This window comes from Paracidovorax citrulli (genome assembly GCF_900100305.1).
GTDB lineage: Bacteria > Pseudomonadota > Gammaproteobacteria > Burkholderiales > Burkholderiaceae_C > Paracidovorax > Paracidovorax citrulli.
The window spans coordinates 1-55,915 of sequence record NZ_FNEY01000030.1; the positions used below are offsets into that span (position 1 = coordinate 1).

The window sequence follows — 55,915 nt, forward strand, 5'->3', positions numbered from 1 at the left end:
CTTCGACGATCTGGACCAGGTACGCCAGTGGGCCAGCGGCTTCGTGCATTGGTACAACTGCGAGCACCGCCACAGCGCGATCGGCTACGTCACGCCGACGCAGCGCCATGCCGGGCAGGACCAGGCCATCCTGCAGGCTCGCCATCACCTTTACACCCAGGCCCGACAGCGCAACCCCGCGCGCTGGTCGGGCAGCACCCGCAACTGGGCGCCGGTCCAATCGGTCACGCTCAACCCTGAGCGCGACGGCATCTCCAATGCCGCGGCGACCGCATCGAATACGCAGCCTCGGGCTGCTTGATCGACGCGACAACTACCTTGACATGCTCCGGGTACTTCCTGGCCTTGTTGCGCCGGCGTACCGCCAGGCCTTGCTCGCGGTAGAGGCGATACACCTTCTTGTGCTTGGTGCCTGGAAACTCGCTGCGCAGCATGTCATGCACACGGCGATACCCGAAGCCCCGCCGCTGTATGGCCACGGCGTGGATGCGCTCGCGCAGCCGGACCGTGCAGGCGCCCGGCTGCGGCGGGTGGCGCCAGGCATCGCGGGAGAGCTCCGCAGGACGGCAGGCCCTGCGCTCGGAGATCCTGGCGTGCTCCAGCATCCGGGCAATGGCCTGGCGTTTGTCCTGCGGGGCTAGCGCTTTACCCCCGAAGCCGATCTTGAGGGCTTCGAGATCCAGGTGGGCCTCGGCCAGCAGCTTCTTGAGCCGGGCATTCTCGACTTCCAGTTCCTTCAGGCTCCGCGCTTCCTCGGCATCCATGCCGCCGTACCTGGCACGCCACTTGTAGAACGTCGGCTCGCTGAAGCCGCCCTGCCGGCAGACCTCCTTGACCGCCAGGCCAGCTTCGGCCTGCTTCAGAAAACCGATGATCTGCTGCTGCCGTGAATCGACTCTTCCTCATGTCCGTCATTCTCCGAGTTAACGGACCTCACTTCCATTCGGGTGGTACGGCTATCGGGAAGTACGTCAACTATTCAGTCGGACAGCGTGATCCAAGGGCAGAGGGATGGTATGAAATGATTTATCAATCCTTAAAATTAAGGGTGCCCATTATTTGTGAATGGATGTTTTCTACAATGTCTTTGTCCTGGGGTGATAGGACGGCAATGTATACGCCGATATTTGCGTTGCAATAGTACGTGGCTTTTATATTTGATTTATTGGAGGCGCTTATTTTTATTGTGTAGATATATTTACCTGAATTTTCTGATTTCTCTATTTTGATTGATGAAATTCCTCGAGTTCCATCCTTGATCAGTTGGTTAAATTCTTTGGAGCATGTAGATTCGATGTTGAGGGACGTGGTTGAGTTTTCCCTCTTGAAGTACTCAATGCTGACAGTGGGATCAAGAGTGCCATTGCTGTTGTATAAAAAAATCCTTTTTTCCCTATCGTCCTCAATTCTTAGATCAGCATTGACGGTAAAAGAGAAAAGAGATGTGTCTATGTTTGTTGCATGGGCTGCAATATTAAGAGTTGAGGGAATTGAGAGAAAATTAAGCAATGAGTTAGTTGCATAAATCCATCAGAAATTCGTTATCTGTACGCCCTTGCGGACTAGCGGCTAGAAATTTCCTTGTCGCCAATTTTAATTAACCGGTCTTTTGAGAATACCATTGGTATGTCGTCGAGCCAGACTGTGTCTCCTTCGATTTTTGTGATTGTTTGAATATCCTTGATATTGTATGAAATTTCTTGAATTTCTTTAGTTATTTCAATTTTGCTCTTGCCTTTCCACTCATGTAAGAGCGTGAGTTGCAATATCGATAGCGATCTTGCTGTGCTGGCGTCACTGGCTCTAACGTAGCTAAGAGTAATTGATTTGTCGATCAAAAAATAGCCAAGAATGATATTGCTTGTGAAAAGGATGAGGCATGAAATTGCCAAGATCAACACCGATTTTCGCATTAATCCATCGCCTTGATTGTCTTTTGGGAATATTGGCATTGGCTGCATTGTCATGTATTTGGGCGCCAGCACGGGCAATGGACTGAGCGCCGTTAGTATGCGGCCTCCGGGGATTGGTCAATCTATTCCTCAGCGTTGCTTGTGGCAGCATTGCACGACTTTGGCAGTGATTTTTTCGGATGGCCAAAACATTTCCAAGTCACGGATTTTTCCTCTTTTTGGGAGGCCAGGAGAACGAAGTTCTGATTTTTGTAATCTATGCCTATCAAACCTTGAGGGGTTATAAAATAGTTTCGACTGCTGTCCGTGATCTCGGTAAGACTGGTTTTTGCTGAATCACATTCGGTAATGTCAATTCTATTATCTGCCCAACACCTTTCGACCGCTCTGAGTATCGCGGAGAGAGTTTGGATCATCGTCATAGAAGACGCTTTTTGTTCGACAATGGTGTCATTCTTGTAGCCGATCCATCCTGCAAGGCAAACGATAAATGGCAAAACAATCGCAGCAAAAATTTCATTTTTGAAAATATACGCATTTTTCTGACTAATATGATTTGCCCTTTTAAGGGAGCAGAGTGTTTTTATGGATTGGTAGAAAAAGAATGTCGAAATTAGAAAAGATGCTCCAATAAAAATCATTGCGATGAATGGCTGGCGGCATCTAAAAAGTCCATGAGTGATGGAGAATTTCGCTTGACAGGGGCCGCTTGCCAGGCTGGCAGAAGAGAACAGCCACATGACACTCCATAAAAAGACAAGGAAGAAAAACAAACCTAGTACGAGTAAAGTAAAGAATTTTGCTTTTTTACTCATTAAACCCTACCTATTCATGGAAATAGATTGTCAAATGGAGAGGCGTTAGATATGGCCCGCTCGTGTCTATTCGGGATGATTTGGAGGTTTTTTCTTCTTGTGTTTGTTTTTTGTTTTCATGAATGCTGAAGCGAAGACCATGATTAACCCTATTATGGGAGTGGTGTATTTGCCTATGTTGTTTTCTAATGGCAGCAGTGCCCAATAGATGACTTGGGGAACCGCAGATTTGGCGACATTGGAATTTGATACTGATTCGATTGAATAATCGGTCATTCCCAATGCGATTAGGCTGCATCCTAAGATAAAGAGAATGATTTTCATTTTTTGAATCTCCTTGTGCCTTTTTCCCAATTGTCTTTGATGTCGTTGATGTTGGCGTATGGATCTACGTTTGGATCGTTGAATACTGGGGGAAGGAAAGCAGCAGGCATTTTGTGATCGTGGGCCTTGCAGGTAACGCCCCTTGCGCAGTCCTGTTGAAGCAAGGCAAAACCATGGGGTCACTTAGCTAGAGGGATGAGATTGCAATGAATGCCAAAAAATAAAAAAACCAGACCAAAATAATCGTGGTGATTAGTCTAATTGTATGTATTTTAAATATGATGGATTTCCCTAAATTCTGAGTGGGTCTTTTAAGAAGCCAGGACCATAGCATTGCCGTGCTTCTTGGGGTATTGTTGAATATTATGTGGAACTCGCCAACTTTCACGTATTCAGTTGGAAATTCTTTTTTAAGTTGATTGGTTAGTAGGTGGCATGCAATCATATCCATGATTGCTAACGCCGTCATTATTAATATATGTGCTGGAAATTCATTCATTTTCGATAGCCTACGGTTGCTCCGACAGAAACTCCTATAGTGCCGACGCCAGGGGAAACTGTGGTTGTTGTGCCTCCTACTCCCATGGCACTGTTCCCGCTGATGCCGACTACTCCATTTCCAAAAGCTCCCGAGGCTTGTACCACAAGACCTTTTGCTCCCTCGCCGGTGATCAGTGTTTCACCCGCACCAGTGATGGATGCGCTCAATCCTGCTTGTGGGCCGACACCTAAATATGTAAGGCCTTTTTCTGTGTTGTACGAGGCCGTTATTCCAACGCCTAGACCCACTCGGACTGTGCAGGTTAAACCCTCGGTGGGTTTGGTACTGCCCTTGGGTTTCGTATCTCCAATTCCTGCCGCGCACTCTGCCGTAGCACAGTCGCCCGGAGGTGTTTTGGGGGACCACCCTTCGTTCCACCAACTTGGGCGATTCGGTCTGTTGGTTTGCAAGCCTTCCGGGTCGGTAAAAACCAATGGATTATTTTCCCCATATTGGTAGGTATTCACCCCACCCGCCAACCCAATCGGATCCTGCGACACATACCTCCCCATCCCCGGGTCATAGTACCGGTGCCGGTTGTAGAACAACCCCGCCCCGTCCCCTTCGTCGTGCTGCCCCTGCAGGCGGATCGGCTGGTGCAGCCCCAGCGGGTTGTGCTCATTGATCGTGTTCCCCCACGGGTCCAGCTCGATCTGCCAGTCTATGCGGCCCTGGGCGTCGATGAGCGCCAGGGGCGTGCCCAGGTGGTCGCAGTGGTAGAGGTGCAGGTGCGTGATGGCGGCGCCTTCGCCGCGCAGTTGCCGCTGCAGGCGCTCGGCATCCCAGCCCATGCCGTGCAGGTGGCGGCGCGTGTGGTCGCTGGCGCCGTGGAGCAGTTCTTCCTGCAGCGCCTGCATGGGCGCGGGCTGCTCGCGGTCGCCGGGTTCGGCGGCGCCCAGCAGTTGCGCCAGGGTGGGAGGTTCCGCGCAGGCCCCTGTCTGGATGCGCAGCAGGGGCACGAAGGTGCCCGGATGGTAGAGCGTGTGGATGCGCTGCGCGTCCTGCGGGCGCAGCGGGTCGCGCAGTTCGGTGAGGGTCAGGGCATCGCCCTGCCAGCCGTGGCAGCGCTCGGTGATGGTCGGGCCGCTGCCCTGCGAGCGTTCGATGCGGCTGGCGATGCGCCGGCTGAAAACGTCGTAGTGGTGGATGCGCCGGATCCGCTCGCCCGTGGCGTGGTCGATCTGCTCGTGGGCGACGAGGCGCTGGGCGTGGTCCCAGTGCAGGCGGTGGGTCTGCCGGCCGTCGGCGTGTGTTTTTTCCACGAGGTTGCCGCAGGCGTCCCAGCGGTAGCGCCAGGGGCCGTGGGCCATGACGCGGTTGTCGGGCCAGCGGTCGCGGGCGTGGCCGGGCAGGGCGCTGCCCTCCTGGCGCAGCAGGTCGAAGGCCGGGTCGTGCAGGTGGCGGCGCACCTCGCCGGCCCAGTCACCCTGCGGGCCGCCCGTGGCGTCGGCAGAGGGCTGCCAGGGGTTGCCGGCCGGGTCGTAGCGGTAGTGCAGCGGCTCGCACCCGGGCAGGTGGGCCGCGGCCAGGCGGCCGGCGGTGTCGTAGGCATGGTGGATCGTGCCCTGCGGTGTGTCGATGCGCGCGAGCCGGCCGGCAGCGTCGTAGTGGTGCTGGCGCGCCAGGGCTGGCAGCCCGGGCAGGCCGCCGGACGGCCGGGGCAGGCCCGCATCGGCCGTGCCATGCACGGAGAGCGCCTGCAGCCGCGAGAGCGCATCGCGGCGCCAGCGGGTCTGGCTGGCCCCGAAATCCAGCGCCACGGGCCGGTGCAGGCCGTCGCGCTCGATGTGCAGCAGGGGCTCGCCGTCCAGCAGCAGGCCGTGCACGTGGCCCGGGCCGTAGGTCAGCCATTGCAGCGGCGGCAGGCCGGGCAGGTCGGCCCCGGTGGGCGCTCCCCCCGCGTCCAGGGCGTGCGTGCTTTCGTGGCTCCAGAGCAGGGCGCCCTCGGCGGAGCGCATCTCCTGGCGCTCGCCCAGGATGCGGCCCAGGCGGTCGCGCCGCAGGTGCACGCTCACCTGGTGGCGGTGCAGCGCGGTGTGGTGCTGGGCGGCCACCAGCTGTCCGGCGCCGTCGTGCTCGAACCGCTCGGTGATGGGGGCTTCCGGCGTGGCGCCCAGCATGGGCGTGATGGTGCGGGCCAGCAGTTGCCCGGTGCCGCTCCACTCGTAGTCGATGGCGTGGCGAGCGTCCTCGGTGCGGATGCGCTGGCCGCCCCGGTCGTAGGCATGGCGGGTCACGAGGCCATCGAAGCCGGTTTCCGCGACGAGCCGGTCGCGCACGTCGTAGGCGAAGCAGTGGGCCCGGGCATTCTCGTTGTGCAGTTCCACGAGGCGGCCGGCGAGGTCGTAGCGGTAGTGCTGGGCGAGCCAGTGCGGCGGTGCCGGCGTGCCCGGGTTGCCGTCCTGCGGTTCGCGGGTGGGAGCACTGCCGTATTCGTAGCGGACCACGCGGCCCCAGGCATCGTGCGCGAAGCGTTCGCACAGGCCGCCGGGGTGGTCGATGGCGATGAGGTCATCGCCTTCCGGGGCGTAGCGCCAGCGGGTGGTGCGGCCCAGGGCGTCGATGGACTCGGCCTGCCGGCCCAGGGCGTCGTAGGCCGTGCGCAGCTCCAGCCCTTCCTCGCCCTGCACGCGCACCGTACGGCCCCAGGCGTCGTAGTGGAAGCGCGTGGCGCGCCCGCTGCAGTCGGTGCGGCAGGCCAGCAGGCCCAGCGCGTTCCACTGCAGCGTGCTGGTGCCGCCCCGGGCGTCGGTGATGGCGATGGGCAGGTCGGGGTGCGCTGTCGTGGTCTCGGGATAGCGGTAGTGCGTGGTGTGGCCGAGCGGATCGGTATGGCGCACAAGGCGGCCCCAGGCATCGTGCTCCCAGGTGGTGATGAGCGGATCGCCCATCGGGCCTTCCGGTGCCGGGGCCTGGTGGTGCAGGGGCAGGCCCAGTGCGTCGTGCGCGATGCGGTGGCTGCGGCCGGCCGCATCGGTGATGCCGATGACGAGGCCCGTGGCCGCGTCGATGGTGTACTGCACGCGCTGGCCCAGTGCATCCGTGTGCTCCAGCAGGCGGCCTGCGGTGTCGTGCTTCCAGGTGGAGCGGGCGCCGTCCGCCTCGATGCGCTCGGCCACGCGGGCCAGGCCCCCCGTGCCCTCAAACACGTAGCGGCGCTGGCGGCCCAGGCCATCGGTGACCAGCGTGCTGGCGCGCACCGGCTGCGGCGGCGAGGCCGTGGGGTCCGCGGGGAGCGGGGTGTAGTCGAAGCGCAGGTCCAGCCCGTGCGGCGTGGTCTGTGCAACTACGCGGCCCTCTGCGTCGTAGGCATAGCGCGTCATCGGGCGGCCGGCGCGGGCATGGCCCGTCATGCGGCCCGGATGGGTCGCGTCGCCGTACTCGAAGCGGCGCACGGTGCGGCCCGTGCGGTCGATCACCTGGCCCAACTCTCCGCGGCCGGTATAGGCGTAGCGCACCAGTGCGAGCGGCGCGGACAGCTCGGACAGGGTTTCCCGGCCCTGGTGCGGATCGGCCTGCAGCCACACGGCCACGAGGCGCACGCCGCTGTCCGTGCCCCAGCCATGGGCGGCCGGCGAGGCCGGAGCCACGCGTTCCAGTTCGAAGCCGTAGCGGCGGCCGGCACCGTCGGTGACGCTGCGCAGATGGCCCGCGAAAGGCCCGTCCGCATGGCGCTCGTGGCGCTGCACGCGGCCGAAGCGGTCGCAGATGCCGTGCAGCACATCGTGCGGGGCCGCGTGGTCGTCCGTGCCGCCCGTGCCCGCCGCGGGGCCGTCCGGCGCGGCGGGCACCGGCCCCGGCGCGAAGACCCACCAGGGGCCCAGCGGCGATGCGGTGGCCACGGTGATGCGCGCATCGGTGCGCACTGGCGCCGGCAGGGCACTCCACAGGCGGGCGAGGCGCCCGGCATGGCCGCCCTGGTGCGCGCCGGGCAGGTTCTCCGTGCCGCAGCGCACGAGCCAGAGGCCTTCGCTCGCGCTGTGGGCGATCTCGCCCGGCGCCAGGGCCTCGAAGGCGATGCGGCGGCCCCGGCCGTCGTGCAGGTGAAGGGCTCCGGGCGCTGCATCGCCTGCGGGCAGGTGCGCCACGCGGGCTTCTCCGGGCATCCACCAGCCCGGCCCCAGCAGCCCCACGGGGGCGGGGTCGGGGCTCTGGTAGCTGGAGTACGAGCGCACCAGCGCGAACGGCAGCGGGCCGGGCAGGCCGAAGTCTTCCTCGCCGGGCAGCACCTTGGCGCCCAGCAGCGGGTTCACCGGATGGCCTTCGGTGACGCCGCCCGGGCACACCGAGCAGGCGATGCCACCGGCCGAGCCGATCAGCACCGTATGCGAGCCCTGCACGATGGGCCCGCCTTTCCTGGTGAGGTCTGTCTGGCGTGCGGCTGGTTTGCCCTGGGTCATGCGGTGCGGCCCGGCCAGCGGCGGCCGAACGGTGGAGTTCAAAACGGCCGCGATGATAGGAAGCGCCTTCCGGGCAGGGAAGGGCTTGCGGAAATATGTTTTGTGTCGGAGTGTCTTTGGTTATCGAGGGGCAAACTAAGCGTTATGGTCGGAGTTCGGAAGGCCCTCGGGCGTCACCTCCCGTGCCTTCCGCGCCGCACCGCCGGCCGGTGCGCCGCGGCCCCCGCTCAGGCTTCGGCAGCCTGGACCAGGGCCTGCAACGCGGCTTCCACGTCGCCGGCCTCCACGCCGTCCACGGGCGCCAGGTGGTCCGCCAGCGCCGCCAGGGCGCCAGGCTCCTTCTGCAGCCGGGCGATCGCCTGGCCCGCATCGCGCGGCGCGGTGAAGCCCGTGCTCTGCAGCAGCAGGCGGCCGTCCGCGGCCACCAGCTTGAAGTAGAAACGGCCGTCGGCCTCGCGGTACTGCTTGAACGCGGGCAGGGCGGCGGCCTTGGCGGCCGCGCGCGGCGCACCGGCCGCCACCGCACCGCCGCGCAGGCTGCGCAGGCCCACGGCATGGCGCAGGTCGCGCAGCAGGGGGCCGGCCTCCGCACGGGCCTTCTCGGCGCCCGCGAGCAGGATGTCCTCGATGCGGCCCGGGTCGGCGATCAGCGCGTCGTAGCGCTCGCGCATCGGCCCGACCACGCCGTCCACGCGCTCGAACAGGATCTGCTTGGCCTCGCCCCAGGCGATGCCTTCGGCGAACTGCCGGCCCAGCGCCTCGGTTTCCGCGTCGGTGGCGAATGCCCGGTAGATCTGGAACAGGGCGGAGCCCTCGGTGTCCTTGGGTTCGCCGGGCGCGCGCGAGTCGGTCTGGATGCCGTTGATCAGCCGGCGCAACTGCTCGCGCGGCGAGAAGAGCGGGATCGTGTTGTCGTAGCTCTTGCTCATCTTGCGGCCGTCCAGCCCGGGCAGCGTCGCCACGTGCTCGTCCACCGCCGCCTCGGGCAGCACGAAATGCTCGCCGTAGAGGTGGTTGAAGCTCGACGCGATGTCGCGCGCCATCTCGATGTGCTGCACCTGGTCGCGTCCCACGGGTACCTTGTGCGCCTTGAAGGCCAGGATGTCGGCGGCCATCAGCACCGGGTACATGAAGAGGCCGGCCGTCACGCCGTCGTCCAGCTCCCGGCCCGCGGCCTCGTTCTTGTCCTGCGAGGCCTTGTAGGCATGAGCCCGGTTGAGCAGGCCCTTGCCGGTCACGCACGACAGCAGCCAGTTCAGCTCCGGGATCTCGGGGATGTCGGACTGCCGGTAGAACGTGACGTGCTCCGGGTCCAGCCCCGCCGCCAGCCAGCTCGCGGCGATTTCCACCGTGGAGCGCTGGATGCGCGCCGGGTCTTCGCACTTGATGAGCGCGTGGTAGTTCGCCAGGAAGTAGAAGCTCTGCACGCCGGGCCGCTGGCTGGCCGCCACCGAGGGGCGGATCGAGCCGACGAAGTTGCCCAGGTGGGGCGTGCCCGTGGTCGTGATGCCGGTGAGAAAGCGCGTGGTGCTCATGGTCGAATCGGCTCGGGGCCGGAGGAGAAACATCGAAACGGGAAGAAAGCCGGGCCGCCGCACGGCCCGCGGGCGCCGCGCCGGCTCAGCCCAGCAGGGCCGTGAGCGGCGTGAGCAGCAGGTTGATGGCCGAATAGCCCAGGGACATCAGCGGCCGCAGCCACACCGTGCCCACGATACCCGCCACCACCAGCGCCAGCACGATGAAGAAGCCGTAGGGCTCGATGCGCGAAAGCCAGCTGGCCTGCCGCCAGGGCAGCAGCCCCACGAGGATGCGCCCGCCGTCGAGCGGCGGCAGGGGGAACAGGTTGAATGCCCACATGACGAGGTTCACCAGCACGCCGGCGCGCGCCATCTCCATGAAGAAGCGCTCGTCCACCCCGAAGCCCACCAGCATCACCAGCAGCACGGCCCACAGCACCGCCTGCACGAAATTGGAGGCCGGCCCCGCGAGCGCGACCCAGATCATGTCCCGCTTGGGGTTGCGCAGGTGCCCGAAATTCACCGGCACCGGCTTGGCGTAGCCGAACAGGAAGGTGCCCGACGTCGCGAAATACAGCAGCAGCGGCATCAGGATCGTGCCCACCGGATCGATGTGCTTGAGCGGATTGAGCGTGATGCGCCCCATCATCAACGCGGTGTTGTCGCCGAAGTGACGCGCGGCGTAGCCGTGCGCCGCCTCGTGCACGGTGATCGCGAAGAGCACCGGCAGGGCGTAGATGAGGATGGTTTGGATGAGATTGGAGAAGTCCACCGGCCGATTGTCTCAGAGGCCGCGTTGCGCACCCGGCACGCGGCAGGGGAACCCCTCGGACCGGACAGGCCACGGGGGCGCTACGATGTTCATTTGTTGCCAAATGCAACACCTGGGCCGCGCCGCGGCCGAGGCGACGGTGCACAACGAAAGGCAGGAGACACAGGTATGGCGTGGGATGGGTGGAGAACGGGGACGCGGCTCGTCCTGGCCTTCGGATCGGTGGCCGTGCTGGTGGCATGGCTCATGGGCGTGGGTCTCTCCGACATCGGCCGCGCGCAGGACGCCCATCGCGCCGTGCTGCAGGCCGCCTCCGCGCTGCCGGAGGCGGCCCAGCGGGCTCCGATCGAGAGCGCGGTCGCCACGGCCGAGGCGGAGCTCGCCGCCATGCGCGCCTGGCTCCTGGGCCTGGGCTGCGCGGTATTCGCGGTGGCGGGCGCGGCCTTCGTGCTGCTGCGCCGCGGCATCGTGGCCCCGCTCGACCAGGCCATCCTCATCGCCGAGACCGTCGCCGCCGGCGACCTGAGCCAGGAGTTCAGCTCCGACCTGCAGGGCGACTTCGGGCGCCTGCTCGGCGCGCTGGGCACCATGGAGGACACGCTGACCGAGCTCGTCTCGCGCATCCAGCAGTCCACCCATGCCATCGGCGCGAGCGCCGGCGAGATCGACGCCGGCAACGGCGACCTGGAACGCCGCACGGGCGAGCAGGTCGCCTCCCTGGCCGAGACCGCGCAGAGCATGGAGCAGCTCACCGCCACGGTCCGCCAGAACGCCGACCGGGCCCGGTCCGCCAGCGGCCTCGCCGTGCAGGCCTCCGGCACGGCCGAGCGCGGCGGCGCCGTGGTGGGCCAGGTCGTGCAGACCATGCAGGCCATCAGCGGCAGCTCGCACAAGATCGTGGACATCATCCAGGTGATCGAGGGCATCGCGTTCCAGACCAACATCCTCGCGCTGAACGCCGCGGTGGAAGCGGCCCGCGCGGGCGAGCAGGGCCGCGGCTTCGCCGTGGTCGCCTCCGAAGTGCGCAGCCTCGCGCAGCGCAGCGCGGTGGCCGCGCGCGAGATCAAGGGCCTGATCGACGCGTCGGTGGAGCAGGTGCGCAGCGGCGCCGGGCTGGTGGACGAGGCCGGGCGCACCATGCAGGACATCGTCGGCGCGGTGGGGCAGGTCAGCGGCCTGCTGGCGGAAATCTCCCACGCGCTGAGGAGCAGAGCGACGGCATCGTCCACGTGAACCAGTCCGTCGCGCAGATGGAAGGCACCACGCAGCAGAACGCCGCGCTGGTGCAGCAGGCCTCGCGCGCGGCTTCCGCGCTCAACGATCGCGCTCAGGACCTTCAGCGCGCGGTGGGTGCGTTCAAGCTGGACTGAGCCGGTCTCTACAGCCCCAGCGCCGACAGCGGGCCGCGGCCCTCGCGCACCACGCGCGGATCGCCGCCCGTGGCCATGTCGGTCAGGTCCACCACGGTGGTGGGCTCCAGCGGGCAGGCGCCCGCGTCCACCACGGCATCGATCTGGTGCTCGAAGCGTGCGCGGATCTCCGACGGATCGTTCATGGGCTCCGTCTCGCCCGGCGGGATCAGCGTGGTCGCCAGCAGGGGCGCGCCGTGCAGCTCCAGCAGCAGCTGCAGCCCCTTGCGGTCGGGCACGCGCAGGCCGATGGTCTTGCGCTGCGGGTGGCTCACGCGGCGCGGCACTTCCTTGGTCGCGTCCAGGATGAAGGTGTAGGGGCCGGGCGTGGCCTGCTTCACGAGGCGGTATTGGCGGTTGTCCACGCGGGCGTAGTTCGACACTTCCGACAGGTCGCGGCACAGCAGCGTCAGGTGGTGCTTCTCGTCCACCTGCCGGATGCGGCGCAGCCGGTCCACGGCGTCCTTGTCGTCGAGCTGGCACACGAGCGCGTAGCTGGAATCGGTGGGCACCGCGAGCACGGCGCCGCGGGCCAGCAGGGCCGCGGCCTGCTTGAGCAGCCGGGGCTGCGGGTTGTCGGGGTGGACTTCGAAATACTGGGCCATGGGGGGTGTCAGTGGGCGCGCCGCACGCGGTCGGCCAGCAGCTCCCACACGGGCGTGAGGGCGCCGGGCAGGGGCGGCAGCGTGCCCAGGTCGGTGTGCGATTCGTCGGGGCTGTGGAAGTCGCTGCCGCGCGAGGCGGCCAGGCCGAACTCCTGCGCCATGGCCGCGTAGGTGCCGTATTCGGCCGCCGTGTGGCTGCCCGTGACCACCTCGACGCCCTGGCCGCCGTGCTGGCGGAATTCGGAAAACAGCGCGTATTCCTCGGTGGCGGAGAACTTGTAGCGCGCCGGGTGCGCGATCACGGCCATGCCGCCTGCCTGCGTGATCCAGCGCACCGCGTCGCCCAGCGCGGCCCAGCGGTGCGGCACGTAGCCGGGCTTGCCTTCGGTGAGGAAGCGGCGGAACACCTCGGCCGTATCGCGGCACACGCCTGTCTCGACGAGGAAGCGCGCGAAATGCGTGCGGGAGATGAGTTCGGGATTGCCCACGTAGCGCAGCGCGCCTTCGTAGGCATCGCGGATGCCGACCCGCGCGAGCTGCTGCGCCATCTCCCGCGCGCGCTGGCCGCGGCCGCCGCGCGTGTCGGACAGGCCCCGCACCAGCTGCGCGTCGTCCGGGTCGAAGCCGAGCCCGACGATGTGCACCGTGGTGCCGATGAAGGTCACCGAGATCTCCACGCCGGTGAGGTAGTCCATGCCCTGCGCGGCCGCTGCGGCCATGGCGCGGTGCTGGCCGCCCACTTCGTCGTGGTCGGTCAGGGCCCACAGCTCGACGCCGTTGGCGCGCGCCCGCTGCGCCAGTGCCTCGGGCGTGAGCGTGCCGTCGGACACCACGGAGTGGCAATGGAGGTCGGCGTTCAGAGCGGTAGGCACGGAATCATTGTAGGACCGCGGTTTCGCGTTTGGATACGCATACCCCTGAAAATGCCGGTAACGGAGGGACCGTGGACGGCGCCTGCCCCTAGGATGCCCGCCTCCTGCCCAGCTCCCGCCCGGCACTCGCCATGGTGACCGCCAGCAGCGTGGCGGCGAGCACCGGCAGCATCGCCTGACGTATGCCAAATCGCTCGCCCAGAAAGCCGAGCATCGGAGGCCCGACCAGGAACGCCATGTATCCCAGCGTCGCCGTGATGCTGACCCGTGTGGCGGTGTCGCCTTCTCCCTCTCCGGCGGCAGACATGGCGAGCGGAAAGCCCAGGGATGCGCCGACGCCCCAGAGCACGATTGCGCACACGGCGAGCCAGGGGCTCGGCGAAAAAATCACCAGGGCGAGCGCCAGGCTGGCCGAGAGCGTGCAGATCCGGAACACGGCGGCCCTGCCGATGCGCCTGACGACCCAGTTGCCGCAGAAGCGGCCCACGGTCATGCTGGCGGTGAAGACCATGTACACCGCGACGCCCGCCGTATTCGTCAGGCCGTGGCCGTCGATCATCAGGATGGGCAGCCAGTCGTTCGCCGCTCCCTCGGCCAGCGCCAGGGCCATGCAGAGAAAGCCGATCATCAGCAGACGGGCGTCGTGGATCTCCGTCCAGAACGAAGTTTTGCCGGTCCTGTCCGGCTGCCGGACCGTGGCTGCGAGATGGCGGATCTGGTGCCAGGTGAGCGCCAGGGCGATCACCGCCACGGCCCCCAGATGCCACAGGACGGAAGTTCCGTGGGCCGACAGACCCATGCCCACGGCCGCGCCGATGAGTGTGCCCAGGCTGAAGAATCCATGGCAGGCCGGCAAAACCGGCTTTCCCGTGAGCCGTTCGAGCTCCACGCCGTCGATGTTGGCGCCGATGTCCACCCATCCCATGCCGGTGCCGACCATCAGGAAACCCAGGAAGCACAGCCAGACGGCACTCAGTTGCACAGCGATGCCGATGCCCGCGATGCCCAGCAGCAGGGCCGCCAGGCCGGCCTGCACCGTGCGGCGCGGGCCGATCCGCATGGTCAGCTTTCCGGCGGTCAGGATACCCAGCATCGAGCCCGCGGAAAATCCGAACAGGGTCCAGCCCATCTCTTCAATGGAGGCGTGCAGCCCGTCACGGATCGACGGTGTGCGGGACGCCCAGCTCGCCAGGCCCACGCCGGGGATGAAAAAGGCGGTATTGAGCGCCCACGTCCGAGCCCGGAGGGAATCGCTGGTCATGTGCGACTGCCCGGAGGCAGCAGGGGAGCGGGTAGGGGAAACGGGGCTTGCGTTGGACATGGCTGATGACGACGTGCCGGGGCGGGAGCGAGCCTGGCGAACCTCGATTCCGGCCTCCCCGCGCACGTGCACCAACGGGGCGCCGAAGGCTCGGGAGGACAGGGTGCGCTGTTTCGCCTGCCGCGACCGGTCGGCGTGGTTTCGGGTCGGGCGGGACCGGTGTCAATGGCCGGCGTAGCGTTCGAGCCCCTGGCTGAGCAGATCGAGCGCCTCGCGGGTGACGTGTTCCGGATAGCTCGTCGGGATGCGGATGTACTGTCCGGAAACGCCGGAGTAATTGCTGGCGGTGGCCAGCACCAGGCCGAAATCGCCCAGCACCTGGTCGGCGAACTCCTCGACATCGTCCACGGGAAGGTCCACGAACACCTGTGTGCCGGCCGGCGGCAGTTCCGAGTACCCGGCCTGCGTGCGGCGCAGGAAGTCGTGCACGACGGTTCGACTGCCGAGCACCTGCCTTCTGAGCCGCTCGTTGCCCCGTACGATCAGGGAAGCCGCCTTCGTCTGCGCCGGGGTGCAGACGGCGACGCACTCGATTTCCACGAGCCCGGCCATGGCCTCGATGTTTTCGATGGACGATGTCACCCATCCCACCCGCAGGCCCGGCGCGCCGTAGTTCTTCGACATCGAATTGACGGTGTAGATCGACGAGAAGTCTTCGGCTTCATGGAAGGGAGAGTGCAGTTGCTCGCTGCCGAAGATGAATCCGTCGTACACCATGTCGAGCACCAGCGCGATGCCGCGCTCCGCCAGGGCGGGCACCAGGGCCTGCATGAAGGCGCCGGGGTAGATGCCGCCGAGCGGATTGTGGGGAAAATTGAGGTAGATGAGCCTCGTGTCCGGCCGGCACAAGGCCAGGAGCTCTGCGGCGCCGGGGTATTCCTGCTGCATGTGGTAGTAAACCACCTCGTAACCTTCCGCCGACAGCAGCGCGGGCACCGCGCCGAAGACCGGCGCAAGGCATATCGCAGAGCAGGAGCCGGCCGCGTGGCTTTTGGCATGGCGGAAGGCCAGCGACAAACCATGCATGGCGCCGTTGGTGATCAGGATGTTCTCCTTGGCCAGCCCCAGGCCGTACGTGGCGTTGTCCCGCATGCAGATGGCATCCAGAAGCCCTGGATTGCCATTGCAGTCCGCATATTGAAAGATGTCGTCCCTGGCAGAAGTGGGGGTGGGCAATTCAGTGGATGGCCACACGGGCACGTTCTCGACGAAGTAGCACGCCTGGTCCTGCAACTTCCACCGGGCATATTTCAGCCGTTGCTGAAGTGTGCTGAGAGAACTGTCGGTGCGTACGATCCTGTGTCTTTCATGAAGCCGCATCATTTCCCTTTCGCAGCAGATAACCGATTTCCAGGCCGGTGGAATCCACCTGGTCCGAAGTCGTTTCACGGGTGATCAAAGACAGGCCTGCCTCGGAGAAAATCTCCTGCCATTCTGCGTCTTCGATCAGTTTCTGGTTGGTGAAGCAGTGCAGGAGGTAATAGGGGTTGTAGTAGGCCAGCGAAAGGCCGTGGCGCATCGCGCGTGGATTGTGGAACTGGTTGTCCACTTCAATGATGATGATGTTGATGTCGGGAAAGCGGCGTATTATCTTCCTGAGGAAATCGACGACGGCCTGCCGCCCGGACTGGCCGAGTATTTCATGCAGCACGAAGCCGAGAACGATGAAATCGGGAGTGAAATCGAATTCCGAATCGAGGAACTCGACGGCGCCGGAGTGGCTGATGCGAATGCGATCGGAAAGACCCTCTCGCTCGACGAGTGCAGCCGCCTCTTCGTAACCGCCGCGGTCCGGTTCTGCTCCCCATGCATGGATGTGCGGCAGGGCCTTGCAGAATTCGGCCAGATAGAGGCCGTTGCCGCAGCCCAGGTCCAGGAGCCTGGTGCAGGCCGTCGGCGCTTTCGCCATGAGCGACCTGGTGAGAGGAATCGCGTCGAAATGGCTGATGCCGCAACTGCCGACCCCGACCTGCGTCGCATTGCGCGTAGCCCAGCCGGAGCCCGCCTTCAAGCGATCGCCCATCTGCAGGAAGGTGGTGGCATATCCACCTATCAGCATCACGTACCAGCCCTGCAGGGGCCGCAGTGCCCGGCCTTTTTGCGAAAGCGTCAGGCCTTCGGGGGACTCTGTCAGGATCGCCTCGTTCTTCAGGTATTGGAACAGTCCCGACAGTCTGTCTCGATCCATGCCCAATGCGCTGCACGCATCGTCTGCGGACACGGGCGTTTCTCCTTCGAGCAGAGAAAACAGCCCGGTGCCGAATAAGTGGTAGATGGCGATGGCGAGTACGAATTTCCGGATGGGGTCGATTCCCTCGATGAGATCGGCCTCGAAATTCTGGTGGATATCATTCTGGCGTGTGGCTGGGGAATGCATGAGTGAGGGGTCGGGTGGAGAATGGGCGGCGCCGCTGGGTATCGGCTCCCGTTCAGGCGGGAGAGAATGTTCCAGTATGTTTCTTCACGTTCAAGAAATGACCGGGGCGTATGGCAGGCGCCAGGAAAAATCATCCTATCATGCGACCCGGCAGGAGGTAATGATTTTTCCGGTGGGGGATTAATATGAATTTATGCAATACATAAACCAATGAAGACGCTGAATTTCGCGCCAGCGCTGGAAATCCTGCGCATTCCTTCCCGGCAGAAAGCGCCTGCCGGCCCGTCGGCGCCATCGTCTTTTCGTCCCGCGGCGATGCATTCCCGGGCGGTTGCCTAAGCGTCGCACCAGAGCCATCCGCGCCCCGGCCCAGGCCACCGGGCGCCCTGTCCGGCGCGGACCGCGGATGTGTTGTTGCACCCCGGCACCGGCAGGGGGCAGGGGAGGGCCGGGCAGGCTAGAGCTGCGCGCCTTCCACCAGGAACTGCACTCGCCGCTCGCCCTTCCACTCGTTCACGTCGAGCCGGAACGCCAGCAGCACGCGCGCCGGCAGCGGCTCCGTGTGGCCGAACCAGATGCCGTCCACGGGGCGGCCCTGGTGCAGCAGCTTGAGCGACAGGTGGTTCTTCCCTTCGCCCACGAGGCGCTGGCTGACGATTTCCACCTCCTCGCTGAAGGTCGGCGGCGCGAAGCCCTGGCCCCAGACCTCGCGGTGCAGGGTGTCCACGAGTTCGGCGCGGCAGTATTCCGGCGAGAGCGGCCCGTCGGTGTCGAGCCGGCGCATCAGGGTCGCGGCATCCAGCCACTCCTGGGCCACCTGGGCGAACGCGCGCTCGAACACCGGGAACCGGTCCTTGGCCACCGTGCAGCCGGCGGCCATCGCATGGCCGCCGAACTTCAGGATCACGCCCGGATGGCGCTTGGCCACCAGGTCGAGCGCATCGCGCAGGTGGAAGCCCGGAATGGAGCGGCCCGAGCCCTTGATCTCGTCCTCCTTGCCCGGCGCGCTGCTGGTGGCGAACACGAAGGTCGGCCGGTGCAGCCGGTCCTTGATGCGCGAGGCCACGATGCCGACCACGCCCTCGTGGAAGTCCGGGTCCCACACGCTCACCGCGGCCGGCGGCTCGTCGTTCTCGCCGAACAGGCTCTCGGCCATCAGGAGGGCCTGCTCGCGCATGCCGCCTTCGATCTCGCGCCGCTCGCGGTTGATCGCGTCGAGCGTGCGCGCCAGTTCCGCGGCCCGGCCCGGGTCGTCGGTCAGCAGGCATTCGATGCCCAGCGTCATGTCCGCGAGGCGCCCGGCCGCGTTGATGCGCGGGCCCAGCGCAAACCCGAAATCGAAGGTCGTCGCCACGGCCGCCTTGCGGCCCGCCGCGTCGAACAGCGCCGCGATACCCGCCGGCATGTGGCCCGCGCGGATGCGCTTGAGCCCCTGCGCCACCAGGCGCCGGTTGTTCGCGTCCAGCCGCACCACGTCGGCCACCGTGCCCAGCGCGACCAGGGGCAGCAGCGGCTCCAGCTTCGGCTGGCTGGCCTTGTCGAACACGCCGCGTTCGCGCAGTTCCGCGCGCAGCGCCATCAGCACGTAGAACATCACGCCCACGCCGGCGATGGACTTGCTCTCGAAGCTGCAGCCCGGCTGGTTGGGGTTCACGATGGCATCGGCCTGCGGCAGTTCCGGGCCGGGCAGGTGGTGGTCCGTGACCAGCACCGAGAGGCCCAGCGCCTTGGCCTCGGCCACGCCCTCCACGCTGGCGATGCCGTTGTCCACCGTGACCAGCAGGTCGGCCCCGCGTTCGCGCACGCGGCGCGCGATGGCCGGGCTCAGGCCGTAGCCGTCGGCGATGCGGTCGGGCACCAGGTAGTCCACCTGGCGCGCGCCCAGCAGCCGCAGGCCGCGCACCGCCACGGCGCACGCGGTGGCCCCGTCGCAGTCGTAATCGGCCACCACGACGATGCGCCGGTCCTGCGCGATCGCATCGGCCAGCAGCGCCGCGGCCTCGCGCGTGCCCCGCAGACCGGGCGGCGGCAGCAGCCGCGCCAGCGCGTCGTCGAGCTCGTCGTGGGCGGTCACGCCGCGCGCCGCGTACAGCCGCGCGAGCAGCGGATGCACGCCCGCCTGCTCCAGCGCCCACACGGCGCGGGGCGGAATGTCCCGGGCCACGATCTTCATAGCTGCTCCTGCACGGATCGGAAGCGCACCGGCCGCAGCCTGCGGCGCAGGCGCTCCAGCAGGCCCGCGGGCGCCGTCTCCCAGGCCATGGCGCTGCGCTCGCCGCACAGCGTCAGGCGCGCCGCGCCGCCGCGCTCCACATGGTCCGCCAGGCGGGCGACCGGCCCGGCGTCCAGCGCCTTCCAGCCCTCGGCCCAGGCGCGCCAGTCCTCGTGCAGCGCGGCATCGCGCAGCGCCCGCGGCACCTCGGGCATCGACGCCGGGGGCAGGGCGCCTTCGGGCAGCCGGCCCGCGCCGTGCACCCAGAACGCGTTCACCGGCGCCAGCCCGCGCTCGGCGCGCGCGTCGTTGAAGGGATGGGTGTAGAGCAGCATCTGCATCTCGCTGTGCAGGCGATGCAGCAGCCGCGCCTGGGCCGCATCGGGCATCCAGGCACGCACGTCGCGCTGCACCACCCGGTCCAGCGAGGCGGTGGCCAGGCCGTCGAACAGCGCCGAGCGGGCCAGCCAGCGCGTGGGCGCGTCGTAGGCCAGTTCGATGCCGTCCTCCGCGAACCAGGGCGCGAGGATGTCCATCAGCGCCCGCGATCCGGCCTCGTCCAGGCCCAGCGCGGCCGGGTCCGCCAGCATGACCTGGTCGGCCCCCACCTGCCACTGGCAGGGCGTCACCCAGGCCCAGGCCGAGCCGTCGGCCGGGCCCGGCTGCGCCGCGTGGCGCTCCCAGGCCGCCCAGGGCGTGGTGCCGGCGCGGCTGGCCGGCAAACCCAGGTGGCGCGCCAGCGCGCGCTCGTGCGGCGGGGTGAAGTCGGATTCCTCGCCGGCATCCGTGCCGGCGGGCGACAGGCGCGCGAGCAGCCGGTCCAGGTGGGGCAGGCCGAGGCCCTGCAGGGCCTGCCGGCACCCCGGCGCCGTGCTGGCCGCCAGGGGAATGAGCAAATGGTGGATCTCCGACATGGCGGGTATTGTCCGGGATGCCACAATCGGCGCCGTCCCGGTGCCGCCAATCCCGTCGCGGCGCGGGGCCGCTTTTTCCCCACCATGCAACTTCCCTACGAACTGGCCCTGGGCTGGCGCTACACCCGGGCCGGACGCGCCACGCGGCGCAACGGCTTCATCTCGTTCATCTCCGGCGTCTCCATGCTGGGCATCGCCCTCGGGGTGGCCGCCCTCATCATCGTGCTCAGCGTGATGAACGGCTTCCAGAAGGAAGTGCGCGACCGCATGCTCAGCGTGGTGTCCCACATCGAGATCTTCGCGCCCCAGGGCGCCGCGCTGCCCGATCCCGCGCTCACCATGGCCGAGACCCGCAAGAACCCCGAGGTGGTGGGCGCCGCGCCTTTCGTCGGCTCGCAGGCGCTGATCGCCCGGGGCGAGGACATGAAGGGCGCCCTGGTGCGCGGCATCGATCCGGACCGCGAAGGCGAGGTGACCGACCTGGCGGCCCGCAATGCCGATGCCGTGCGCACCCTCACCCCCGGCAGCTTCCATGTGGTGCTGGGCGTGGAGCTGGCGCGGGCGCTCGGCGTGCGCGTGGGCGATCCCGTCACCCTCATCGCGCCGGGCGGGCAGGTCACGCCGGCCGGCGTGGTGCCGCGCCTCAAGCAGATGACCGTCTCGGGCATCTTCGAATCCGGCCACTACGAATACGACTCCGCCCTGGTGCTGCTGCACCATGCCGACGCCGAGCGCATCTTCCGCCTGGAAGGCCCCACCGGCATCCGCCTCAAGCTGCGCGACCTGCACCAGGCGCCGGAGGTGACGCAGGAACTCGCCCGGTCCCTCTCCGGCGACCTGCTGATCCGCGACTGGACGCAGCAGAACCGCACCTGGTTCGCCGCCGTCCAGCTCGAAAAGCGCATGATGTTCATCATCCTCACGCTCATCGTGGCGGTGGCGGCCTTCAACCTGGTCTCCACCCTGGTGATGACCGTGACCGACAAGCGCGCCGACATCGCCATCCTGCGCACCCTCGGCGCCAGCCCGCGCAGCATCATGGCCGTGTTCGTGGTGCAGGGCGCGCTGGTGGGCGTGATCGGCACGGCCTGCGGGCTGGCCCTCGGCCTGCTCGTGGCCTTCAACATCGACGTCATCGTGCCGGCCATCGAGCATGCGCTGCACGCCAGTTTCCTGCCCAAAGACATCTACCTGATCAGCAAGATGCCCAGCGACCCCCAGAGCAGCGACATCACCCCCATCGCGGTCATCTCCCTCGTGCTGGCCTTCGCGGCCACCCTGTACCCGAGCTGGCGCGCCAGCCGCGTGAATCCCGCGGAGGCATTGCGTTATGAGTAGTCAGGAACACCCCCCTGAGCCGCTTCGCGGCTTCCCCCCGCTCTCGCCGTGCTGCGCACGTCGGGCGGGTGGACGCAGCCCTCGCTGCGGGGCGGCCCTTGCTTGGCTGCCGCTGGACTGGGCCAAGCCGGTGTCATGGGCTGTGGGTAGCGCTTTTCGCGCTGGAGAATCGAGATGAACGCGGGGAACAACGAAGTGGTGCTGCAGGCGCGGGGCCTGACCAAGCGCTTCACCGAAGGCCGGCTCGACGTCACCGTGCTCAAGGGCGTGGACCTGTCCGTGCACGTGGGCGAGACCCTGGCCATCGTGGGCGCCTCGGGTTCGGGCAAGAGCACGCTGCTGCACCTGCTCGGCGGGCTGGACGCGCCCACTTCCGGCAGCGTGCAGTTGCAGGGCGCGGCCTTCGACACGCTCTCGCCGCAGGAGCAGGGGCGCCTGCGCAATACCCACCTGGGCTTCATCTACCAGTTCCACCACCTGCTGCCCGAGTTCAGCGCGCGCGACAACGTCGCCATGCCGCTGCGCATCCGCCGCGAGCCTTACGCCGCCTGCCTGGAGCGGGCCGACGCCATGCTCGCCGCGGTGGGCCTGGCCGGCCGCGTGCACCACCGGCCGGCGGAGCTGTCCGGCGGCGAGCGCCAGCGCGTGGCCATCGCGCGCGCCCTGGTGACCCGGCCCGCCTGCGTGCTGGCCGACGAGCCCACCGGCAACCTCGACCGCGCCACCGCCGACGGCGTGTTCCAGCTCATGCTGCAGCTCGCCCGCGAGCAGGGCACGGCCTTCGTGATGGTCACCCACGACGAGGCCCTGGCCGCTCGCTGCGACCGCGTCGTGCGGCTGGTCTCCGGCGCGCTGGCGGCGGCCTGACGCTGCCCGCCCGACACGCCATGCAGCGGGAAGCGACCGTGGACCACCGTGCAGCGCCGTCCGCATCGGCACCTGCCGCGCCGGCCGGAGGGCTTCCGCTGCTGGCGGTCACCCAGGGCGATCCGGCCGGCATCGGCCCGGAAATCATCGCCAAGGCCTTCCGCGACGCACCCGATGCGATGCGGGGCTGCTTCGTGGTCGGCGGGGTGGAGACGCTGCGCCGCGCCGCACGCTGCATCGCCCGGCCCGGCGAGCCATCCTTGCCGCTTGCGCTGCTGCAAGCCCCCGAAGAGGCGCGTGCCGTGCCGCCGCGCTGTGTACCCCTGCTGCCGCTGCCGGGCCTGCCCGGGTCGATCCCGTTCGGCGCCGTGCATGCCGAAGGCGGGCGGGCTGCGGCGGATTGCGTCACCTGGGCCGCCCGCGCCGCGCTGCGCGGCGAGATCGCCGGGCTCGTCACGGCCCCGCTGCACAAGGAGGCGCTGTCCGCCGCCGGCGTCCACCATCCCGGGCATACCGAACTGCTGCAGGCCGAGGCCGCGCGCCATGCCGGCGTGCCGGTCGCGGACATGCCCGTGCGCATGATGCTCGCCAGCGACGAGCTGCGCACCGTGCTGGTCAGCATCCACGTGTCCCTGCGCGAGGCCATCGCGGCGGTCACGCAGGACAACGTCCTGCGCACGCTGGAGATCACGCACGCCGCGCTGCGGCGCGGCCTGGGCCGCGGCCCGCGCATCGGCGTGGCGGGCCTCAACCCGCACGCGGGCGAAGGCGGGCTTTTCGGCCGCGAGGAGATCGAGGCCATCGCCCCGGCCATCGCCGCAGCGCGTGCGCTCGGCATCGACGCGCACGGCCCCTTCGCGCCCGACACGGTGTTCATGCGCGCGCGCAGCACGCCGCAGCGCCCGGGCGAATTCGACGTGGTGCTGGCCATGTACCACGACCAGGGACTGATCCCCGTCAAGTACCTGGGCGTGGACAAGGGCGTGAACGTCACGCTCGGCCTGCCCCTGGTGCGCACCAGTCCGGACCACGGCACGGCCTTCGACATCGCCGGCCGCGGCGTGGCCGACGCATCGAGCCTCGTCGAGGCCGTGCTGGCGGCGCGCCGCCTGGCGGGTCCGGTTCCCGGCGCCGTCAGCGCCTGAGACTGTCGCGGATCTCGCGCAGCAGCACGATGTCCTCCGGCGGCGCGGCCGGGGTGGCGGGCGGTGCGGGCGGCGCCGCGCGCTTGAGCCGGTTGATTTGCTTGACCATCATGAAAATGATGAACGCGAGAATCAGGAAGTTCACCGCGACGGTAATGAAACTGCCGTAGGCGAGCACGGGTACGCCCGCCTTGCGCAGGGCGTCCAGCGTGGCCGGGGTGCCGGGCGGCACACTGCCGAGCACGAGAAAGAGATTCGAGAAATCCAGCCTGCCGAATACCAGCCCGACGATGGGCATGATGACGTCGTTCACGAGCGAGTCCACGATCTTCCCGAACGCGCCGCCGATGATCACGCCTACGGCGAGATCTATCACATTTCCCTTCACCGCGAACTCCCGGAACTCCTTCGCAATACCCATTTCGCCTCTCCTTGATATAGCTGAAAACCCTTGCAGTATTGCCGAGCCGCGGGGGTGATAACCCCTGGAATTAACCTTACCTGCGCCGCTACAATTTGTGATTGCTCCCCCAGCGACGACCTATTGAGGACCCCCATGAGTGAAACCCCAATCGACTCCAGCAAGCGGACGTGGCTCATAGCGTCGGGCTGTGCTGGTGCGGTGGGCGGCGTGGCGACGGCCGTGCCGTTCGTGAGCACTTTCCAGCCTTCCGAGAAAGCCAAGGCCGCAGGGGCCGCCGTGGAGGTGGACATCGCCGGCCTGAAGGCCGGCGAGAAGATCACTGTCGAGTGGCGCGGCAAACCGGTCTGGATCATCAAGCGCACGCCCGAACAGCTCGCGGCGCTGCCGGGGCTCGACCCCCAGCTCGCCGATCCCAGGTCCGAGCGCAAGCCCTCGGAGCTCACCCCCGAATACGCGCGCAACGAGAACCGCTCCATCAAGCCCGAGATCCTCGTGGCCGTGGGCATCTGCACGCACCTCGGCTGCTCGCCGAGCGACAAGTTCACCCCGGGCGCGCAGCCCTCGCTGCCCGACGACTGGAAGGGCGGCTTCCTCTGCCCCTGCCACGGCTCCACGTTCGACATGGCCGGCCGCGTGTTCAAGAACAAGCCCGCGCCCGACAACCTCGAGGTGCCTCCCCACATGTACCTGTCGGAGACCAGGCTCCTGATCGGTGAAGACAAGAAGGCCTGAGGGAGACGCACATGGCTTACCGCGAATTCAAGGACATCTCCCCCAACGCCTCCACGGGCGCCAAGGTCACGAACTGGCTCGAGAACCGCTTCCCCACGGCCTTCGACGCCTACCGCGTCCACATGTCGGAGTACTACGCTCCGAAGAACTTCAACTTCTGGTACATCTTCGGCTCGCTCGCGCTGCTGGTGCTGGTGATCCAGATCGTCACCGGCATCTTCCTCGTGATGCACTACAAGCCCGATGCCGCCAAGGCCTTCGAGTCGGTCGAGTACATCATGCGCGACGTGCCCTGGGGCTGGCTGATCCGCTACATGCACTCCACGGGCGCCTCGGCGTTCTTCGTCGTGGTGTACCTGCACATGTTCCGCGGGCTGCTCTACGGCTCCTACCGCAAGCCGCGCGAGCTGGTCTGGATCTTCGGCTGCGCGATCTTCCTCGCGCTCATGGCCGAAGCCTTCATGGGCTACCTGCTGCCCTGGGGCCAGATGTCCTACTGGGGCGCCCAGGTGATCGTGAACCTGTTCGCGGCCATTCCCTTCGTCGGCCCCGATCTCGCGCTGCTCATCCGTGGCGACTACGTGGTGGGCGACGCCACGCTCAACCGCTTCTTCAGCTTCCACGTGATCGCCGTGCCGCTCGTGCTGCTCGGCCTGGTGGTCGCCCACCTGCTGGCGCTGCACGACGTGGGCTCCAACAACCCCGACGGCATCGAGATCAAGGGCCCGAACGCCCCGAAGGACGAGCACGGCCATCCGCTGGACGGCATTCCGTTCCACCCGTACTACACCGTGCACGACATCTTCGGCGTCTGCGTGTTCCTGTTCATCTTCTCGGCGGTGGTGTTCTTCGCCCCCGAGTTCGGCGGCTACTTCCTGGAGTACAACAACTTCATCCCGGCCGATCCGCTCAAGACTCCCGCGCACATCGCGCCCGTCTGGTACTTCACGCCGTTCTACTCGATGCTGCGCGCCATCACCAGCGAGATGATGTATGCCCTCATCGCCTGCGTCGTGCTGGCGGCAGGCTTCGGCATCGTCAAGGGGCGGCTGCCGGGCTTCGTCAAGGCCGCCATCGCGGTCGTGGCCGTGGCCGCCGTCGCGCTCATGCTGTCCATCGACGCCAAGTTCTGGGGCGTGGTGGTGATGGGCGGCGCCGTCATCATCCTCTTCTTCCTGCCCTGGCTCGATCACAGCCCGGCCCGTTCCATCCGCTACCGCCCCGGCTGGCACAAGTACCTCTACGGCATCTTCGTGGTCAATTTCGTGGTGCTGGCCTACCTGGGCGTGCAGCCGCCGTCCCCGATCGGCGAGCGCGTCTCGCAGGTGGGAACGCTGTTTTACTTCGGCTTCTTCCTGCTCATGCCGTGGTGGAGCCGACTGGGCGAGCCCAAGCCGGTGCCCGACCGCGTGACCTTCGCCGCGCACTGAAGCGGGCCGGAACGACGACCATGAAAAAAATCATCCTCACGCTGATCGCCTCGCTCGGCTTCGTCCTGGGCGCGCACGCCGCGGAAGGCGGCATCGCCTGGGACAAGGCCCCGGTGCGCACGAACGACACGGCCTCGCTGCAGAACGGCGCCAAGATCTTCGTCAACTACTGCCTGAGCTGCCACTCGGCCGCCTTCATGCGCTACAACCGCCTGAAGGACATCGGCCTGACCGACCAGCAGATCAAGGACAACCTGCTCTTCACCACCGACAAGGTGGGCGAGACCATGAAGGCCACCATCGATCCGCGGCAGGCCAAGGACTGGTTCGGCGCCAATCCGCCGGACCTCACCGTGATCGCCCGCTCCCGCGCCGGCCACAACGGCACCGGGGCGGACTACCTCTACACCTTCCTGCGCACGTTCTACCGCGACGACACCAAGGCCACGGGCTGGAACAACCTCGCCTTCCCCAGCGTCGGCATGCCCCACGCACTGTGGCAACTGCAGGGCGAACGCCGCCCTGTCTTCGAGGAACACGAGAGCCACGGACACAAAACCCAGGTCTTCAAGGGGTGGGAGCAGCTGACTCCGGGTACCATGTCGCCCCTCCAGTACGACGAGGCCGTGGGTGATCTCGTCAACTACCTGCAGTGGATGGGCGAGCCGGCGCAAAATACACGGGTTCGCGTCGGGGTGTGGGTGCTGATCTTCCTCGGCGTCTTCACGGTGATCGCCTGGCGGCTCAACGCGGCGTTCTGGAAGGACGTCAAGTAAGCTCGGCCGCCGCCTGCAGCATCGCGCCGCCTCGTGCGGCGCATTTCGCTTTCCGGAGTGGACGCGCGAGCGCCCACTCTTTTTGATTTTTAGGAGCTTCCCACCATGATGGTGCTTTATTCGGGTACGACCTGTCCCTTCTCCCATCGCTGCCGCTTCGTGCTGTTCGAAAAAGGCATGGATTTCGAGATCCGCGATGTGGACCTGTACAACAAGCCCGAAGACATCAGCGTGATGAACCCCTATGGCCAGGTGCCCATCCTGGTCGAGCGCGACCTCATCCTGTACGAGTCCAACATCATCAACGAGTACATCGACGAGCGCTTCCCGCATCCCCAGCTGATGCCCGGCGACCCGGTGGACCGCGCCCGCGTGCGGCTGTTCCTGCTCAACTTCGAGAAGGAACTGTTCGTCCACGTGAACGTGCTCGAGTCGCGCGCCACCAAGGGCAACGAGAAGGCGCTGGAGAAGGCCCGCTCGCACATCCGCGACCGCCTCACGCAGCTCGCCCCGGTGTTCCTCAAGAACAAGTACATGCTGGGCGAGAACTTCTCCATGCTCGACGTGGCGATCGCTCCTCTGCTCTGGCGCCTCGACTACTACGGCATCGAGCTGTCCAAGAACGCCGCCCCGCTGCTGAAGTACGCCGAGCGCATCTTCTCGCGCCCCGCCTACATCGAGGCGCTCACGCCTTCCGAGAAGGTCATGCGCAAGTAATGCGGCGCGGCCGCACCCGCGCGCCGCGTTCCGCTTCCCAAAAAGCCCTTTTGCCAGACGCCGACATGATGAATGCCCAGGACTCCACTTCCACGCGCCCCTACCTGATCCGGGCCCTGTACGAGTGGTGTACCGACAACGGCTTCACGCCCTACATCGCGGTGCGCGTGGACGATTCCGTCCAGGTGCCCCGCGAGTACGTGAAGGATGGCGAGATCGTGCTCAACATCAGCTACGACGCCACGAGCGCCCTGCAGCTGGGCAACGATTTCATCGAGTTCAAGGCCCGCTTCGGCGGCAAGCCGCGCGACATCATGGTCCCCGTGGGCCGGGTGATCGCGATCTATGCGCGCGAGAACGGGCAGGGCATGGCCTTTCCGCCGCCGGTGGACATGCTGGCACCCGGCGCGGGCGGCCTGTCCTCGGGGCTGCTGGACGCCGGAGGCACCCCGGAAGGCACCGTGCCGGAACCGTCCACCGACGAGGACCGGGTGGTGCAGCTGGTGCCCACCGAGGGCAGCGCCAGCCCGGCGGACGAGCCGCCGCGCGGCCCGGCCCCTGCCGGTGGTGGCCGCCCGTCGCTCAAGCGGGTGAAGTGATCCGGGCCGGCACCGGCCGGCATGCCGCCGTTCCCTCCCGGGAGCGGCAGGCGCGCTAGAATGCGCGCTTCGCCGATTTAGCTCAGTTGGTAGAGCAACCGCCTTGTAAGCGGTAGGTCGTCAGTTCGATCCCGACAATCGGCACCATCTTCCCCGCAGTTCGCCTTCCAGCTTCAGACCACCCGCCCGTTCGCTCGCCGGGTCATCAGGTTTGGATTTTCAGGCGAATGGCGTTAACCTCCCACCCCCGGCTGCGCAGATGCGCCTGCAGTGCAGGCAGCAGCTGCCGCACCTTCGCCGCCGCCGCATTGTTGCGGACCAGCAGGCACCAGGTCGCGCCCTCGATCGGCCCTGCCTGGATGGCCGGCCGCAGGGTGGCGGGAATCAGCAACTCGACGGCCCGCAGCCGTTCGCTCGAGTCGCGCGTCAGGCTCGCCAGCCGTGCCAGCGTGGGGGAATCCTCGGTGGCCTGCTGCAGCGTGACGGCGTGGTGACGGCGGTTCATGGGGCAATGCGCCGCGCGGCGCGGAGAAACGAAGTGCAGTTGATTATCACGGACGCCTGGCTGGCGCGCAGCCGCGCCATCCACCTCTCGGGCCTGCGCCTGGCCGCCTTCGGGCTGCTGCTGTCGGTGGGGGTGATGCTCATGGCGGCACTGCTCTACCACTGGGTGTTCCTCAAGGGCGCCCGGGAGGGCTGGCCGGTGGTCGGCACCCTGGTGCGGCTGGCCACGCGGGACGAATCCGCCGAGCGCGACCGCTTCATGCGGGCCAACCTGGACGCCATGGCCCGCAAGGTCGGCGAGATGCAGGCGCGCATGCTGCAGCTCGAATCCCTCGGCGAGCGCGTCTCCGGCCTGGCGGGCATGTCGCCCGCGGAATTCTCCCGCCCGCCGGGGCAGGGCGGGGCGCTGGTCTCCGGCCGGCCGATGGAAATGGAAGAGCTGCAGCGCACGCTCGACGCGCTCGCCGAACTCACCGACCGCCGGGTGGACCTGCTCACCGTGGTCGAGTCCCGCCTGTTCGACCAGCACATCCGCAAGAACATGGTGCCCACGCAGGAGCCCGTGCTCGGCAAGACCGCCGGCTCGGCCTTCGGCTGGCGCATCGATCCCTTCACCGGCCAGTCGGCCCTGCACACGGGGCTGGACTTCCAGGCGGACGCCGGCACGCCCATCCTGGCCGCGGCCGGGGGCGTGGTCGTGGTGCAGGAATTCCATCCGGCCTACGGCAACATGGTCGAGATCGACCACGGCAACCAGCTGGTCACCCGCTACGCCCATGCCTCCCGCACCCTCGTCAAGCGCGGCGACCTCGTGCGCCGCGGCCAGAAGATCGCCGAGGTCGGCACTACCGGCCGCTCCACCGGCCACCACCTGCATTTCGAAGTGCTGGTGCAGGGCGTCCCGCAGGACCCGCAGAAATTCCTGCATGCCGGTGCGGCCGGTGCCCCAGCCGGCACGCAGGTGGCGGCGAAGGCCGTCGCGCCTCGCAGGTAAAATCCCCGCTCCGGAATCGCTGCCCCTGGTTGCAGAACTTGCAAGCAGTGGTAGCGTCCCCCATCTGAACCCACTTCATCACTAGGGATTCGGGTCGCGCCGCCCGCGCACGCGGGCCGCGGTCCTGTTCGCATGGCCTCCAACTTCCTCACCAAACTATTCGGCAGCCGCAACGACCGGCTCCTCAAGCAATACCGCAAGACGGTGGCACGCATCAACGCGATGGAGCCGGAGTACGAGAAGCTGAGCGACGACGCCCTGCGCGCCAAGACGGTGGAGTTCCAGGGGCGCGTCGCCCGGGGCGAATCCCTCGACGACCTGCTGCCCGAAGCCTTCGCCGTCGTGCGCGAAGCCTCCAAGCGCGTGATGAAGATGCGCCACTTCGACGTGCAGCTGCTGGGGGGCATGGCGCTGCACCACGGCAAGATCTCCGAAATGCGCACCGGCGAAGGCAAGACCCTGACCGCGACGCTGCCGGTGTACCTGAACGCGCTCGGCGGCAAGGGCGTCCACGTGGTGACCGTGAACGACTACCTCGCCAACCGCGACGCCCGCTGGATGGGCCGCCTCTACAACTTCCTCGGCCTCACCGTCGGCATCAACCTGCCCCAGATGCCGCGCGAGGAGAAGCAGGCCGCCTATGCCGCGGACATCACCTACGGCACGAACAACGAGTACGGCTTCGACTACCTGCGCGACAACATGGTGTACGAGGCCCGCGACCGCGTGCAGCGCGCCCTCAACTTCGCCATCGTGGACGAGGTGGACTCCATCCTCATCGACGAGGCCCGCACCCCGCTGATCATCAGCGGCCAGGCGGAAGACCACACGGCCATGTACATCGCCATGAACAAGGTCGTGCCGCTGCTGGTGCGCCAGGAGGGCGAGGCCGATCCGCGCACGGGCGAGGGCGTGACCAAGCCCGGCGATTTCACCATCGACGAGAAGTCCCACCAGGTGTTCCTCACGGAGCAGGGCCACGAGACGGCCGAGCGCGTGCTCGCCGCGCAGGGCCTGATCCCCGAGGGCGCGTCGCTCTACGACCCGTCCCACATCACGCTCATGCACCACCTGTATGCGGCGCTGCGGGCCAACCACCTCTACCACCGCGACCAGCACTACGTCGTGCAGAACGGCGAGATCGTCATCGTGGACGAATTCACGGGCCGCCTCATGTCCGGCCGCCGCTGGAGCGAGGGCCTGCACCAGGCCGTGGAAGCCAAGGAAGGCGTGGAGATCCAGGCCGAGAACCAGACCCTGGCCTCCATCACCTTCCAGAACTACTTCCGCCTCTACAGCAAGCTCTCCGGCATGACCGGCACGGCCGACACCGAGGCCTACGAATTCCAGGAGATCTACGGGCTGGAAACCGTGGTGATCCCGCCCAACCGCCCCAGCAAGCGCGACGACCAGCTCGACCGGGTGTACAAGACCACGCGCGAGAAGTACGAGGCGGCCATCCAGGACATCCGCGAGTGCCACGAGCGCGGCCAGCCCGTGCTGGTGGGCACCACGTCCATCGAGAACTCGGAAATCATCGACGACCTGCTGAACAAGGCCGGCCTGCCCCACCAGGTGCTCAACGCCAAGCAGCACGCCCGCGAGGCCGACATCGTGGCGCAGGCCGGCCGCGCCGGCATGATCACCATCGCCACCAACATGGCCGGCCGCGGCACCGACATCGTGCTCGGCGGCAACATCGAGAAGGAAGTGGCCGCCATCGAGGACGACGAGTCCCTGGACGAGGCCACGAAGCAGGCCCGCATCGCCGCGCTGCGCGAGCAGTGGGCCGCCGACAACGAGAAGGTCAAGGCACTGGGCGGCCTGCGCATCATCGCCACCGAACGCCACGAGTCCCGCCGCATCGACAACCAGCTGCGCGGCCGTTCCGGCCGCCAGGGCGATCCCGGCTCCTCGCGCTTCTACCTGAGCCTGGACGACTCGCTCATGCGCATCTTCGCGGGCGAGCGCGTGCGGGCCATCATGGAGCGCCTCAAGATGCCCGACGGCGAGGCCATCGAGGCCGGCATCGTCACGCGCAGCATCGAATCCGCGCAGCGCAAGGTCGAGGCCCGCAACTTCGACATCCGCAAGCAGCTGCTCGAATACGACGACGTGGCCAACGACCAGCGCAAGGTCATCTACCAGCAGCGCAACGAGATCCTCGACGCGGCCGACCTGTCCGGCGTGATCGCCGGCATGCGCGAATCCTGCCTGACCGACATCGTGCGCCAGTACGTGCCCGAGGAGTCCGTGGAAGAGCAGTGGGACCTCGCCGGCCTGGAGAAGGCCCTCGCCGACGAATGGCAGATCCGTCTGCCCCTGCAGCAGGAAGTCGAGAGCGCCCAGGCGATCACCGACGGCGAGATCCTCGAGAAGGTCGTCGCCGCGGGCAACGCCGCGTTCCAGGCCAAGGTGGACATGGTGGGGCCGGAAAACTTCCACCAGTTCCAGCGGGCCGTGCTGCTGCAGAGCTTCGACTCCAACTGGCGCGACCACCTCTCCGCGCTCGACTACCTGCGCCAGGGCATCCACCTGCGCGGCTATGCGCAGAAGCAGCCCAAGCAGGAATACAAGCGCGAAGCGTTCGAGCTGTTCCGCCAACTGATCGACCAGGTCAAGAACGAGGTCACCCGCATCCTGCTGACCGTGCAGGTGCAGTCGCCCTCCGAACTCGACCAGGCCGCCGAGGCGCTGGAAAGCCGTGCCGAGCAGATCGCCAACGTGACCTACACGGCCCCCACCGAAACCGGCGAGCCCGAAACCCTGCCAGACCCGCGCACGGCCGGTGCCGGCGGCGACGGCCTGAACCTGCCCGAAGGCGTGCGCATCGGCCGCAACGACCCCTGCCCGTGCGGCAGCGGCAAGAAGTACAAGCAATGCCACGGCAAGCTGGCATGATGCCGCGCTGACCTTTTCGCTCTCGCCGCAGGGGCCGCCGCAGGCGGCCCCTGCCACGTTTCCTTCGCCTTTTGCTGCTTTCCGAGGAATTCCGCATGCCCGTGAACCTTTACGCCCCCGTTGCCGCCGACCTGCATCCGGTCGCCGGCGTCCGCATCGGCGTCACCGAAGCCGGCGTCCGCAAGGCGGGACGCAAGGACGTGACCGTGTTCCTGCTCGACGAAGGCGCCACCGTGGCAGGCGTCTTCACGCAGAACCGCTTCTGCGCCGCACCGGTCCAGGTCTGCCGCGAGCACCTCGCGCAGGGCGGCTCCGTGCGCGCGATCGTGGTCAACACGGGCAACGCCAATGCCGGCACGGGCGCCGACGGCCTGGCGCGCGCCCGTGCCACCTGCGATGCGCTCGCCGGCCAGCTGGGCGTGCAGGCCGCCCAGGTGCTGCCGTTCTCCACCGGCGTCATCATGGAGCCGCTGCCCGTGGACCGCATCGTCGCGGGCCTGCCCGCCGCGATCGCCGATGCGCAGCCCGCGCACTGGGCGCGCGCCGCGGAAGGCATCATGACCACCGATACGCTGCCCAAGGCCTTCAGCACCCGGGTGCAGATCGGCGGCGCCACCGTCACGGTGACCGGCATCTCCAAGGGGGCGGGCATGATCCGGCCCAACATGGCCACCATGCTGGGCTTCCTCGCCACCGATGCCCGCATCGCTCCCGAGCTCGTGCAGCCGCTGGTGTGCGAACTGGCCGATGCATCGTTCAACCGCATCACCATCGACGGCGACACCTCCACCAACGATTCGTTCGTGCTGATGGCCACGCACCGCGCGGGCAATCCGGCCATCGCCTCGCTGGACAGCGCCGAAGGCCAGGCCCTGCGCGCCGCGCTGCGCGAGGTCGCGCAGAAGCTGGCCCAGGCCATCGTGCGCGACGGCGAAGGAGCCACCAAGTTCATCGCCGTCCGCGTGGAGGGTGGCCGCACCGCCGAGGAATGCCGCAAGGTCGCCTACGCCATCGCCCATTCCCCGCTCGTGAAGACGGCCTTTTTCGCCAGCGACCCGAACCTGGGCCGCATCCTGGCGGCCGTCGGCTACGCCGGCATCGACGACCTCGACCAGACCGGCATCGACCTCTACCTGGACGACGTGCACGTGGCCGTGCAGGGCGGCCGCCATCCCGCCTACCGCGAAGAGGACGGCCAGCGCGTCATGAAGCAGAGCGAGATCACGGTGCGTGTGGTCCTGGGCCGCGGCGACGCCGCCGATACGGTCTGGACCTGCGACCTGAGCCACGAATACGTGACCATCAACGCCGACTACCGCTCCTGATCCCTGTTCATCCCATGAACGATCGCTTCGACCACCTCCTGCAGCGCGCCGAGCAGCTCATCGACCGCATCGAGTCGGTGCTGCCCAGGCCGCTTTCGGCACCCGACTGGAACGCCTCCGTGGCCTGGCGCTACCGCCGCCGCGGCGGTGGGCACGGCGCCCTGGAACCCGTGCGGCACGTCGCGGGCATCGCGCTCGAAGACCTGAAGGAAATCGACGCGCAGAAGGAAAAGATCGAGCGCAACACCCGGCAGTTCGTCGAAGGGCGCCCGGCCAACAACGTGCTGCTCACGGGCGCGCGCGGCACCGGCAAATCCTCCCTCATCAAGGCCTGCCTGCAGGCCTACTCCGGGCAGGGGCTGCGGCTCATCGAAGTGGACAAGTCCGATCTCACCGACCTGCCCGACATCGTCGATGTGGTGGCCGGCCGTCCCGAGAAATTCATCATCTACTGCGACGACCTGAGCTTCGAGGAGGGCGAGTCCGGCTACAAGGCGCTGAAGTCCATCCTGGACGGCTCCGTGGCCGCCTCGGCGCCCAACGTGCTGGTCTATGCGACCAGCAACCGCCGGCACCTGTTGCCGGAATACATGAAGGAAAACCTCAGTTACACGCATACGGCGGACGGCGAGGTGCATCCGGGCGAGGTGGTGGAAGAGAAGATCTCGCTGTCCGAGCGCTTCGGCCTCTGGGTGAGCTTCTACCCCTTCAGCCAGGACGAATACCTGGCCATCGTAGCGCAGTGGCTGTCCGCGCTCGGCGTGCCGGCCGCGTCCATCGAGGCGGCCCGCCCCGCCGCGCTGGTCTGGGCGCTGGAGCGCGGCTCGCGCAGCGGCCGGGTGGCCTACCAGTTCGCGCGGGACTTCGCGGGGCGCGCCGATGGCTGAGTCCGTCGCATCCGGCGCCCAGCGCGCCCACACCGAGGTGGCGGTCGGCATCCTGTTCCGCCCCGATGGCGCCATGCTGCTGTCCACGCGGCCGCCCGGCAAGCCCTATGCGGGCTACTGGGAGTTTCCCGGCGGCAAGCTGGAGGCCGGCGAAACCGTCGAGCAGGCCCTGCGCCGCGAGCTCATCGAGGAACTGGGCGTCACCATCGGCCCGGCGTCCGTCTGGAAGGTCACCGAGCACGACTATCCCCATGCCCTCGTGCGCCTGCACTGGTGCAAGGTGCATGCATGGACGGGCGAGTTCGAGATGCGTGAAGGCCAGTCCATGGCCTGGCAGCAGTGGCCGCTGGACGTGTCGCCGGTGCTGCCGGGCGCCTACCCGGTACTGCAGTGGCTGGCGGAAGAGCGCGGCCTGCCGTTCGATCCGGACCTGCTGCCCAAGGCATAGCGGCCTGCAGACGCATGGCGGGCCGCCGCAGACCAGAGGCGGAGTGCCGGCGGGCCTTCAGTGTTCCGGTGGACGCTGCAGGTGGTCGCCGAAGGCGTCCTCGTCGGGCGGTGCATCGGCCGCCATGCGGAAATCCTCCGCGGCCCAGGCACCGAGGTCGATCTGCCGGCAGCGCTCGCTGCAGAACGGGCGGAACCGGTTCTCGTGCGCATAGAGGCTCCGGCCGCCGCAGGTAGGGCAGTCCACCCAGAGCTGGCGGGAGGCCGGGGCCGGCGCTGCCGCCTTGCGGGAGTCGTCGTTGCGCGAAGTCATGGGTGAAACTCTCGTGCGGGCTGTCGTCACGCGCAGAGCGTGAGTTCGAAGGCCGCGTCTTCCTGCACGGGCTGCAGCTTGCCGTCGGCGTCCTGCCGCATGAGCCTCACGGAAACGATGAGCCGGTTGCCGCTGATCTCCGGCACCATGTTCCAGGCGGGATCGATCCGCAGCCGCAGCAGCTGGAAGGTGCGCCCCTGGGGCAGGGCCTGCTGGAACTGTCCGTGGTCGGCCGCCACCTTCTGGGGCATGCCCGAATCGCGCAGCAGCTTCAGCAGCACGTACAGCGATTCGGCCAGCGGCGCGAGATGGTTCGCCCAGCCCTCGAGGTCGTGCTGCCGCTTTTCGGGCGCATGGTGCTGCCAGGCGTAATAGGCGGGCAGATCGAAGCCGCAGGTGCCCCCGGGAATGCCCACGCGGCTGCGGATGCTCATCAGCCATTCGTTCTCGGTCAGGGGCTGGCCTGCCTTGCCGGTCTGCGCGTTCAGTGTCGAGAAGCAGTGGTCGATCTGGGCGATGACGCCGTCGAGCACCGCCTCCGAGATCGAGGGATTGCCCCGGTAGCCGTCGAGCTGGTGGCGCTGCTTTTCCAGGTCCTTGAGTACGTCGGACTTCAGGTCGGCGCGGGCCGCCACGTCCATGATCTCGAACAGGGTCACGAGCGCGAAATGGTGGTCCAGCGGGTGCGGCCTGGGAATCAGCTCGCCCAGGCGCCGGAAGAGCTGTTCCAGCCGCAGGTAGGTTCTGAGGCGTTCGTTGAAGGGGTATTCGTAAAGAATCACGCTGCAGGGTTCCTGGGGGCGCACGGCTGGCGCCGCCAGCATCGCGCATCCCATATCGCCCGCATCATAGCCCGAAGCCATCGGCGATTCGCCGGACCTCCGTCCGCAGGGTATCCAAAGGTATTCGGTCGTTGTGGAGCACCATGTCCGCGACGGCGCGGCGTGCGGCCCGCGGCGCCTGCGAGGCGATGATGGCCTGCACGGTGTCCGGGGCCAGCCCGCTGCGGGCCTGCACGCGCGCCACCTGGGTCGCCTCGGAGCAGTCCACCACCAGGATGCGGTCGAGCTGGGGAGGCCATCTATCCGACTCCGCCAGCAGGGGAATGTCGAACACCACCACCCTGGCGCCATCGGCCGCGGCCCGCTCCGCCTCCGCATGGATGGCCTGGGCCACCAGCGGATGGACGATCGCCTCCAGCCTCTGCCGCGCCCCGGCATCCCGGAAGGCCAGCTCCCGCATGCGGGCCCGGTCCATGGCGCCATCGGCATCGATCATGCCGTCGCCGAAGGCACTGCGGATCGCGGGAATGGCGAGGCCGCCGGCCGCCGTCGCCGAGCGGGCGATCCGGTCCGCATCCACCAGCGCGGCCCCGAACTCCTGCAGCCACTGGCCGACGGTCGTCTTGCCGCTGCCGATGCCGCCCGTCAGGCCCAGCCGCAGCGGGGCAGGGCGGGGCGCCGCATCCGTCACAGGCCCAGCGCTCCCAGGATGCCGTTCAATATGCGGTCGGGCCCGAACAGCATGGCGGCGAGCCCGGCGCCGGCGAGGAACGGGCCGAAGGGGATGTAGTTGCCCTCGCGCAGGCCCCGGGTGAACTTCATGCCGATGCCGACCAGCGCCCCGATGACCGACGCCATCAGGATGATGGGCACCAGGGCCTGCCAGCCGAACCAGGCGCCGAGGGCCGCGAACAGCTTGAAATCGCCATAGCCCATGCCCTCCTTGCCCGTGGCCAGCTTGAACGCCCAATACACCGCCCAGAGCGACAGGTAGCCGGCAGCCGCGCCCGCCACCGAGGCGAAGAGCGGCACGGAAGTCCACTGGAAGGCCGAGCCGAGCAGCCCGCCCCACAGCAGCGGCAGCGTGATGTCGTCCGGCAGCAGGGTGGTGTCCCAGTCGATGCAGGCCAGCGTGACCAGCGCGGCGGAGAAGGCGCACCAGGCCGCCGCCGTCGGCGTCGCGCCCCAGTGCCGGGCGCAGAACCAGAACAGCAGCCCGGTCGCGAGCTCGACGGCCGGATAGCGCGGGCTGATGCGGGTCTTGCAGGCCGAGCATTTGCCGCCCAGCCAGAGGTAGCTCAGCACCGGAATGTTCTCGTGCCACCGCACCGCGTGGCCGCAGGCCGGGCACCGCGAGCGCGGCGTCACCAGGTTGAAGGGCTCCGCCTCCGGCTTCGCCACGGGGGTCGTGGTCGTGGTGGAACCCGGTTGCGAGCGCAGGTAGTCCTCGCACTCGGCGGCCCAGTCGGCCTCCATCATGCGCGGAAGGCGGTGGATGACGACGTTGAGAAAACTGCCGATCAGCAGGCCGACGAGGCCGAACACCGCGGCCTGCAGCCAGGGCTCGAACCCCATCAGACCACCTGTCCCAGCTTGAAGATGGGCAGGTACATCGACACCACGATGCCGCCGATGATGGTGCCCAGGAACACGATGATGATCGGCTCCATGAGGCTCGACAGCCCCGCGACCATTTCATCGACCTCCTCCTCGTAGAAGTCGGCCGCCTTGCCCAGCATGTGGTCGATCGAGCCCGACTCCTCGCCGATGGCGCACATCTGGATCACCATGGACGGGAACACGTTCGCGTTGCCCATCGCGGCCGTCAGGCTGGTGCCGGTGGAGACTTCCTGCTGGATCCTTTCGGTCGCCATCGCATAGACCGAGTTGCCCGAGGCCCCTCCCACCGAGTCCAGCGCCTCGACCAGCGGAACGCCCGCCGCGAACATCGTGGAGAGGGTGCGGGTCCAGCGCGCCACGCAGGACTTGTCGATCAGGGCGCCGAAGACCGGCACGCGCAGCAGCAGCCGGTCCATGAACATCTGCATCTTCTCGTTGCGCCGCCATGCCTGCATGAAGAAGTATGCGCCGCCGCCCAGCACGCCGAAGATCAGCCACCACCATTGGACGAAGATCTCGCTGACGCCCATCACGAACAGGGTGGGCGCCGGCAGGTCGGCACCGAACGAGGTGAACACCTCCTTGAACGCGGGGATCACGAAGATCATGATGACGGTGACCACGACGAAGGCCACGATGATCACGGCCGTCGGATACATCAGCGCCGAGCGGATCTTCGACTTGATGGCCTCGGTCTTCTCCATGTAGAGCGCGAGCCGGTCGAGCAGTGCTTCCAGGATACCCGCCGCCTCCCCGGCTTCCACCAGGTTGCAGTACAGGCTGTCGAAGTACATCGGGTACTTGCGGAATGCCGCGTTCAGCGAAGTACCGGTTTCCACGTCGGCGCGGATGTCGTTGAGCAGCTTGGTGACCGAGGCGTTGGTGTTGCCCCGGCCCACGATGTCGAAGGCCTGCAGCAGGGGGACCCCGGCCTTCATCATCGTGGCCATCTGCCGCGTGAAGAGCGCGATGTCCTTGGGCTTGATCTTCTTGCCGCTGCGCATCCGGCGCTTCTTGATCTTGGTGGGCAGCACCCCCTGCCGCCGCAGCGTCGCCTGGACCTGGTTCTCGCCCAGGGCCCGGACCTCGCCGCGCACGACCTTGCCGTGGCGGTCCTTGCCTTCCCACTCGAAAACGAAATCCTTGATGTCCCTCGATGCAGCGGTTGCCATGCGGGCCCCTTGAAGATGGATTGCAGCGTTGTTATTCGTTGGTCACGGCGAGCACCTCTTCGAGCGAGGTCAGGCCCATCCGTGCCTTGTGGAGTCCGGATTCGCGCAGCGACCGCACGCCTTCGGCCTTCGCCTGCTCCGCGATCTCCAGCGCGCTGCCGTCGCGCAGGATGATGCGCTGGATCTCTTCCGAGACCGGCATCACCTGGTAGATGCCGACGCGGCCCTTGTAGCCGTTGTTGCATGCAGAGCAGCCCACAGGGCGGTAGGTCACCCAGGAGCCGTCGATGTCCTCTTCCCTGTAGCCCGCCTCGAGCAGCGTCTCGTGGGGGATGTCCGCAGGCGCCTTGCAGGCGGGGCACAGCCGGCGGGCCAGGCGCTGCGCCGTGATCAGGATCACGCTCGACGCGATGTTGAAGGGCGCGATGCCCATGTTCCGCATCCGCGTCAGCGTGGTGGGCGCGTCGTTGGTATGCAGCGTGGAGAGCACGAGGTGGCCCGTCTGGGCCGCCTTGATCGAGATGTCCGCGGTTTCCAGGTCGCGGATTTCCCCCACCATGATGATGTCGGGATCCTGGCGCAGGAACGACTTCAGCGCCGTGGCGAAGGTCAGGCCGGCTTTCTCGTTCACGTTGACCTGGTTGACGCCGGGCAGGTTGATTTCGGACGGGTCTTCCGCCGTCGCGATGTTCACCCCCGGCTTGTTCAGCAGGTTCAGGCAGGTGTAGAGCGACACCGTCTTGCCCGAGCCCGTCGGTCCCGTCACCAGGATCATGCCGTAGGGCCGGCCGATGGCATGGAGCAGGCGTTCCTTCTCCTCGGGCTCGTAGCCGAGCGCGTCGATGCCCAGCTTGGCGCTGCTGGGGTCGAGGATACGGATCACGATCTTCTCGCCGAACAGCGTGGGCAGCGTGCTCACGCGGAAGTCGATCACCCGGTCCGGCCCCACCTTGAGCTTCATGCGCCCGTCCTGGGGAACGCGCTTTTCCGAGATGTCCAGGCGGGAGATCACCTTGATGCGCGAGGCCAGCTTCTCCTTGATCGCGATGGGCGGCGACGCGATCTCGCGCAGCTCGCCGTCGATCCGGAAGCGCACCCGGTACTGGTGCTCGTACGGCTCGAAGTGCAGATCGGACGCGCGCATGTTGAACGCGTCCAGCAGCATCTTGTGCAGGAACTTGACGATGGGGGCGTCTTCGACCTCCGTCGCGGCCGTGTCCTGGGCTTCGGTACTTTCCTGCGCCGGCAGGTCGTCGAACTCGAAATCGCCCCCGGAGACCATGCTTTCCATGGTCTCGGTCGTGGACTTGGTGGTCGCATCCACCAGCCGCACCAGCTTGTCGTACTCGGCGATGATCCAGTCCACGCCCATCTGGGTGGTGAACTTGATCTTCTCCGCCGCCTCCTGGTCGGTCGGGTCCGCCGTCGCGACGATGAGCCGGTTGTTGCGCTTGCTCAGCACGATGACGCGGTACGCCTGGCAGATCTTCGGATCCAGCACGTCGCGCGGCAGGCGCAGCGGATCGATGGCCTCGATGTCGAGCAGGGGGGCACCGAACACCGACGACACGGTATGCGCCAGATTGATCGGGGACACCGAGCCTGAGCCGGTCAGCTCGGCGATGAAACTGCTGCGGTTGGCCTGGGACTTCCTGTAGATGTCCTCCGCCACCTTCTGGGTGAGCTGCCCGGCCGAAATCAGCGCCCGCCCCAGGCCGGGCAAAGCGATACTGGAAGCGTCCTTGAGGGCGGAATCGGCGTCAGCCATGTAACCAGAAGAGTCGAAAGGTTGGAAAGTAACCCATCCTATCATTGCAGTTGCAACGCTTGGTGCATGGCATGCCCGGCAATTGACGCCGCTTGCGGCATGTTTCGCGACCATTGCGCCCGGCTTCCTGGAGAAAGTGGCGGCAATGTCCGTTTCGCGCTTTTTTTCGGCCGTTGCCACTGCACCCGTGGGAGTGTCGTGCTTTCGCGTCAGTGGCCCGTCCGGAGTTCGCCTGCCCGGCCTGCCAGGGTCCGCCATGCCGCGTTCAGGGTGAGGCCCGATTGCCCCGGCGGCGAATGCGCCTGAGGTCAGGGCTCCCCGGCTGGCCGGGTTTCGTGGCGGTCAGGGCCCACGGGCGTGCCGGCCTGTTCTGCCAGCCAGGCCGCGAATGTCTCCTGGGCTGAGAAGGGCGGACTGTTGCGTTTCCAGCAGATGAAGTAGCCCCGGCCGCATGACACGGGGATGTCGAACGGCATCACGAGTTCGCCTGTCGACAACTCCCGCTCGACCAGGCACCCGGGCACCACCGCGATCCCCATCCCTGCCTTCGCTGCGATGATCAGATGCATCGTGAGATCGAACCCCGGCCCCAGCCGAGGCTGGCACGGCGCCCCCGCCTTCGCGAACCACCGTTCCCAGTTATCCGGGAAGTTGGTGTGGTGCAGCAGCGTCGCCACCTGGAGGTCCGCCGGCTCGCGGTACTTCTTGCCCAGATGGGGCGCGCAGACGGGTATGAACTCCCGGCCCAGCAGGTAATGGGTGCGGATGTGGTCGGGCCACCGACGGCGAGGGCGCTTTACCTCGACCCACAGGTCAACATCGTCGCGCGTGAAATCCTCGTCGTGCTTGAACTGGCGCAACTCGATGTCTATGTCCTGGTGGACCTCCTTGAAGAGAGGCAGCCGGGGCATGAGCCACTGGATGCTCAAGGTGGGAATGATGCTCAGCCGGACCCGCCGCGGTTGGGCCAGGCGCCCGATCGTTTCCGCGGCGGACTCCAGTGCGAGTACATGCCGCTCCGTGAGATTGCGCAGTTGCAAGCCCCCGGCAGTCAGCTTGACGCCCGTGGCGGAGCGCTCGAAGAGCCGGACTCCGGCCAGGTGCTCTTCCAGCCGCAGGACTGCGCGGCTTACCGCCGCCGGAGTCACGCAAAGCTCATCCGCGGCCCGACGAAAGCTGGTGTGCCGGCACACCGCCAGGAAAGCGTGCAGCTCAACCAGGGACGGAGAACGGATCTTCATGGCGGGCGATTACATCATGTCAACACCCGTGATGAATTTGTCGTTTGTCCCATGCGTCCTGCCTCCGTAATCTCGCGGCTTCTTCACCGAGGAACGAGCATGCACATCAGGAGACGAGATTTCGTGGGATCGGCCCTGGCAGCGGGGCTGGCGCCGCTGTCCTTCGCGACTACCCAGCCTGCATATCCCGGCAAACCCATTACGCTCGTGGTGCCGTTCACGCCCGGGGGCTCGGTGGACAACTCCGGCCGCCTGATGGCGGACCGGCTGAGCCGCGAACTCGGCGTGGCCGTGGTGGTTGACAACAAGGGCGGCGCAGGCGGCGCGATGGGTTCCGTTTACGTCGCGAAAGCCAAGCCGGATGGATACACGCTGATCGTGACCTCCCAGAGCACGCACGTGGTCAACCCCGCCGTCAACGCCAACCTGCCGTACGACGCGGTGAAGGACTTCGCACCCATCACGCTGATCGACCGGCTTGCGAATGTGCTGCTGGTGAATTCCGACTTGCCGGTGCGCTCGTTTGCCGAACTGGTCGCGTACGCGCAAGCCAACCCGGGCAAGCTGAATTACGCCAGCGCGGGAACGGGTTCGGTGTCGCACCTGAGCATGGAGCTCTTGAAGAACCAGGCCAAGATGCCGATGACCCATATCCCGTACCGCGGGGCGGGGGTCGCCGTCACCGATCTGATCGCCGGCCAGGTGCAGCTGACGTGGAACAACCTCTCTTCCAACCTGGCGAACGTCAGGAACGGCAAGCTGCGAGCCCTGGCCGTGGCCTCTCCGCAGCGCGTGCCCCAGCTTCCCGGGGTGCCGACGTTCGCGGAACTGAACCTGCCGGATCTGAACCTGACCTCGTGGACAGGCCTGGCCGCGCCAGCCGGAACGCCGGACGCCATCATCCAGAAGCTGTACCAGGCAACGCGAAAGGTGCTGCAGGATCCCGCCACACGAGCGGTGTGGGAGGACAAGGGCATGATGGTGCCCGAGGACGTGAAGCCACAGGCCTACCGGGCGGAGATCGTCGAGCGCATCAGGTTTTACCAGCGCATCGCCAAGGCAAACAACATCGTGCTGGAATGATCGATTCCGTGGATCGCCCCGGCTCGTACACGCGCATTGACCAGCTGCTGCCCTATGAGCAGGAACTGGTGGCGGTGCGCCGGCACCTGCACCAGAACCCCGAACTGGCCTTTGGAGAGCATGCGACGTCCGACTTCATTGCCGGCAAGCTGGCCGAATGGGGATACGACGTCACCCGCGGGATCGGCGGCACCGGCGTGGTGGGCCGCCTGCGCCATGGCGAAGGCTCGAAGACCCTGGGCATCCGGGCGGACATGGACGCGTTGCCGATCCAGGAAGCCACCGGCGTCCCGTACGCCAGCTGCGCCCCCGGTTTGATGCATGCGTGCGGCCACGACGGTCACATGGCCATGTTGCTCGGCGCGGCGAAATATCTGGCCCGGCACCGCAATTTTTCCGGCACGCTGCACCTGATCTTCCAGCCGGCCGAGGAGCGTGGCTTCGACAGTGGCGGCAAGGCGATGGTCGCGGACGGCCTGTTCGAGCTGTTTCCCTGCGATGCGGTCTTCGCGTTGCACAACCATCCGGGCCTGCCCCAGGGGCGCTTCCTCATGCGCAGCGGTCCGTTCATGGCCGCGGGCGACCGGGTGTTCGTCAAGGTGTCGGGCATCGGCGGGCACGCCGCCAGGCCCCATCTCGCCATCGATCCCCTGGTCGCAGCGTCCGCCATCGTCATGAGCCTGCAGACGGTCGTGGCCCGCAACGTCGATCCTTCGGAGCCGGCCGTGGTCACCGTGGGGCGCCTTCGTGCAGGTGACGCGCTGAACGTCATCCCCGCCGACGCGGAAATCGGCATCAGCGTGAGATCCTTTTCTCCCGAGGTGCGCGCGCTGCTCAAGGAGCGCATCACCGCTCTCGTGGCTGGGGTCGCGCAGGCGCACGGTTGCAGCGCCGATATCGATTACGTGGAGGGTTACCCGGTCGTCGTGAACGATGCTGCCGCGGTGGATCTCGCCCGGCAGGTGGCCGTCGACCTGGTCGGGCCTGGCGCCGTGGACGCCGGATTTCCTCCGCTCATGGGAAGTGAAGACTTCGCCTACATGCTGCAGCGCTGCCCAGGAGCGCTGGTGCGCATCGGCAACGGGCCTGCGGACGGTGGGCGTGGCCTCCACAATCCCCGGTACGACTTCAATGACCTCAACCTGCCCTATGGGGCAGCCTTCTGGTGCCAGCTCGCGGAGCGCTTCCTTCGGTGACGCGGGCGTCCGGGGCCGGCTGACGGGAGAGATGCCTGCAGCGAGCAGGCCGGGCTGGTCGCCTCGGTTTCAGTCGTTCCGACGGAACAGCGCCATCCGGAAACGACAAAGCCGCGTTGCCGCGGCTTGTGCATATCCTTGATCTGCAAGGAAAATCTGGTCGGGGTGAGAGGATTCGAACCTCCGGCCTCTACGTCCCGAACGTAGCGCTCTACCAGGCTAAGCTACACCCCGTGTTGGAAGACCTGCTGCGCCTGTTCAAACGCGCCTGTCTAATAGCTGAGACGCCAATTGTAGCAAACCTTCGGTGTACTTATTGGAAGGAAGTGCGGATAGTGCGCGAATGGCTTCCTGCGCCTGGGCGGCGGCGGCCGCGCGCGTGGCCTCCAGGGCGCCGGTGGCCTTCACGATCGCCAGGATGGCGGGCAGCTCGTCGAGCGATCCCTGCTGGATGGCCGTCTCGATCAGCTGCCGCTGGGCCGCGTCGCCGCGCTGCATCGCGATGATCAGGGGCAGGGTGACCTTGCCCTCGCGCAGGTCGTCGCCGAGGTTCTTGCCCATTTCGGCGCTGTTGCCGTCGTAGTCCAGCACGTCGTCGATCACCTGGAAGGCCGTGCCCAGTGCCTTGCCGTATTCGGCGCAGGCCTCTTCGATGGCTGCGGGGGCGCGGGCCAGCACGGCCGCGAGGCGGGCGCTGGCCTCGAACAGCTTGGCGGTCTTGGAGCGGATGACTTCCAGGTAGCCCTGTTCGTCGAGCGTCGCGTCATGGGTGTTCATGAGCTGCTGGACTTCGCCCTCCGCGATGATGTTGGTCGCTTCCGACAGGATCTGCATGACGCGCATGTCGTCCGCGTCCACCATCATCTGGAAGGCCCGCGAGTGCAGGAAGTCGCCGACCAGCACGCTCGCGGGGTTGCCGAAATTCTCGTTCGCGGTGGGGCGTCCGCGCCGCATCGTGGATTCGTCCACCACGTCGTCGTGCAGCAGCGTGGCGGTGTGGATGAATTCGATCACCGCCGCCAGGTTGAACCGCTGGGCCTCCTGGTAGCCCAGCGCACCGGACATCAGGAGCAGCAGCGCCGGGCGCAGCCGCTTTCCGCCGGCGGAGATGATGTAGCGGGCAATCTCGCCGATGAGGGGGACGGAAGACTGCAGTCGGAGGCCGATGACCTTGTCCACCTCATGCATGTCGTCTGCAATCAGTGCAAGGATGGCCGAGGTATGGGGCTGGGCGGGCAAGGCGAGGGCGGTCTGCGAGGTGAAGGGCTCATTATAGGAACGGCCATGCAGCACCCGGAGCAAGCGGCCGGCGCCTGCGGTGCGGCTGCCTGTCGCCCCTCTATACAGCAACGGGTGTCTCGTGCTATAGTGCGTGGTTCCGTAAAAACGTTTTTGCGGAATCATCACTTCTCAAGAGGTTTACATGTACGCGGTCATAAAAACCGGCGGCAAGCAGTATCGCGTTGCTTCCGGCGAAAAAATCAAAGTAGAACAGATTGCTGCGGACGTAGGCCAGGAAATCGTGATCGACCAGGTTCTGGCTGTCGGCAACGGCGCTGAACTCAAGGTCGGTACGCCCCTGGTGTCCGGTGCAACGGTCACGGCCACGGTCGTGGCCCACGGCAAGCACGACAAGGTCCGCATCTTCAAGATGCGCCGTCGCAAGCACTACCAGAAACGCCAAGGCCATCGCCAGCAGTTCACCGAACTGCAAATCGGCGCGATCGCCGCTTAAGGAGCAGACACCATGGCACAGAAAAAAGGCGGCGGCTCTACGCGAAACGGGCGCGATTCCAAGCCCAAGATGCTCGGCGTGAAGGCATTCGGCGGTGAGCTGATCAGCGCCGGCTCCATCATCGTGCGCCAGCGCGGCACCAAGTTCCACCCCGGCACGAACGTCGGCGTGGGCAAGGACCACACGCTGTTCGCCCTGGTGGACGGCCACGTGTCGTTCGGCACCAAGGGTGCGATGTCCAAGCACACGGTCAGCGTGACGCCCGCCTGAGCGGTTCCGTCCTGACCAAGCAGTGAAGCCCCGACCTGTCGGGGCTTCGTCGTTTTTAGCGCCGGGGCGCAATCCCCGTTTTTGTAAACTCTCTTCATGAAGTTCGTCGACGAAGCCTTTATTGACGTGGCCGCAGGGGATGGCGGCAACGGCTGTGTATCGTTCCGGCACGAGAAGTACAAGGAATTCGGTGGACCCAACGGAGGGGATGGCGGGCGCGGCGGGCACGTGTTCGCCGTGGCCGACCCGAGCCTGAACACGCTCGTGGATTACCGCTATTCCCGCCGGCACGAGGCCAAGCGCGGCGAACACGGCATGGGTTCCGACATGTTCGGCGCGGCGGGGGACGACATCACCCTCAAGATGCCGGTGGGCACCATCATCTCCGACGCGGACACCGGCGAGGTGCTGTTCGAGCTGCTCAAGCCCGGCGAGACCATCACCATCGCCAAGGGCGGCGACGGCGGTTTCGGCAACATGCGCTTCAAGAGCGCGATCAACCGGGCCCCGCGCCAGAAGACGCCCGGCTGGCCGGGCGAGCGCCGCAACCTCAAGCTCGAGCTCAAGGTGCTGGCCGACGTGGGACTGTTGGGCATGCCCAACGCCGGCAAGTCCACCTTCATCGCCGCCGTTTCCAACGCGCGGCCCAAGATCGCCGACTATCCCTTCACCACGCTGCACCCCAACCTGGGCGTGGTGCGGGTTGGCCCTGAGCAGAGCTTCGTGGTCGCGGACATTCCGGGGCTGATCGAAGGCGCCTCGGAAGGCGCCGGGCTGGGACACCAGTTCCTGCGCCACCTGCAGCGCACCCGGTTGCTGCTGCACGTGGTGGATCTGGCGCCGTTCGACGAGAGCGTGGACCCGGTCGCGCAGGCCACCGCGATCGTCGGCGAACTGCGCAAGTACGACGCCGAGCTCTACGAGAAGCCGCGGTGGCTGGTGCTCAACAAGCTCGACATGGTGCCGGGCGACGAGCGGGCTGCGCGCGTCAAGGATTTCGTGAAGCGCTTCCGCTGGAAGGGTCCGGTGTTCGAGATTTCGGCGCTCACCCGCGAGGGCTGCGAGCCCTTGATCCAGGCGATCTATCAGCACGTGCGCGCCCAGCAGCAGGCCGAGCAGGTGCAGGAAGTGGTCGATCCGCGCTTCGCGGACGACGCGGCTTCGGATTGACGGGCAGGGCCGCCATCCCCGGTGGGTGGCGGCGTGGGGCCGCTGCGGCGGCCGGCGCTATGAAAGAAGACGGGGATACATGGTTTCGAGCATATTGCGAGATGCGCGCCGCATCGTGATCAAGGTGGGCTCCAGCCTGGTGACGAACGAGGGCCGGGGGCTGGACGAGACGGCCATCACCGAATGGAGCCGGCAGATGGCCGCGCTGGTGAACGGATCCGGCGGGCCGCGGCGCGAGGTCATCATGGTGTCCAGCGGCGCGATCGCCGAGGGCATGAAGCGCCTGGGCTGGTCCGCGCGCCCGAGCGAGATCCACGAATTGCAGGCGGCAGCTGCCGTGGGCCAGATGGGGCTCGCGCAGATGTACGAGACCAAGCTGCGCGAACAGGGCCTGGGCAGTGCCCAGGTGCTGCTGACCCATGCGGACCTCGCGGACCGCGAGCGCTACCTGAACGCGCGCTCCACGCTCCTCACGCTGCTGCGGCTCGGCGTGGTGCCCGTCATCAACGAGAACGACACGGTGGTCACCGACGAGATCAAGTTCGGCGACAACGACACCCTTGGCGCGCTGGTTGCGAACCTCGTGGAAGCCGATGCGCTGGTCATCCTGACGGACCAGAAGGGCCTCTACACGGCGGACCCGCGGCGCGATCCTCATGCGCAGTTCGTGCACGAGGCGGCGGCCGGCGATCCTTCCCTGGAGGCGATGGCGGGCGGCGTGGGCACCAGCATCGGACGCGGGGGCATGATCACCAAGATCATCGCGGCCAGGCGTGCGGCCGGCTCGGGGGCTTCCACGGTGATCGCCTGGGGGCGCGAGCCGGACGTGCTGCTGCGGCTCACGCAGGGCGAGGCCATCGGCACCCTGCTGGTGGCGCAGACCGCCAAGAAGCAGGCCCGCAAGCAGTGGATGGCGGACCACCTCCAGCTGCGCGGCGCCGTGACGGTGGATGTCGGCGCGGCGGCCAAGCTGCGGCAGGAAGGAAAGAGCCTCCTGCCGATCGGCATGGTTGCGGTGGAGGGCGAGTTCTCCCGGGGCGACGTGATCGCCGTGCGCGACGCGGCGGGAGCGGAAATCGCCCGCGGGCTCGCGAACTACGCCAGCGCCGAGGCGCGGCTGCTGTGCCGCCGGCCGTCTTCGGAATTCGAGCGGCTGCTGGGCTACAGCGCCGAACCGGAAATGGTGCACCGTGACAACCTCGTGCTGTCCGGCGGCTGAGCCGGCAGCATCGCAAAAAAAGGGCGCTCCAGGGAGCGCCTTTTTTTTGCGTGGTCGTTTCAGCCGGCCGGTTTGTGGATGCCGGGCATGCCCGGGTCGCCGTCCCCCGTCCGGGGATCGGGATCGAAGCTGGCGCCTGGCGGCAGCTCCATGCCCGGGTGGACCAGCAGGGACGTGGTCCGCAGCTGCGTCGTGGTGCCGAGCGAGACCTCCGGGGCGCCTTCGCGCTGGCGCATGCCGCTGCGCAGGTACCGGTTGCGCTGGTCGTTGCGCGGCAGGAAGCGCGCCAGTTCGGTCAGGGCCATTTCATAGACGCCGCGCTTGAACTCCACGACGACGTCCAGCGGAACCCAGTAGTCGTTCCAGCGCCAGGCATCGAACTCGGGGTGGTTGGTCGCCCGGAGGTTCAGATCCCAGTCGTGGCCGACCAGCTGGAGCAGGAACCAGATCTGCTTCTGGCCCTTGTAATGGCCGCGTGCATCACGGCGGATGTACCGGTCTGGCACCTCGTAGCGCAACCAGTCCCTTGTGCGGGCCACCACGCGGACGTGGCACGGCTGCAGCCCCACCTCCTCGTGCAGTTCGCGGAACATGGCCTGCTCGGGGGTCTCCCCCCGATCGATGCCACCCTGCGGGAACTGCCAGCTGTGGGTGCGGATCCGCTTGCCCCAGAACACCTGGTTCCTCTGGTTGAGCAGGATGATGCCGACGTTGGGCCGAAAACCGTCCCGGTCGAGCATAATCTAACCCCAATTTTTAAAACTGTATCCATTATGCACGGGCATGGGTGCGCGGCAAGCGTACCGGCCCGGATGGTGAATTCCCTCGTGCAATGAAAGCTTCCCAATTTTTCGTTTCCACCCTCAAGGAAGCCCCGGCCGACGCCGAGGTGGTGAGCCACAAGCTCATGACGCGCGCCGGACTCATCAAGAAGCTGGGCGCCGGCATCTACAACTACATGCCCATGGGCCTGCGCGTGATCCGGAAGGTGGAAGCCATCGTGCGCGAGGAAATGAACCGCGCCGGTGCCGTCGAGGTCACGATGCCGGTGGTGCAGCCGGCGGAGTACTGGCAGGAAACGGGCCGTTTCGACAAGATGGGCCCCGAGCTGCTGCGCATCCGGGACCGCCACGGCCGCGATTTCGTCGTGCAGCCGACCAGCGAGGAAGTGGTCACTGACATCGCGCGCCAGGAACTGCGCAGCTACAAGCAGCTTCCCAAGAACCTCTACCAGATCCAGACCAAGTTCCGCGACGAGCGCCGTCCGCGCTTCGGGCTGATGCGCGGCCGCGAATTCATCATGAAGGACGCCTATTCCTTCGACCGCGACCAGGCCGCCGCCAAGGCCAGCTACCAGGTAATGGCGCAGGCCTACCGGCGCATCTTCGACCGCTTTGGCCTGACCTACCGCGCGGTGGCCGCCGACAGCGGCGCGATCGGTGGCGACCTGAGCGAGGAATTCCAGGTGATCGCCGCCACGGGCGAGGATGCGATCGTCTATTGCCCGCAGAGCGACTACGCGGCGAACATGGAAAAGGCCGAGGCGCTGCCGCCGCAGGGCCCGCGCCCCGCGGCTTCGCAGGCGCTCGCCAGGACCGCCACGCCCGGCAAGAGCACCTGCGCCGACGTCGCGCAACTGCTCGGCGTGCCGCTGCAGGCGACCGTGAAATCGCTGGTGCTCGCGACCGATGAAACGAACGAGTCCGGCGAGATCGTCCGCAGCCAGGTCTGGCTGCTGCTGCTGCGCGGCGACCATGACATGAACGAGATCAAGGTCGGCAAGGTGCCAGGCCTGGATGCGGGCTTCCGCTTCGCCACCGTGGGCGAGATCGAAGACCATTTCGGCTGCAGGCCGGGCTACCTGGGCCCGCTGAACCTGCGCCAGCCCGTCAGGCTCGTGGTGGACCGCGAGGTGGCGGTGATGGCCGACTGGATCTGCGGCGCCAACGAGGTGGATTTCCACATGACCGGCGTGAACTGGGGCCGCGACCTGCCCGAGCCGGACGTGGTGGCAGACCTGCGCAACGTCGTGGCCGGCGATCCGTCGCCGGACGGCAAGGGAACGCTGGCGATCGAGCGCGGCATCGAAGTGGGCCACGTGTTCTACCTGGGCACCAAGTACAGCCGCGCCATGAACGCGACCTTCCTCGGCGAGGATGGCAAGCCGGCCTTTTTCGAGATGGGCTGCTACGGCATCGGCATCACGCGGCTGCCCGCGGCGGCCATCGAGCAGAACCACGACGAGCGTGGCATCATCTGGCCCGATGCGATCGCGCCCTTCACGGTCGTGGTGTGCCCGATCGGCATGGACCGCAGCGACGAGGTGCGCGCTGCGGCCGAGAAGCTGCATGCCGACCTGCTCACGGCCGGCGTGGACGTGATCCTGGACGACCGCGGCGAGCGCCCGGGCGCGATGTTCGCCGACTGGGAACTCATCGGCGTGCCGCACCGCGTGGTGCTGTCCGACCGCGGCCTCAAGGAGGGCCAGGTCGAGTACCAGCACCGCCGGGATGCGGCGGCGACCAAGGTGGCGTCGGCCGATATCTTTGCCTTCATCAAGGATCGAATCAAGGTATGAACTGGGGTGGTGGGGTGAGGGGCGGGACGCCCGGCAGGGGCCTGTCCCGGCGTGCGTGCGTGCTGGCCGGCGCGTCTTCAGGATTGGCCGGGTGGCTCGGCGTGCCTGCGACCGCCCATGCGGGCGGGCAGCTGGAAGAGCCGCTGGCGGATTCGGTGCGCACCGCGCTCACGTCCGCGATCGCCAACCAGGCGCCGCCCGAGCCGAACTTCTCGACCACGGAAGCCCGCCTGCACTACCTGCGCTGGCTCGGCACCATGAGCGACCGCCTGCGGCGCCGCAAGCCGGACTGGGAAGTGCGCCGCGACTTCCTGCAGACCGTGTGGTACGAATCCAAGCGCGCGGGCCTCGACGTTTCGCTCGTGCTCGGTCTGGTGCAGGTGGAGAGTGCGTTCCGCAAGTACGCCGTCTCCAGCGTGGGCGCGCGCGGCTACATGCAGGTGATGCCGTTCTGGACGCGCGTCATCGGCGACGGCGATGCGAGCAAGCTGTTCCACATGCAGACCAACCTGCGCTTCGGCTGCGTGATCCTGCGCCACTACCTGGACCGCGAGCGCGGCGACCTGTTCATGACGCTCGGGCGCTACAACGGCAGCCGCGGGCGTTCGCCGTACCCGGACGCGGTGTTCGCGGCGCAGCGCAACTGGCTGTTCGAGGACCGCGTCCGGTCCGCCTGAGCAGGCCGATGCGCCGCGTTCAGCCGCCCGGGGCCGGTGCCGGCCCGGGCCCGGCGGGATGGGCGCCGCCTTCCTGCAGGCGCGACACCATGATCTGGTCGATGCGGTAGCTGTCCACGTCGAGCACCTCGAACTTGTAGCCGCCCCAGTTCACGCTGTCCGTGCGGCGGGGCACGCGGCGCAGCATGACCATGAGGAAGCCCGCCAGGGTTTCGTATTCGCCGGCATGGGGCAGTTCGTCGAGGTGCAGGGCCCGCAGCACGTCGCCCACGGGCGTGACGCCGTCGATCAGCCAGGAGTTCTCGTCGCGCCGGACGATCTGCTCCTCGTCGTCGGGGCCGATCAGGTCGCCCATCACCGTGCTCATCACGTCGTTCAGGGTGACGACGCCCACGACGAGGCTGTACTCGTTGACGATGACGGCGAAATCCTCGTGCACCTGGCGGAACTGGTCCAGCACCTCGGCCAGCGAAAGGCGGTCGGGCACGATGAGTACCTTGCGCACGAGGCCTTCGTCCTTCAGGGAGATGGGCTGGTTGTTCAGCACGCGCTGGAAAAGGTCCTTGGCATCGACGTAGCCGACGACGTGGTCGATATCTCCCTCGCACACGGGGTAGGTGGAGAAGGGCTCCGCGGCGATGCGGGCGCGGATGAGCTGGTCCGGATCGTCGCGCAGGAAGAAGGCGATCCGGTCGCGCGGCGACATGGCGCTGCTCACCGGGCGGGAGTCGAGTTCGAACACGTTCTCGATCACCTGCTGCTCGCGCGCCGCCAGCACGCCGGCCCGGGTACCGGCCTCCATCATGGCCAGGATGTCGTCGGACGTGATGCGGTCGTCGCGCAGTGACGACAGGCCGAGCACACGGAACAGCAGGTCGGCGGCGCGGCTGTAAAGCCAGACGACGGGCCGCAGCACCGCCATGAGAATCGCCATGGGCCGCGCGACGACCACGGCGAGGCGCTCGGAGTTGACCATGCCCAGGCGCTTGGGGAACAGGTCGGCGAACAGGATGAAGAGCGAGGTGATGGTCAGAAACGATGCCAGGAAGCCGAAGGTTTCGGCACGCGCGTCGCTGAGCCAGAACTGGAGCAGGGCGGTGAATTGGGGGCTGAGCGCGCCTTCGCCGACGATGCCGCCGAGGATGGCCACGGCGTTCTGGCCCACCTGCACCACGGTGAAATAGTCGCCTGGCTGCTCCTGCATGCGCATGACGCTCTCGGCGCGCGCTTCGCCCTCGTCGGCGAGCTGGCGCAGGCGCAGGCGGCGGGAGGCAGCCAGGGAGATCTCCGCGACGGAGAAGAAGGCGCTGGCCACGATGAGGAGGCCGATGAGGAAGAAGCTTTGCGACAGGGTCATGGGACGGGCGGGCGCCGCCATGGAGTTGTCGTGTGGAGGGCCGTGCGCCAGCGTCCCGAGTGTACGCGGGCCGTGCGGGCGCGGCCGTGCGGAACAGTCCAGCCGGCTTGCGCGGCGGATCAGCGGGGCACGCGGCGCGCGGCGCCCCTTCCGCCCCGCCCGTGCGCCGCGCAGGAGCGGCCGGCTACTGGACGAAACCCATGCGCGGCTTGCCGGATGCGCCGCGCGGCAGGTCCGACACCTCGACGGTGGAGCGGTGCTGCAGCCGCGCGTTGCCGAAGCCCGTCATCAGCGCCCGGCGCATCTCGCGCGGCGGCATCTGCGCCAGGATGTCCAGCACGTCGGCCGGGGGTTCGGGGTCGATCAGCCGGCCCCAGTCATGGCCTTCGCGGATGCCCTGGTAGAGGTTGCGCGCGATGGCGCGGGCCTGCTCGGGCGAGGGCGCCTGGACCTCGAACACGTTCATGCGGTTGAGGATGGGGTCGGGGATGCCGCGCTCGTCGTTGGCGGTGGTGATCCAGATCACCTGGCTGGCGTCGATGGCGATTTCCGCGAACTCGTCGGTGAAGCTCTGGGCCGTGTCGTGTTCCAGCAGGCCGTAGAGGGCGCCCAGGGGGTCGTACTGCGCATCGGGGGCGGCCTTGTCGATCTCGTCCACCACGATGACGGGGTTGGCGTATTCGCCGTCCACCAGGGCCTCGAAGACCTTGCCGGGGCGCGCGCCCTTCCATTGCGAGGATGAGCCCGAAAGCAGCCATCCGGCCGTCATCGAGCTCATGGGCACGAGGTTCATGCCGGTGCCCAGCAATTCGGCCAGCTGGCGCGCGAAGTGGGTCTTGCCGATGCCGGGAGGGCCCAGCAGCAGCATGGGCGTGACCTCCAGGCCATCGCGGCTGTCCTGCGCGAGGGCGACGTGGCGCTTCACGTCGTCGAGCACATCGGTGAAATTGGGAAGCTGCCCGTAGAGCCCGGCCATGTCGGGCACGCCCGAGGGCTTGACCTGGAAACGTTCGGGCCCGCGTTCGAGCATGCGCTCGTACACGGCGCGCAGCGTTTCGTACTCACGCTGGCTGCCGGCGTCCTGGAGCCGGGCGAGCTTGCGCTCCACGTCGCCGGGCCGGAACACGTTGCGCAATTGGGCCACCGGCAGGCCCATCGAAGGCGATTGCGGGACAAGGCTGTGTGTCGTCGTCATGGCGCGCTCCTGGTTCGTTGGAGTGAAAGGGCACGCAACCATTCAAGCACACAACATGCCGGGCTCCAAAGATGGAAAAACCCCGTCAACCGGTAGCAGTTGTCCGACAGCCACGCCCACGGGGCCGCGCCCGTCCGCGGGCATGAAAAAGCCGCCCGGAGGCGGCTGGAGGCGAGGCAGCCGAAGACAGCCTGCCGTGCGTCGCTCAGGCCTGTGTCTGGCCGCCGAGCACCTGCTGCAGTTCTCCGGATTCGTACATCTCCATCATGATGTCGGAGCCGCCGATGAATTCGCCCTTCACGTACAGCTGCGGGATGGTGGGCCAGTTGCTGTATTCCTTGATGCCCTGGCGGATCTCCTGGTCTTCCAGCACGTTCACCGTGGCCACGGCCTTGGGGTCCACGCCGCAGGCCTTGAGGATCTGGATGGCGCGGCCCGAGAAGCCGCACATCGGGAAGCTGGCGCTGCCCTTCATGAACAGCAGGATGTCGTTGGACTTGACGAGGGCGTCGATGCGTTGCTGGGTGTTGTCGCTCATGGGTTGCTCCTGTAAGGGGCCGCGGTCGGGCGGCCATGGGGGGATTATTTCACTGCGGCCCCGAAGAGGGAGGCATGCACCATGTGGAGGCATGCGCCGGGGTTTCCAGGGGTGCGGCCGCGGCAGGCGCGCCAGGCATGCGTCCGCCGGTGCAGCGCGCATGGCCGGCGAGGTCGGCGCGGCTCTGCACCTCGGCATAGCCCGCGTTGCGCAGCAGCGCCTGCACGGCCTGTGCCTGGTTCCAGCCATGCTCCAGCAGCAGCCATCCGCCCGGGGCAAGGCGACTGGAGGACTGCACCACGATGGTGCGGATGTCGTCCAGCCCGTCCGGCCCGCTCGCCAGGGCCTGCCGCGGCTCGTGCACCAGCGCCGCCAGGTGCGGGTCGTCTTCTTCGATGTAGGGGGGGTTGGACACGATGGCGTCGAAGGGGCCGGAGATGCCGTCCAGCCAGTTCGTGCGGACGAAGTCCACGGAAAGGTGCAGCCGCCGCGCGTTGGCCCGCGCGACCGCGAGCGCGTCCGCGCTGGCATCCACGGCCAGCACCACCTGCGCGCCGGGCAGACCGTGCCGCAGGGCCAGGGCGATGGCGCCGCTGCCCGTGCCCAGGTCCGCCACGCGCGGCAAGGGCAGGGGCCGCAGGACCTCCAGCGCCCAGTCCACCAGCGTTTCGGTGTCGGGGCGCGGATCCAGCACGCGCGCATCCACCTGCAGCGGCAGGCCGTAGAACTCCTTGCGACCCGTGAGGTAGGCCACGGGCTCGCCGGCCTGCCGGCGCGCGCACAGGGCATCGAAACCCTGCTGCTCCTCGGCGGAGAGCCGGTCCTCGTCATGGGCGAGCAGCCAGGCACGGCCTGCATCCGGCCGGCCCAGCGTGTGCAGCAGCAGCAGTTGCGCATCGATGCGCGCGAGGCCGATTGCCTGT

Annotated in this window: 51 protein-coding genes, 2 tRNA genes and 2 pseudogenes (1 of these 55 cut by a window edge); 24 read left to right on the forward strand and 31 right to left on the reverse strand. The window is 67.0% G+C overall.

What is annotated here, in order from left to right:
• On the forward strand, positions 1 to 301 hold a 301-nt coding region (locus tag BLR99_RS17715), incomplete at its 5' end, for an integrase core domain-containing protein (RefSeq protein ID WP_139160172.1).
• Here the strand turns inward: BLR99_RS17715 and BLR99_RS17720 are convergent.
• The 8 genes and pseudogenes from BLR99_RS17720 to BLR99_RS17735 form a co-directional block, all read right to left on the reverse strand.
• Positions 273 to 906, reverse strand: a pseudogene (locus BLR99_RS17720) (transposase); the annotation flags it as partial. The gene BLR99_RS17715 and the pseudogene BLR99_RS17720 sit on opposite strands and share 29 nt — an antisense overlap.
• A gap of 123 nt (positions 907 to 1,029) precedes the next feature.
• Positions 1,030 to 1,509, reverse strand: coding sequence for a hypothetical protein (locus BLR99_RS22735; protein WP_139160173.1), 480 nt, complete (start codon positions 1,507 to 1,509; stop codon positions 1,030 to 1,032).
• A gap of 53 nt (positions 1,510 to 1,562) precedes the next feature.
• Entirely contained in the window at positions 1,563 to 1,967 is a 405-nt protein-coding gene (locus BLR99_RS22740) for an Imm58 family immunity protein (protein ID WP_139160174.1), read from the reverse strand.
• A 68-nt stretch (positions 1,968 to 2,035) separates the two neighbouring features.
• Entirely contained in the window at positions 2,036 to 2,728 is a 693-nt protein-coding gene (locus BLR99_RS22745) for a hypothetical protein (RefSeq protein WP_139160175.1), read from the reverse strand.
• 66 nt (positions 2,729 to 2,794) lie between these two features.
• Positions 2,795 to 3,052, reverse strand: a complete 258-nt coding sequence (locus tag BLR99_RS22750; RefSeq protein WP_139160176.1) for a hypothetical protein — start codon at positions 3,050 to 3,052, stop codon at positions 2,795 to 2,797.
• Positions 3,053 to 3,547: 495 nt separating this feature from the next.
• On the reverse strand, positions 3,548 to 7,993 hold the full coding sequence (locus BLR99_RS17725; RefSeq protein WP_074687408.1) for an RHS repeat-associated core domain-containing protein: 4,446 nt from the start codon (positions 7,991 to 7,993) through the stop codon (positions 3,548 to 3,550).
• Positions 7,994 to 8,220: 227 nt separating this feature from the next.
• A complete protein-coding gene (locus BLR99_RS17730) occupies positions 8,221 to 9,528 on the reverse strand; it encodes a tryptophan--tRNA ligase (RefSeq protein ID WP_048857415.1) in 1,308 nt (435 codons plus the stop codon).
• Positions 9,529 to 9,613: 85 nt separating this feature from the next.
• On the reverse strand, positions 9,614 to 10,282 hold the full coding sequence (locus BLR99_RS17735; RefSeq protein WP_011796751.1) for a site-2 protease family protein: 669 nt from the start codon (positions 10,280 to 10,282) through the stop codon (positions 9,614 to 9,616).
• 168 nt (positions 10,283 to 10,450) lie between these two features.
• On the opposite strand from BLR99_RS17735, the pseudogene BLR99_RS17740 reads away from it, so the two are divergent.
• A pseudogene (locus BLR99_RS17740) lies at positions 10,451 to 11,652 on the forward strand (methyl-accepting chemotaxis protein).
• Positions 11,653 to 11,660: 8 nt separating this feature from the next.
• Here BLR99_RS17740 and BLR99_RS17745 read toward each other — a convergent pair.
• The 7 genes from BLR99_RS17745 to BLR99_RS17775 all read right to left on the reverse strand — a co-directional run bounded on the left by BLR99_RS17745 (position 11,661) and on the right by BLR99_RS17775 (position 19,992).
• Positions 11,661 to 12,296, reverse strand: coding sequence for an L-threonylcarbamoyladenylate synthase (locus BLR99_RS17745; protein WP_011796750.1), 636 nt, complete (start codon positions 12,294 to 12,296; stop codon positions 11,661 to 11,663).
• 8 nt (positions 12,297 to 12,304) lie between these two features.
• Entirely contained in the window at positions 12,305 to 13,168 is an 864-nt protein-coding gene (locus tag BLR99_RS17750; RefSeq protein WP_011796749.1) for a 3',5'-nucleoside bisphosphate phosphatase, read from the reverse strand.
• An 88-nt stretch (positions 13,169 to 13,256) separates the two neighbouring features.
• Positions 13,257 to 14,561 (reverse strand): MFS transporter, encoded by a 1,305-nt coding sequence (locus BLR99_RS17755; RefSeq protein WP_228195482.1) that lies wholly within the window; start codon positions 14,559 to 14,561, stop codon positions 13,257 to 13,259.
• A gap of 90 nt (positions 14,562 to 14,651) precedes the next feature.
• Positions 14,652 to 15,812: a beta-methylarginine biosynthesis bifunctional aminotransferase gene (locus BLR99_RS17760; protein WP_228195440.1), complete on the reverse strand. Its 1,161-nt coding sequence runs from the start codon at positions 15,810 to 15,812 to the stop codon at positions 14,652 to 14,654.
• A complete protein-coding gene (locus tag BLR99_RS17765) occupies positions 15,796 to 16,866 on the reverse strand; it encodes a 2-ketoarginine methyltransferase (protein ID WP_017438657.1) in 1,071 nt (356 codons plus the stop codon). The genes BLR99_RS17760 and BLR99_RS17765 overlap by 17 nt, the downstream gene beginning before the upstream one ends.
• A 457-nt stretch (positions 16,867 to 17,323) precedes the next feature.
• Complete coding sequence (gene recJ / locus BLR99_RS17770; protein ID WP_048857414.1) at positions 17,324 to 19,039, reverse strand: single-stranded-DNA-specific exonuclease RecJ; 1,716 nt, start codon at positions 19,037 to 19,039, stop codon at positions 17,324 to 17,326.
• On the reverse strand, positions 19,036 to 19,992 hold the full coding sequence (locus BLR99_RS17775) for a phosphoglycerate mutase (RefSeq protein ID WP_011796743.1): 957 nt from the start codon (positions 19,990 to 19,992) through the stop codon (positions 19,036 to 19,038). The genes recJ and BLR99_RS17775 overlap by 4 nt, the downstream gene beginning before the upstream one ends.
• An 84-nt stretch (positions 19,993 to 20,076) precedes the next feature.
• Between BLR99_RS17775 and BLR99_RS17780 the strand changes: the two genes are divergently transcribed.
• The 3 genes from BLR99_RS17780 to pdxA all read left to right on the forward strand — a co-directional run bounded on the left by BLR99_RS17780 (position 20,077) and on the right by pdxA (position 23,342).
• Positions 20,077 to 21,330: a lipoprotein-releasing ABC transporter permease subunit gene (locus BLR99_RS17780; RefSeq protein WP_011796742.1), complete on the forward strand. Its 1,254-nt coding sequence runs from the start codon at positions 20,077 to 20,079 to the stop codon at positions 21,328 to 21,330.
• Positions 21,331 to 21,504: 174 nt separating this feature from the next.
• A complete protein-coding gene (gene lolD, locus BLR99_RS17790; protein WP_011796741.1) occupies positions 21,505 to 22,197 on the forward strand; it encodes a lipoprotein-releasing ABC transporter ATP-binding protein LolD in 693 nt (230 codons plus the stop codon).
• A 20-nt stretch (positions 22,198 to 22,217) separates the two neighbouring features.
• Positions 22,218 to 23,342, forward strand: a complete 1,125-nt coding sequence (pdxA, locus tag BLR99_RS17795; RefSeq protein WP_011796740.1) for a 4-hydroxythreonine-4-phosphate dehydrogenase PdxA — start codon at positions 22,218 to 22,220, stop codon at positions 23,340 to 23,342.
• Here the strand turns inward: pdxA and mscL are convergent.
• Positions 23,332 to 23,763 (reverse strand): large conductance mechanosensitive channel protein MscL, encoded by a 432-nt coding sequence (mscL, locus tag BLR99_RS17800; protein WP_048857413.1) that lies wholly within the window; start codon positions 23,761 to 23,763, stop codon positions 23,332 to 23,334. The two genes, pdxA and mscL, sit on opposite strands and share 11 nt — an antisense overlap.
• Positions 23,764 to 23,898: 135 nt before the next feature.
• On the opposite strand from mscL, the gene petA reads away from it, so the two are divergent.
• The 6 genes from petA to BLR99_RS17830 all read left to right on the forward strand — a co-directional run bounded on the left by petA (position 23,899) and on the right by BLR99_RS17830 (position 28,167).
• Positions 23,899 to 24,498, forward strand: coding sequence for a ubiquinol-cytochrome c reductase iron-sulfur subunit (gene petA / locus BLR99_RS17805; RefSeq protein ID WP_011796738.1), 600 nt, complete (start codon positions 23,899 to 23,901; stop codon positions 24,496 to 24,498).
• Between the two features lie 11 nt (positions 24,499 to 24,509).
• A complete protein-coding gene (locus BLR99_RS17810) occupies positions 24,510 to 25,928 on the forward strand; it encodes a cytochrome b (RefSeq protein ID WP_011796737.1) in 1,419 nt (472 codons plus the stop codon).
• Between the two features lie 20 nt (positions 25,929 to 25,948).
• Positions 25,949 to 26,704 (forward strand): cytochrome c1, encoded by a 756-nt coding sequence (locus BLR99_RS17815; RefSeq protein ID WP_011796736.1) that lies wholly within the window; start codon positions 25,949 to 25,951, stop codon positions 26,702 to 26,704.
• A gap of 105 nt (positions 26,705 to 26,809) precedes the next feature.
• Positions 26,810 to 27,421, forward strand: coding sequence for a glutathione S-transferase N-terminal domain-containing protein (locus BLR99_RS17820; RefSeq protein ID WP_011796735.1), 612 nt, complete (start codon positions 26,810 to 26,812; stop codon positions 27,419 to 27,421).
• A gap of 68 nt (positions 27,422 to 27,489) precedes the next feature.
• On the forward strand, positions 27,490 to 28,020 hold the full coding sequence (locus tag BLR99_RS17825; protein WP_377703701.1) for a ClpXP protease specificity-enhancing factor: 531 nt from the start codon (positions 27,490 to 27,492) through the stop codon (positions 28,018 to 28,020).
• Positions 28,021 to 28,091: 71 nt separating this feature from the next.
• Positions 28,092 to 28,167: transfer RNA gene (locus BLR99_RS17830), tRNA-Thr, on the forward strand.
• Positions 28,168 to 28,225: 58 nt separating this feature from the next.
• Here the strand turns inward: BLR99_RS17830 and BLR99_RS17835 are convergent.
• The gene (locus tag BLR99_RS17835; RefSeq protein WP_011796733.1) at positions 28,226 to 28,525 is read right to left on the reverse strand and encodes a hypothetical protein; all 300 of its coding nucleotides are present in this window, start codon (positions 28,523 to 28,525) and stop codon (positions 28,226 to 28,228) included.
• Positions 28,526 to 28,531: 6 nt separating this feature from the next.
• On the opposite strand from BLR99_RS17835, the gene BLR99_RS17840 reads away from it, so the two are divergent.
• From BLR99_RS17840 to BLR99_RS17860, 5 genes are all read left to right on the forward strand, one after another.
• Complete coding sequence (locus BLR99_RS17840) at positions 28,532 to 29,518, forward strand: M23 family metallopeptidase (protein ID WP_011796732.1); 987 nt, start codon at positions 28,532 to 28,534, stop codon at positions 29,516 to 29,518.
• A gap of 132 nt (positions 29,519 to 29,650) precedes the next feature.
• A complete protein-coding gene (secA, locus tag BLR99_RS17845) occupies positions 29,651 to 32,419 on the forward strand; it encodes a preprotein translocase subunit SecA (RefSeq protein WP_017438798.1) in 2,769 nt (922 codons plus the stop codon).
• A 95-nt stretch (positions 32,420 to 32,514) separates the two neighbouring features.
• Positions 32,515 to 33,744 (forward strand): bifunctional glutamate N-acetyltransferase/amino-acid acetyltransferase ArgJ, encoded by a 1,230-nt coding sequence (argJ, locus tag BLR99_RS17850; RefSeq protein WP_011796730.1) that lies wholly within the window; start codon positions 32,515 to 32,517, stop codon positions 33,742 to 33,744.
• Between the two features lie 14 nt (positions 33,745 to 33,758).
• Positions 33,759 to 34,631 carry an ATP-binding protein gene (locus BLR99_RS17855; protein WP_011796729.1) on the forward strand — a complete coding sequence of 291 codons (873 nt, stop codon included), beginning with the start codon at positions 33,759 to 33,761 and terminating at the stop codon, positions 34,629 to 34,631.
• Complete coding sequence (locus BLR99_RS17860) at positions 34,624 to 35,079, forward strand: NUDIX domain-containing protein (RefSeq protein ID WP_011796728.1); 456 nt, start codon at positions 34,624 to 34,626, stop codon at positions 35,077 to 35,079. The genes BLR99_RS17855 and BLR99_RS17860 overlap by 8 nt, the downstream gene beginning before the upstream one ends.
• 57 nt (positions 35,080 to 35,136) lie before the next feature.
• Here the strand turns inward: BLR99_RS17860 and BLR99_RS17865 are convergent, their stop codons facing one another.
• From BLR99_RS17865 to BLR99_RS17895, 7 genes are all read right to left on the reverse strand, one after another.
• A complete protein-coding gene (locus BLR99_RS17865) occupies positions 35,137 to 35,391 on the reverse strand; it encodes a DNA gyrase inhibitor YacG (protein WP_011796727.1) in 255 nt (84 codons plus the stop codon).
• Between the two features lie 26 nt (positions 35,392 to 35,417).
• The gene (gene zapD / locus BLR99_RS17870) at positions 35,418 to 36,173 is read right to left on the reverse strand and encodes a cell division protein ZapD (RefSeq protein WP_041828126.1); all 756 of its coding nucleotides are present in this window, start codon (positions 36,171 to 36,173) and stop codon (positions 35,418 to 35,420) included.
• A 64-nt stretch (positions 36,174 to 36,237) separates the two neighbouring features.
• Positions 36,238 to 36,864, reverse strand: a complete 627-nt coding sequence (gene coaE / locus BLR99_RS17875; protein ID WP_011796725.1) for a dephospho-CoA kinase — start codon at positions 36,862 to 36,864, stop codon at positions 36,238 to 36,240.
• Complete coding sequence (locus tag BLR99_RS17880; RefSeq protein WP_017438048.1) at positions 36,861 to 37,748, reverse strand: prepilin peptidase; 888 nt, start codon at positions 37,746 to 37,748, stop codon at positions 36,861 to 36,863. The genes coaE and BLR99_RS17880 overlap by 4 nt, the downstream gene beginning before the upstream one ends.
• Entirely contained in the window at positions 37,748 to 38,965 is a 1,218-nt protein-coding gene (locus BLR99_RS17885) for a type II secretion system F family protein (protein WP_017438049.1), read from the reverse strand. The genes BLR99_RS17880 and BLR99_RS17885 overlap by 1 nt, the downstream gene beginning before the upstream one ends.
• A 31-nt stretch (positions 38,966 to 38,996) precedes the next feature.
• On the reverse strand, positions 38,997 to 40,733 hold the full coding sequence (gene pilB, locus BLR99_RS17890) for a type IV-A pilus assembly ATPase PilB (RefSeq protein WP_011796722.1): 1,737 nt from the start codon (positions 40,731 to 40,733) through the stop codon (positions 38,997 to 38,999).
• A gap of 308 nt (positions 40,734 to 41,041) precedes the next feature.
• Positions 41,042 to 41,974: a LysR substrate-binding domain-containing protein gene (locus BLR99_RS17895; RefSeq protein ID WP_017438050.1), complete on the reverse strand. Its 933-nt coding sequence runs from the start codon at positions 41,972 to 41,974 to the stop codon at positions 41,042 to 41,044.
• Between the two features lie 99 nt (positions 41,975 to 42,073).
• Between BLR99_RS17895 and BLR99_RS17900 the strand changes: the two genes are divergently transcribed.
• Entirely contained in the window at positions 42,074 to 43,057 is a 984-nt protein-coding gene (locus BLR99_RS17900) for a Bug family tripartite tricarboxylate transporter substrate binding protein (RefSeq protein ID WP_011796720.1), read from the forward strand.
• Complete coding sequence (locus tag BLR99_RS17905) at positions 43,054 to 44,253, forward strand: M20 aminoacylase family protein (RefSeq protein WP_011796719.1); 1,200 nt, start codon at positions 43,054 to 43,056, stop codon at positions 44,251 to 44,253. The genes BLR99_RS17900 and BLR99_RS17905 overlap by 4 nt, the downstream gene beginning before the upstream one ends.
• 157 nt (positions 44,254 to 44,410) lie before the next feature.
• Here the strand turns inward: BLR99_RS17905 and BLR99_RS17910 are convergent.
• Positions 44,411 to 44,487, reverse strand: a tRNA-Pro gene (locus BLR99_RS17910).
• A 24-nt stretch (positions 44,488 to 44,511) separates the two neighbouring features.
• The gene (locus BLR99_RS17915; RefSeq protein ID WP_228193974.1) at positions 44,512 to 45,441 is read right to left on the reverse strand and encodes a polyprenyl synthetase family protein; all 930 of its coding nucleotides are present in this window, start codon (positions 45,439 to 45,441) and stop codon (positions 44,512 to 44,514) included.
• Between the two features lie 235 nt (positions 45,442 to 45,676).
• Here BLR99_RS17915 and rplU point away from each other — a divergent pair, with 235 nt between their 5' ends.
• The 4 genes from rplU to proB all read left to right on the forward strand — a co-directional run bounded on the left by rplU (position 45,677) and on the right by proB (position 48,647).
• Entirely contained in the window at positions 45,677 to 45,988 is a 312-nt protein-coding gene (rplU, locus tag BLR99_RS17920) for a 50S ribosomal protein L21 (RefSeq protein WP_011796717.1), read from the forward strand.
• Between the two features lie 12 nt (positions 45,989 to 46,000).
• Entirely contained in the window at positions 46,001 to 46,258 is a 258-nt protein-coding gene (rpmA, locus tag BLR99_RS17925; protein WP_011796716.1) for a 50S ribosomal protein L27, read from the forward strand.
• Positions 46,259 to 46,354: 96 nt separating this feature from the next.
• Complete coding sequence (gene cgtA / locus BLR99_RS17930) at positions 46,355 to 47,428, forward strand: Obg family GTPase CgtA (RefSeq protein WP_011796715.1); 1,074 nt, start codon at positions 46,355 to 46,357, stop codon at positions 47,426 to 47,428.
• 79 nt (positions 47,429 to 47,507) lie between these two features.
• Positions 47,508 to 48,647: a glutamate 5-kinase gene (proB, locus tag BLR99_RS17935; protein WP_011796714.1), complete on the forward strand. Its 1,140-nt coding sequence runs from the start codon at positions 47,508 to 47,510 to the stop codon at positions 48,645 to 48,647.
• Between the two features lie 59 nt (positions 48,648 to 48,706).
• On the opposite strand, the gene BLR99_RS17940 is transcribed toward proB, so the two are convergent.
• Positions 48,707 to 49,387, reverse strand: coding sequence for an RNA pyrophosphohydrolase (locus BLR99_RS17940; RefSeq protein WP_011796713.1), 681 nt, complete (start codon positions 49,385 to 49,387; stop codon positions 48,707 to 48,709).
• Between the two features lie 92 nt (positions 49,388 to 49,479).
• Here BLR99_RS17940 and BLR99_RS17945 point away from each other — a divergent pair, with 92 nt between their 5' ends.
• On the forward strand, positions 49,480 to 51,225 hold the full coding sequence (locus BLR99_RS17945) for a proline--tRNA ligase (protein ID WP_011796712.1): 1,746 nt from the start codon (positions 49,480 to 49,482) through the stop codon (positions 51,223 to 51,225).
• Positions 51,222 to 51,902, forward strand: coding sequence for a lytic transglycosylase domain-containing protein (locus tag BLR99_RS17950; protein ID WP_011796711.1), 681 nt, complete (start codon positions 51,222 to 51,224; stop codon positions 51,900 to 51,902). The genes BLR99_RS17945 and BLR99_RS17950 overlap by 4 nt, the downstream gene beginning before the upstream one ends.
• A 19-nt stretch (positions 51,903 to 51,921) precedes the next feature.
• Here the strand turns inward: BLR99_RS17950 and paeA are convergent, their stop codons facing one another.
• From paeA to prmC, 4 genes are all read right to left on the reverse strand, one after another.
• Positions 51,922 to 53,259 (reverse strand): polyamine export protein PaeA, encoded by a 1,338-nt coding sequence (paeA, locus tag BLR99_RS17955; protein WP_017440010.1) that lies wholly within the window; start codon positions 53,257 to 53,259, stop codon positions 51,922 to 51,924.
• Positions 53,260 to 53,443: 184 nt separating this feature from the next.
• Positions 53,444 to 54,454 carry an AAA family ATPase gene (locus BLR99_RS17960; RefSeq protein WP_011796709.1) on the reverse strand — a complete coding sequence of 337 codons (1,011 nt, stop codon included), beginning with the start codon at positions 54,452 to 54,454 and terminating at the stop codon, positions 53,444 to 53,446.
• A 205-nt stretch (positions 54,455 to 54,659) separates the two neighbouring features.
• Positions 54,660 to 54,992 (reverse strand): Grx4 family monothiol glutaredoxin, encoded by a 333-nt coding sequence (gene grxD / locus BLR99_RS17965; protein WP_017439792.1) that lies wholly within the window; start codon positions 54,990 to 54,992, stop codon positions 54,660 to 54,662.
• A 49-nt stretch (positions 54,993 to 55,041) separates the two neighbouring features.
• Positions 55,042 to 55,915: the 3' portion of a peptide chain release factor N(5)-glutamine methyltransferase gene (gene prmC / locus BLR99_RS17970; RefSeq protein WP_011796707.1), read on the reverse strand. Its footprint extends 62 nt past the window's final position; the window shows 874 of its 936 coding nt (coding positions 63-936); its start codon lies off the right edge, out of view — the gene reads right to left on this strand; its stop codon occupies positions 55,042 to 55,044.

Bases quoted from the DNA above. Each gene is read 5' to 3' on its own strand.
- cgtA (WP_011796715.1), top strand. From the start codon at position 46,355: ATGAAGTTCGTCGACGAAGCCTTTATTGACGTGGCCGCAGGGGATGGC.
- mscL (WP_048857413.1), bottom strand. From the start codon at position 23,763: ATGGGTATTGCGAAGGAGTTCCGGGAGTTCGCGGTGAAGGGAAATGTG.
- BLR99_RS17825 (WP_377703701.1), top strand. From the start codon at position 27,490: ATGAATGCCCAGGACTCCACTTCCACGCGCCCCTACCTGATCCGGGCC.
- BLR99_RS22740 (WP_139160174.1), bottom strand. From the start codon at position 1,967: ATGACAATGCAGCCAATGCCAATATTCCCAAAAGACAATCAAGGCGAT.
- rpmA (WP_011796716.1), top strand. From the start codon at position 46,001: ATGGCACAGAAAAAAGGCGGCGGCTCTACGCGAAACGGGCGCGATTCC.
- BLR99_RS17860 (WP_011796728.1), top strand. From the start codon at position 34,624: ATGGCTGAGTCCGTCGCATCCGGCGCCCAGCGCGCCCACACCGAGGTG.
- BLR99_RS22750 (WP_139160176.1), bottom strand. From the start codon at position 3,052: ATGAAAATCATTCTCTTTATCTTAGGATGCAGCCTAATCGCATTGGGA.
- paeA (WP_017440010.1), bottom strand. From the start codon at position 53,259: ATGACCCTGTCGCAAAGCTTCTTCCTCATCGGCCTCCTCATCGTGGCC.
- BLR99_RS17885 (WP_017438049.1), bottom strand. From the start codon at position 38,965: ATGGCAACCGCTGCATCGAGGGACATCAAGGATTTCGTTTTCGAGTGG.
- BLR99_RS17945 (WP_011796712.1), top strand. From the start codon at position 49,480: ATGAAAGCTTCCCAATTTTTCGTTTCCACCCTCAAGGAAGCCCCGGCC.
- BLR99_RS17855 (WP_011796729.1), top strand. From the start codon at position 33,759: ATGAACGATCGCTTCGACCACCTCCTGCAGCGCGCCGAGCAGCTCATC.
- BLR99_RS17880 (WP_017438048.1), bottom strand. From the start codon at position 37,748: ATGGGGTTCGAGCCCTGGCTGCAGGCCGCGGTGTTCGGCCTCGTCGGC.
- BLR99_RS17960 (WP_011796709.1), bottom strand. From the start codon at position 54,454: ATGACGACGACACACAGCCTTGTCCCGCAATCGCCTTCGATGGGCCTG.
- BLR99_RS17730 (WP_048857415.1), bottom strand. From the start codon at position 9,528: ATGAGCACCACGCGCTTTCTCACCGGCATCACGACCACGGGCACGCCC.
- recJ (WP_048857414.1), bottom strand. From the start codon at position 19,039: ATGAAGATCGTGGCCCGGGACATTCCGCCCCGCGCCGTGTGGGCGCTG.
- BLR99_RS17865 (WP_011796727.1), bottom strand. From the start codon at position 35,391: ATGACTTCGCGCAACGACGACTCCCGCAAGGCGGCAGCGCCGGCCCCG.
- lolD (WP_011796741.1), top strand. From the start codon at position 21,505: ATGAACGCGGGGAACAACGAAGTGGTGCTGCAGGCGCGGGGCCTGACC.
- BLR99_RS17775 (WP_011796743.1), bottom strand. From the start codon at position 19,992: ATGTCGGAGATCCACCATTTGCTCATTCCCCTGGCGGCCAGCACGGCG.
- pdxA (WP_011796740.1), top strand. From the start codon at position 22,218: ATGCAGCGGGAAGCGACCGTGGACCACCGTGCAGCGCCGTCCGCATCG.
- proB (WP_011796714.1), top strand. From the start codon at position 47,508: ATGGTTTCGAGCATATTGCGAGATGCGCGCCGCATCGTGATCAAGGTG.
- secA (WP_017438798.1), top strand. From the start codon at position 29,651: ATGGCCTCCAACTTCCTCACCAAACTATTCGGCAGCCGCAACGACCGG.
- BLR99_RS17835 (WP_011796733.1), bottom strand. From the start codon at position 28,525: ATGAACCGCCGTCACCACGCCGTCACGCTGCAGCAGGCCACCGAGGAT.
- BLR99_RS17820 (WP_011796735.1), top strand. From the start codon at position 26,810: ATGATGGTGCTTTATTCGGGTACGACCTGTCCCTTCTCCCATCGCTGC.
- BLR99_RS17815 (WP_011796736.1), top strand. From the start codon at position 25,949: ATGAAAAAAATCATCCTCACGCTGATCGCCTCGCTCGGCTTCGTCCTG.
- argJ (WP_011796730.1), top strand. From the start codon at position 32,515: ATGCCCGTGAACCTTTACGCCCCCGTTGCCGCCGACCTGCATCCGGTC.
- BLR99_RS17725 (WP_074687408.1), bottom strand. From the start codon at position 7,993: ATGACCCAGGGCAAACCAGCCGCACGCCAGACAGACCTCACCAGGAAA.
- BLR99_RS17760 (WP_228195440.1), bottom strand. From the start codon at position 15,812: ATGATGCGGCTTCATGAAAGACACAGGATCGTACGCACCGACAGTTCT.
- BLR99_RS17905 (WP_011796719.1), top strand. From the start codon at position 43,054: ATGATCGATTCCGTGGATCGCCCCGGCTCGTACACGCGCATTGACCAG.
- petA (WP_011796738.1), top strand. From the start codon at position 23,899: ATGAGTGAAACCCCAATCGACTCCAGCAAGCGGACGTGGCTCATAGCG.
- BLR99_RS17895 (WP_017438050.1), bottom strand. From the start codon at position 41,974: ATGAAGATCCGTTCTCCGTCCCTGGTTGAGCTGCACGCTTTCCTGGCG.
- BLR99_RS17840 (WP_011796732.1), top strand. From the start codon at position 28,532: ATGCGCCGCGCGGCGCGGAGAAACGAAGTGCAGTTGATTATCACGGAC.
- BLR99_RS17950 (WP_011796711.1), top strand. From the start codon at position 51,222: ATGAACTGGGGTGGTGGGGTGAGGGGCGGGACGCCCGGCAGGGGCCTG.
- BLR99_RS17765 (WP_017438657.1), bottom strand. From the start codon at position 16,866: ATGCATTCCCCAGCCACACGCCAGAATGATATCCACCAGAATTTCGAG.
- pilB (WP_011796722.1), bottom strand. From the start codon at position 40,733: ATGGCTGACGCCGATTCCGCCCTCAAGGACGCTTCCAGTATCGCTTTG.
- BLR99_RS17810 (WP_011796737.1), top strand. From the start codon at position 24,510: ATGGCTTACCGCGAATTCAAGGACATCTCCCCCAACGCCTCCACGGGC.
- grxD (WP_017439792.1), bottom strand. From the start codon at position 54,992: ATGAGCGACAACACCCAGCAACGCATCGACGCCCTCGTCAAGTCCAAC.
- BLR99_RS17940 (WP_011796713.1), bottom strand. From the start codon at position 49,387: ATGCTCGACCGGGACGGTTTTCGGCCCAACGTCGGCATCATCCTGCTC.
- BLR99_RS22745 (WP_139160175.1), bottom strand. From the start codon at position 2,728: ATGAGTAAAAAAGCAAAATTCTTTACTTTACTCGTACTAGGTTTGTTT.
- BLR99_RS17900 (WP_011796720.1), top strand. From the start codon at position 42,074: ATGCACATCAGGAGACGAGATTTCGTGGGATCGGCCCTGGCAGCGGGG.
- BLR99_RS17915 (WP_228193974.1), bottom strand. From the start codon at position 45,441: ATGCATGAGGTGGACAAGGTCATCGGCCTCCGACTGCAGTCTTCCGTC.
- rplU (WP_011796717.1), top strand. From the start codon at position 45,677: ATGTACGCGGTCATAAAAACCGGCGGCAAGCAGTATCGCGTTGCTTCC.
- BLR99_RS17745 (WP_011796750.1), bottom strand. From the start codon at position 12,296: ATGGCCCAGTATTTCGAAGTCCACCCCGACAACCCGCAGCCCCGGCTG.
- BLR99_RS17780 (WP_011796742.1), top strand. From the start codon at position 20,077: ATGCAACTTCCCTACGAACTGGCCCTGGGCTGGCGCTACACCCGGGCC.